The 51,920-nt window shown below is 75.0% G+C and carries 45 protein-coding genes; 25 read left to right on the top strand and 20 right to left on the bottom strand.

The features are described 5' to 3' along the window. On the top strand, nt 1–1,984 hold a 1,984-nt coding region (locus ABT093_RS33425; RefSeq protein ID WP_350570765.1), incomplete at its 5' end, for a M28 family peptidase. Between the two features lie 81 nt (nt 1,985–2,065). Here the strand turns inward: ABT093_RS33425 and ABT093_RS33420 are convergent. From ABT093_RS33420 to ABT093_RS33405, 4 genes are all read right to left on the bottom strand, one after another. Beyond that, a complete protein-coding gene (locus ABT093_RS33420; protein WP_350570763.1) occupies nt 2,066–3,400 on the bottom strand; it encodes an MFS transporter in 1,335 nt (444 codons plus the stop codon). After that, a complete protein-coding gene (locus ABT093_RS33415; protein ID WP_350570761.1) occupies nt 3,397–3,912 on the bottom strand; it encodes a glycine-rich domain-containing protein in 516 nt (171 codons plus the stop codon). Before ABT093_RS33415 ends, ABT093_RS33420 begins: the two co-directional genes overlap by 4 nt. Continuing rightward, nucleotides 3,909–5,234: a phenylacetate--CoA ligase family protein gene (locus ABT093_RS33410; protein ID WP_350570760.1), complete on the bottom strand. Its 1,326-nt coding sequence runs from the start codon at nt 5,232–5,234 to the stop codon at nt 3,909–3,911. Before ABT093_RS33410 ends, ABT093_RS33415 begins: the two co-directional genes overlap by 4 nt. An 82-nt stretch (nt 5,235–5,316) precedes the next feature. After that, nucleotides 5,317–5,463: a hypothetical protein gene (locus ABT093_RS33405; protein ID WP_350570759.1), complete on the bottom strand. Its 147-nt coding sequence runs from the start codon at nt 5,461–5,463 to the stop codon at nt 5,317–5,319. Nucleotides 5,464–5,800: 337 nt separating this feature from the next. Here ABT093_RS33405 and ABT093_RS33400 point away from each other — a divergent pair, with 337 nt between their 5' ends. From ABT093_RS33400 to ABT093_RS33385, 4 genes are all read left to right on the top strand, one after another. Further along, complete coding sequence (locus ABT093_RS33400) at nt 5,801–6,391, top strand: RNA polymerase sigma factor (RefSeq protein ID WP_350570757.1); 591 nt, start codon at nt 5,801–5,803, stop codon at nt 6,389–6,391. Nucleotide 6,392: 1 nt separating this feature from the next. After that, nucleotides 6,393–6,815: a hypothetical protein gene (locus ABT093_RS33395; RefSeq protein ID WP_350570756.1), complete on the top strand. Its 423-nt coding sequence runs from the start codon at nt 6,393–6,395 to the stop codon at nt 6,813–6,815. A gap of 103 nt (nt 6,816–6,918) precedes the next feature. Then, entirely contained in the window at nt 6,919–7,326 is a 408-nt protein-coding gene (locus tag ABT093_RS33390) for a hypothetical protein (RefSeq protein ID WP_350570754.1), read from the top strand. Nucleotides 7,327–7,431: 105 nt separating this feature from the next. Beyond that, a complete protein-coding gene (locus ABT093_RS33385) occupies nt 7,432–8,745 on the top strand; it encodes a cytochrome P450 (RefSeq protein WP_350570753.1) in 1,314 nt (437 codons plus the stop codon). Between the two features lie 27 nt (nt 8,746–8,772). Here ABT093_RS33385 and ABT093_RS33380 read toward each other — a convergent pair whose 3' ends face one another. Beyond that, a complete protein-coding gene (locus ABT093_RS33380; protein ID WP_350570752.1) occupies nt 8,773–12,297 on the bottom strand; it encodes a tetratricopeptide repeat protein in 3,525 nt (1,174 codons plus the stop codon). After that, a complete protein-coding gene (locus tag ABT093_RS33375) occupies nt 12,294–12,734 on the bottom strand; it encodes a hypothetical protein (protein WP_350570750.1) in 441 nt (146 codons plus the stop codon). Before ABT093_RS33375 ends, ABT093_RS33380 begins: the two co-directional genes overlap by 4 nt. A 250-nt stretch (nt 12,735–12,984) precedes the next feature. On the opposite strand from ABT093_RS33375, the gene ABT093_RS33370 reads away from it, so the two are divergent. Next, nucleotides 12,985–13,605: a LysE family transporter gene (locus ABT093_RS33370; RefSeq protein WP_350570748.1), complete on the top strand. Its 621-nt coding sequence runs from the start codon at nt 12,985–12,987 to the stop codon at nt 13,603–13,605. A 148-nt stretch (nt 13,606–13,753) separates the two neighbouring features. Here ABT093_RS33370 and ABT093_RS33365 read toward each other — a convergent pair whose 3' ends face one another. Further along, on the bottom strand, nt 13,754–14,644 hold the full coding sequence (locus tag ABT093_RS33365) for a helix-turn-helix transcriptional regulator (RefSeq protein ID WP_350570746.1): 891 nt from the start codon (nt 14,642–14,644) through the stop codon (nt 13,754–13,756). Between the two features lie 49 nt (nt 14,645–14,693). Here ABT093_RS33365 and ABT093_RS33360 point away from each other — a divergent pair, with 49 nt between their 5' ends. The 3 genes from ABT093_RS33360 to ABT093_RS33350 all read left to right on the top strand — a co-directional run bounded on the left by ABT093_RS33360 (nt 14,694) and on the right by ABT093_RS33350 (nt 16,990). After that, nucleotides 14,694–15,431 carry an SDR family NAD(P)-dependent oxidoreductase gene (locus tag ABT093_RS33360; protein ID WP_350570745.1) on the top strand — a complete coding sequence of 246 codons (738 nt, stop codon included), beginning with the start codon at nt 14,694–14,696 and terminating at the stop codon, nt 15,429–15,431. A 47-nt stretch (nt 15,432–15,478) separates the two neighbouring features. After that, on the top strand, nt 15,479–16,099 hold the full coding sequence (locus ABT093_RS33355) for a DJ-1/PfpI family protein (RefSeq protein WP_350570744.1): 621 nt from the start codon (nt 15,479–15,481) through the stop codon (nt 16,097–16,099). A 447-nt stretch (nt 16,100–16,546) separates the two neighbouring features. Then, entirely contained in the window at nt 16,547–16,990 is a 444-nt protein-coding gene (locus ABT093_RS33350; RefSeq protein WP_350570742.1) for a hypothetical protein, read from the top strand. Between the two features lie 110 nt (nt 16,991–17,100). Here ABT093_RS33350 and ABT093_RS33345 read toward each other — a convergent pair whose 3' ends face one another. Further along, complete coding sequence (locus ABT093_RS33345) at nt 17,101–19,332, bottom strand: transglycosylase domain-containing protein (protein WP_350570740.1); 2,232 nt, start codon at nt 19,330–19,332, stop codon at nt 17,101–17,103. A gap of 258 nt (nt 19,333–19,590) precedes the next feature. Between ABT093_RS33345 and ABT093_RS33340 the strand changes: the two genes are divergently transcribed. Continuing rightward, a complete protein-coding gene (locus tag ABT093_RS33340) occupies nt 19,591–20,550 on the top strand; it encodes an ROK family protein (RefSeq protein WP_350570739.1) in 960 nt (319 codons plus the stop codon). A 176-nt stretch (nt 20,551–20,726) separates the two neighbouring features. Here ABT093_RS33340 and ABT093_RS33335 read toward each other — a convergent pair whose 3' ends face one another. The 3 genes from ABT093_RS33335 to ABT093_RS33325 all read right to left on the bottom strand — a co-directional run bounded on the left by ABT093_RS33335 (nt 20,727) and on the right by ABT093_RS33325 (nt 22,900). After that, nucleotides 20,727–21,326, bottom strand: a complete 600-nt coding sequence (locus ABT093_RS33335) for an acyl-CoA thioesterase (protein ID WP_350570738.1) — start codon at nt 21,324–21,326, stop codon at nt 20,727–20,729. Next, on the bottom strand, nt 21,323–21,628 hold the full coding sequence (locus ABT093_RS33330) for a hypothetical protein (RefSeq protein ID WP_350570737.1): 306 nt from the start codon (nt 21,626–21,628) through the stop codon (nt 21,323–21,325). Before ABT093_RS33330 ends, ABT093_RS33335 begins: the two co-directional genes overlap by 4 nt. Nucleotides 21,629–21,907: 279 nt before the next feature. Beyond that, entirely contained in the window at nt 21,908–22,900 is a 993-nt protein-coding gene (locus ABT093_RS33325) for a DUF6528 family protein (RefSeq protein WP_350570736.1), read from the bottom strand. 156 nt (nt 22,901–23,056) lie between these two features. Here ABT093_RS33325 and ABT093_RS33320 point away from each other — a divergent pair, with 156 nt between their 5' ends. After that, nucleotides 23,057–25,447 carry an ATP-binding cassette domain-containing protein gene (locus ABT093_RS33320; protein WP_350570734.1) on the top strand — a complete coding sequence of 797 codons (2,391 nt, stop codon included), beginning with the start codon at nt 23,057–23,059 and terminating at the stop codon, nt 25,445–25,447. Between the two features lie 47 nt (nt 25,448–25,494). Here ABT093_RS33320 and ABT093_RS33315 read toward each other — a convergent pair whose 3' ends face one another. The 3 genes from ABT093_RS33315 to ABT093_RS33305 all read right to left on the bottom strand — a co-directional run bounded on the left by ABT093_RS33315 (nt 25,495) and on the right by ABT093_RS33305 (nt 28,178). Further along, nucleotides 25,495–26,856: an NAD(P)/FAD-dependent oxidoreductase gene (locus tag ABT093_RS33315; protein ID WP_350570733.1), complete on the bottom strand. Its 1,362-nt coding sequence runs from the start codon at nt 26,854–26,856 to the stop codon at nt 25,495–25,497. A gap of 143 nt (nt 26,857–26,999) precedes the next feature. Continuing rightward, nucleotides 27,000–27,593: a hypothetical protein gene (locus ABT093_RS33310; protein ID WP_350570732.1), complete on the bottom strand. Its 594-nt coding sequence runs from the start codon at nt 27,591–27,593 to the stop codon at nt 27,000–27,002. A gap of 102 nt (nt 27,594–27,695) precedes the next feature. Beyond that, nucleotides 27,696–28,178 (bottom strand): cysteine/serine endopeptidase inhibitor, encoded by a 483-nt coding sequence (locus ABT093_RS33305; protein WP_350570730.1) that lies wholly within the window; start codon nt 28,176–28,178, stop codon nt 27,696–27,698. A gap of 193 nt (nt 28,179–28,371) precedes the next feature. Here ABT093_RS33305 and ABT093_RS33300 point away from each other — a divergent pair, with 193 nt between their 5' ends. The 10 genes from ABT093_RS33300 to ABT093_RS33255 all read left to right on the top strand — a co-directional run bounded on the left by ABT093_RS33300 (nt 28,372) and on the right by ABT093_RS33255 (nt 39,876). Then, nucleotides 28,372–28,575: a hypothetical protein gene (locus ABT093_RS33300; RefSeq protein ID WP_350570728.1), complete on the top strand. Its 204-nt coding sequence runs from the start codon at nt 28,372–28,374 to the stop codon at nt 28,573–28,575. A 497-nt stretch (nt 28,576–29,072) separates the two neighbouring features. Continuing rightward, nucleotides 29,073–30,044, top strand: coding sequence for a TauD/TfdA dioxygenase family protein (locus ABT093_RS33295; protein WP_350570727.1), 972 nt, complete (start codon nt 29,073–29,075; stop codon nt 30,042–30,044). A 38-nt stretch (nt 30,045–30,082) separates the two neighbouring features. Beyond that, the gene (locus ABT093_RS33290; RefSeq protein WP_350570726.1) at nt 30,083–31,309 is read left to right on the top strand and encodes an ROK family transcriptional regulator; all 1,227 of its coding nucleotides are present in this window, start codon (nt 30,083–30,085) and stop codon (nt 31,307–31,309) included. A gap of 41 nt (nt 31,310–31,350) precedes the next feature. Beyond that, a complete protein-coding gene (locus tag ABT093_RS33285) occupies nt 31,351–32,934 on the top strand; it encodes an ABC transporter substrate-binding protein (RefSeq protein ID WP_350570724.1) in 1,584 nt (527 codons plus the stop codon). 16 nt (nt 32,935–32,950) lie between these two features. Next, nucleotides 32,951–33,895, top strand: coding sequence for an ABC transporter permease (locus ABT093_RS33280; RefSeq protein ID WP_350570722.1), 945 nt, complete (start codon nt 32,951–32,953; stop codon nt 33,893–33,895). 3 nt (nt 33,896–33,898) lie between these two features. Beyond that, the gene (locus ABT093_RS33275) at nt 33,899–34,759 is read left to right on the top strand and encodes an ABC transporter permease (RefSeq protein ID WP_350570720.1); all 861 of its coding nucleotides are present in this window, start codon (nt 33,899–33,901) and stop codon (nt 34,757–34,759) included. After that, complete coding sequence (locus ABT093_RS33270; RefSeq protein ID WP_350570719.1) at nt 34,756–36,408, top strand: ABC transporter ATP-binding protein; 1,653 nt, start codon at nt 34,756–34,758, stop codon at nt 36,406–36,408. The genes ABT093_RS33275 and ABT093_RS33270 overlap by 4 nt, the downstream gene beginning before the upstream one ends. After that, nucleotides 36,405–38,741 (top strand): arylsulfatase, encoded by a 2,337-nt coding sequence (locus ABT093_RS33265; protein WP_350570717.1) that lies wholly within the window; start codon nt 36,405–36,407, stop codon nt 38,739–38,741. Before ABT093_RS33270 ends, ABT093_RS33265 begins: the two co-directional genes overlap by 4 nt. A 55-nt stretch (nt 38,742–38,796) precedes the next feature. Beyond that, nucleotides 38,797–39,432 (top strand): 4'-phosphopantetheinyl transferase family protein, encoded by a 636-nt coding sequence (locus ABT093_RS33260; protein WP_350570715.1) that lies wholly within the window; start codon nt 38,797–38,799, stop codon nt 39,430–39,432. 75 nt (nt 39,433–39,507) lie between these two features. Then, complete coding sequence (locus tag ABT093_RS33255) at nt 39,508–39,876, top strand: hypothetical protein (RefSeq protein ID WP_350570714.1); 369 nt, start codon at nt 39,508–39,510, stop codon at nt 39,874–39,876. A gap of 289 nt (nt 39,877–40,165) precedes the next feature. Here the strand turns inward: ABT093_RS33255 and ABT093_RS33250 are convergent, their stop codons facing one another. After that, nucleotides 40,166–40,639, bottom strand: a complete 474-nt coding sequence (locus tag ABT093_RS33250) for a hypothetical protein (protein WP_350570712.1) — start codon at nt 40,637–40,639, stop codon at nt 40,166–40,168. 536 nt (nt 40,640–41,175) lie between these two features. After that, nucleotides 41,176–41,742 (bottom strand): response regulator, encoded by a 567-nt coding sequence (locus ABT093_RS33245; protein ID WP_350570711.1) that lies wholly within the window; start codon nt 41,740–41,742, stop codon nt 41,176–41,178. A 254-nt stretch (nt 41,743–41,996) separates the two neighbouring features. Here ABT093_RS33245 and ABT093_RS33240 point away from each other — a divergent pair, with 254 nt between their 5' ends. Together ABT093_RS33240 and ABT093_RS33235 are read left to right on the top strand one after the other, a co-directional pair. Beyond that, complete coding sequence (locus ABT093_RS33240) at nt 41,997–42,584, top strand: hypothetical protein (protein ID WP_350570709.1); 588 nt, start codon at nt 41,997–41,999, stop codon at nt 42,582–42,584. 20 nt (nt 42,585–42,604) lie between these two features. Then, nucleotides 42,605–43,831: a sensor histidine kinase gene (locus tag ABT093_RS33235; protein WP_350570708.1), complete on the top strand. Its 1,227-nt coding sequence runs from the start codon at nt 42,605–42,607 to the stop codon at nt 43,829–43,831. Nucleotides 43,832–43,886: 55 nt separating this feature from the next. Here ABT093_RS33235 and ABT093_RS33230 read toward each other — a convergent pair whose 3' ends face one another. Beyond that, nucleotides 43,887–44,885, bottom strand: a complete 999-nt coding sequence (locus tag ABT093_RS33230) for a polysaccharide deacetylase family protein (protein WP_350570706.1) — start codon at nt 44,883–44,885, stop codon at nt 43,887–43,889. A gap of 185 nt (nt 44,886–45,070) precedes the next feature. On the opposite strand from ABT093_RS33230, the gene ABT093_RS33225 reads away from it, so the two are divergent. After that, nucleotides 45,071–46,654, top strand: coding sequence for a CehA/McbA family metallohydrolase (locus ABT093_RS33225; RefSeq protein ID WP_350570705.1), 1,584 nt, complete (start codon nt 45,071–45,073; stop codon nt 46,652–46,654). A 262-nt stretch (nt 46,655–46,916) separates the two neighbouring features. Beyond that, nucleotides 46,917–47,345 carry a hypothetical protein gene (locus tag ABT093_RS33220; RefSeq protein WP_350570703.1) on the top strand — a complete coding sequence of 143 codons (429 nt, stop codon included), beginning with the start codon at nt 46,917–46,919 and terminating at the stop codon, nt 47,343–47,345. Between the two features lie 331 nt (nt 47,346–47,676). Here the strand turns inward: ABT093_RS33220 and ABT093_RS33215 are convergent, their stop codons facing one another. The 3 genes from ABT093_RS33215 to ABT093_RS33205 all read right to left on the bottom strand — a co-directional run. Next, a complete protein-coding gene (locus ABT093_RS33215; RefSeq protein WP_350570702.1) occupies nt 47,677–48,273 on the bottom strand; it encodes a sigma-70 family RNA polymerase sigma factor in 597 nt (198 codons plus the stop codon). 260 nt (nt 48,274–48,533) lie between these two features. Beyond that, nucleotides 48,534–50,231, bottom strand: a complete 1,698-nt coding sequence (locus ABT093_RS33210; protein WP_350570700.1) for a S8 family serine peptidase — start codon at nt 50,229–50,231, stop codon at nt 48,534–48,536. After that, nucleotides 50,228–51,920, bottom strand: a 1,693-nt coding sequence (locus ABT093_RS33205; protein WP_350570698.1) for an AAA family ATPase, incomplete at its 5' end; no start/stop codon positions are given. The genes ABT093_RS33205 and ABT093_RS33210, both read right to left, overlap by 4 nt.

Here is a 51,920-nt window from a genome sequence, read left to right as displayed (position 1 = left end):
CCCCAACTGCTACTCCGCCTCCATCCCCAGCACCGAGGTCCACGCGGCCGCCGGCCCGCTCAACCACTGGTTCTACCTGCTCTCCGAGGGCTCCAACCCCGGCGGCGGCAAGCCCACCAGCCCCACCTGCAACAACTCCACCGTCACCGGCGTCGGCATCAAGGACGCCGGCCGGATCTTCTACGGCGGCATGCTGCTCAAGACCAGCGGCATGACCCACAAGAAGTACCGCACCACCACCCTGACCGCCGCCAAGAACCTCGACCCCACCTGCAACCTCTTCAACCGCACCAAGGCCGCCTGGGACGCCGTCAGCGTCCCCGCCCAGACGGGCGACCCGACCTGCAACGGCGGCCAGACCAACGAGTTCTCGCTCTCGCTGAACCCGTCCGCCGGCCAGGTCCAGCCCGGCTCCTCGGCCACCTCGACGGTCGGCACCCAGGTGACCCAGGGCAGCGCCCAGTCGGTCAACCTGAGCGCCACCGGCGCCCCGAGCGGCGCGAGCGTCAGCTTCAGCCCGTCCTCGGTGCAGACCGGCGCGTCCTCCACGATGACCGTCTCCACCAGCGCGAACACCGCGCCCGGCAGCTACGTGATCACGGTCACCGCGGCCGGCCAGGCCACCCACACCGCGCAGTACACGCTGACGGTCGGCAGCGGCAACCCGGGCGGCAGCGCCCCTGACATCAGCGTCGCCAACGTGCAGGCGCACCTGAGCCAGTTCAACACCATCGCCTCGCAGAACGGCGGCAACCGGCGCACCGGCACCTCCGGGTACAGTCAGTCGCTCGCCTACGTGAAGGCCAAGCTGCAGGCGGCCGGCTACCAGGTCACCGAGCAGACCTGCTCCACCTGCACCTACACCGCCAACAACCTGATCGCCGACTGGCCGGGCGGCCCGTCCGACCAGGTCACCATGTTCGGCGCGCACCTGGACGGCGTCAGCGCCGGCCCGGGCATCAACGACAACGGCTCCGGCTCGGCCGTCCTGCTGGAGAACGCGCTCGTCCTCGCGCAGCAGAACCCGACCCTGACCCGTCACGTCCGCTTCGCCTGGTGGACCGGCGAGGAGCAGGGCCTGCAGGGCTCCAAGCACTACGTGAGCCAGCTGAGCTCCGCCCAGCGCAGCGCCATCAAGGGCTACTACAACTTCGACATGGTCGGCTCGACCAACGCCGGCTACTTCATCAACAACGTCAACTCGACCACCTCGGCGCCGATGAAGGCCTACTGGGACTCGCTGAACCTCCAGCCGGAGGAGAACGTCGAGGGCCAGGGCCGCTCGGACGACGCCTCGTTCCAGTCGGCCGGCATCCCGACCTCGGGCTACGCGGCGGGCGCCAGCGCCACCAAGACCTCGGCGCAGGCCTCGAAGTGGGGCGGCACGGCGGGCCGCGCGTACGACTCCTGCTACCACTCGTCGTGCGACACCACCAGCAACATCAACGCCACCGTGCTGGACCGCAGCGCCGACGGCGTCGCCTACACCCTGTGGAAGACCTCGGTGGGCAGCGGCCCGATCCCGACCAACGACTTCTCGGTCGCGGTCAACCCGGCCACCGGCAACGTCAAGCCGGGCGAGTCCACCACCGCCACGGTGAGCACCCAGACCACCTCCGGCTCCGCCCAGACGGTGAACCTCGCCGTCTCCGGCGCGCCGGCCGGGGTGACCGCCTCGGTCAGCCCCTCCTCGGTGCAGTCCGGCGGCTCCGCGACGCTCTCCGTCGCGGTCGGCTCCTCGGTGCCGAACGGCACGTACAACCTGACCGTCACCGGCACCGGCTCCGTCAGCCACACCAGCAGCTACTCGCTGGTGGTCAGCTCCGACCCGGGCCCCGGTGGCGGCACCTGGACCCCGGGCACCACGTACCAGCAGGGTGACGTCGTCACCTGGAACGGGGTCAGCTACCGGTGCCTCCAGGGCCACACGGCCCAGGTGGGCTGGGAGCCCAACATCGTCCCGGCCCTCTGGCAGGCCATCTGAGCGGACCGGATCGTCTCCGGGTCGGGATAAGGGCGGTGCCGCGGTTCGTCGAGGGGGACGGATCGCGGCACCGCCGCCTGTTCAGCGCCGTTTCCCGGCGGGCGCGGGCGCGGGCTCGGCCGCGGACCCTGCGCCCGCCGCGCGCGCGGAGCGGGCGGCCCGCACCGCCGGCAGCGCGACGAGCAGCGCCACCAGGGCGCAGCCGGCGGCCAGCGTGCCATAGCCGCCGGCCGCCACCACCGGGCCGGAGAGCAGGCCGCCGGTGCAGCCCGCGACCGCCAGCCCCACGTCGGCCAGGCCCTGGGTGGCGGCACCGCGCGCGGGCGGCGCGGCGGCGGTGACCAGGGCCGTTCCGCCGACCAGGCCGAGATTCCAGCCCACGCCGGCCACCAGCAGGGCCACCGCGAGGACCGGCACCGAGTCCGCCGGTGCGAGGCCGGCCAGCAGAGCGGCCGCGCCGAGCGTGACGCCGGAGGCGGCGGCCACCGGGAGCGCTCCCCAGCGGTCCACCAGCAGGCCGCTGAGCGGGGACGGCAGGAACATCGCACCGATGTGCAGCGAGACGACCAGGCCGATCACGCCGGTGCCGTGGCCGTGGGCGGCCAGGTGGACCGGGGTCATGGTCATCAGGGCGACCTTCGGCAGCTGGGCGAGCAGCATGATCCACAGGCCGGTCCCCAGGCCCGGGGCCCGCGAGCGCTCCACCTGGTCCGCCGGTTCGGCCGGTTCGGCGGACTCGGCCGGCTCCGCCGGGGCGGGCGGGGACGTCGCGGCCCGGGCCGACCGGAGCGGATCGGGCCGCAGCAGGGCGCCCAGCACCACGGCCGCCACCGCGTACCCGACGGCGGCGAGCACGAACGGCGCCGCCGTCCGGGGGATGCCCCAGTCCTCGGCCGGCCCGCCGACGAGCGCCACCAGGTTGGGCCCGGCCACCGCGCCGAACGTCGAGGCGAGCAGGACCCGGCTGACGGCCCGGCCGCGCCGCTCCGGTGCGGCCAGGTCGGCGCCCGCGTACCGGGCGAGCAGATTGGTGGCGGTGCCGGCGCCGTAGACCAGCAGCGCGGGCAGCAGCAGGGCCACCTGGTCGGCGGCCACCGCGACCACCACACCGACGCTGCCCAGGGCACCGACCGCGTACCCGAGGCCGAGCCCCGGCCGGCGCCCCCAGGCCTGGCAGAGCCGCCCGATGCCCAGCGCTCCGAGCATCGACCCGCCGGTGAACAGGGCGGTGGGCAGACCGGCCAGCCCGGTCGAGCCGAGCATCTCCTCGGCGATCAGCGAGCCCACCACGACGCCCGCGGTGAGCCCGACGCCGCTCACCAGCTGGGAGACGACCAGCACGGCCAGCACCCGCCGCTGCGCCGGGTGTTCGGGCGGCCGGCCCGGCCCGGCCGCGACCTGCGGGGAGAGCGTCATGCCGCCGCCGTCGGGCGCAGCGCCGAGATCTCCTCCAGCGACATGTCCAGCTCCTCGTGGAGGTAGCGGACGATGGTCCAGTGGGCCGGCGCTCCGTCGTCGAAGGGGCCGAACTCCTGGCAGTAGAACGGGATCCAGCGCAGCGCCTGCTCGGCGGCCAGCTCCCGGCCGGGCTCCTCCTGGTAGGCCTCGTAGGGGATGCCGCGGTGGTGGACGAAGAACCGGCCGGGCAGGCGCTCCTCGCACAGCGCGCGGTACTCGCGGGTCTGCAGGATGAGGTAGTGCCAGATCTCGTCGATGTCCTGCTCGACCGGCAGGAAGAGGCCGGAGAGCTCCTCGCGGTGGCGGGAGACCAGGTAGAGGTAGCGCAGGCACTCGGTGACCTGGCGCTCGGCGTCGGCGGGTGCGGCGCCGGTGCGCGCGATCGTGTACGCCACCACCTCGGCGTGCAGGTCCTCGCCGAGCAGGGCCCTGAGGTCCTCGGCGGTGACGCGGGGCCGGTCGGCGGTCATCGGGTACCTCCGCGGGGGTCCCCGGCGGCCGGGGACGAGGTCGGGGACGAGGACGTGGTCGTGGACGGGGTCGTGGACGGGGTCGGGGCCGTGGCGAGCCAGGCGTACTTGCCCGAGGCGCCGACCGGCAGGTGCGCGTGGTGCTCGGCCCGGCACGGCCGTCCGACCAGCCGTCCGGTCCCGCGGGCCAGGGCGTCCGCCTCGGCCACCGTCAGCGGGGCGCCGTCGAAGGTGGTGCAGCGCAGCACGGCCTCCTCCCCGGGGCCCGTCACGTCCAGCCGGTGGAGGAAGACCCGGGGCGCGACCGCGCCGACCACCTCGTCGAGGTCTCCCTGGGCGACCGGGCCGCCGGGGGTGTCGAGCAGTTCCTTCTCCCGGCCGCAGAACCGGGCGATGCGGCCGGGGTCCGCGCTGCCGTCCAGCGTGCGGACGCAGTCCCCCGAACGGTAGCGGACCAGCGGCATCCAGGGGTTCCGCACGCTGGTGACGATCAGGCTGTGGATCCCGCTGCCCGGGGCGACGGGGAGGAGTTCGACGCTCATCCCGTCGAGGTACGGCCGGTACCGGCCGCTGCGGTCGCTGTAGTAGAGGTAGCCGAGTTCGGTGCTGCCGAACAGGTCGACGATCGGGCAGTCGAAGTGCTCGCGCAGGTACCGGGCGACGTTCGCGGGGGTGTACTCGTAGGCGTGGACGATGCTGGCCGGCGGCGGGAAGTCCGCCCACAGGCCCCAGGCGCGGGCCTTGCGCACCAGGTGCGCGAGGTGGGAGGAGGAGCAGTCGAGGAGGTACCGGCCGCGCGGGTGCGCCCGGGCGGCCTCCCGGATCTCCGCGAGCATGCGCTCGACGTCGGCCCGCTGCCAGTGGTCGGGGTCGAGGCGGAGGTTGAGGTAGCAGGTGCGCTCGTCCAGCCACCGGTCGCGCGGGGCCGGTTCGGCGGCCGGCTCACCGCCCCGCTTGCGGGCGTTGACCCGTGCCACGTGCTCGGTGGCCAGGACGGTGGTGAGGGAGACCCGCTTGCAGCCCTCCGCCCAGGTGTCGGAGATGTCGGGGTGCTCGCTCCACAGCCGGTAGTAGGAGTTCAGCAGGAAGTACGGCGGTCGGATGATCTGCATGCGGGCGTGGTTGGTGCCGGTGGAGAGCACCATCTCCGCGTCGCCCGCGGCGAGCGCCGCGGCGAGGCCGGGCGTCATCCAGTTGTCCGGGAACCCGCGGGCGATCTCGGGCTTCTCCAGAACGGGGAAGTACCCCCGCTCGATCGAGGCGCGGTAGAGGGGGATGTCCTTGATCCGGTCGACCACGTCGGCGGTCGGCTGGCCGTTCACTGTCACCTCCGGTCGGTGGGGCCCGGGCCGGCCGCTCGGCCGGCCCGGGCCCGTCTCGGCGCTGCCGGTGCGTCGCGCTGGGTCAGGAGATACAGCCGGACTTCGCCACGCTGATGCACCCGGACTTCGCGACGCTGATGCAGCCGTCCTTGGCGCCGCCGGCCGAGTTGACGGCGACCCAGCGCCGCCACTTGTCGTCCTGGGTCATCTTCTTGACGAGCTGTTCCATACGGACCTCCGATGGGTGCCGGTCATTCGGCGGCGCGGATCGACGCCGCCACGGCGACAGTAAAGTGATGGTCAAGGAAGTGTCAATGACGGGTCATCAGACTCGGCCACAGCGCGCCCGATCGGCCATCGGAGGCGATTTCCGGCCGACCCGGGATCCCGGGCGATCCGGCAAAGGTCTAGACCGGATAAATGATCACGGCTCGCGAACTGCGGCTTTCCCTCCAGTAAACGGGGGCCATTCCAGCCACCTAGATTCCCTTGCGTCAGGGCACCGTTGCACTTGAACGGGGGAAGACCGCCGCGCGTGCGCGTCGGCGTGGAAGGAGGCGGACCGAGTGGCACACCAGCCACCCTCAGAACGGTACGGGGAAGCCCTCGACCGGGACATCGCGGCGGAGATTCCCGAGGAGGTCCACCAGTGGCTGCAGCACGACTTCCTCCCCTTGTGCACCACCGACGCGTTCCGAATAGAGGGCGACCCGCGGGTGGACCCGTACGAGGCCGCCACCGAGGGCGTCATCCGCGCCCTCTGCGACTGGGAGAACACCCGCCGCGACCCATCGACCATCATCTACGACACCGTCATGTCCTGGGCCGCCCAGCGCCGCCGCGCCGCGGCCGACGAGCACGCGCCGCTCGCGCTCCAGCGCCTCGCCCCGCTGCTCCGCCACCACCTCGACGACGAGGAGGCCGGCCGCCTCGCCGTCGTCGACGGACTCCAGCCCCGCCGACGGGCCGTCTACCACTGCCAGATCGTCTTCCGGATGAGCCGGGCGGAGGCCGCCGAGGCCACCGGCATGCTCAAGGCCACCGTCGGCACCACCCTGCACTACGCCCGGAAGGCGCTCAGGAGGCAGGAGCCCGATCTCGACCAACTCGAGGACATCATCCAGGAAATCATGCAGGTCAACAGGAAGGACGACTGACATGCCCACGCTCCAGAGCACGAAGGAGACGCACGACAGCGAACCGCCCCCTGCCACCAGGCCGAAGACCGCCCCGCCGCGGGCCTGCACAGCGGTGTCGGACGAGGACTACCAGCGGCTGCGCGACGAGGTCGACCGCCGCCGCAGGCTGCGCCGCAACGGAGAGGAGAACGTCGTGCTGCTCAACCCCGGGTCAACCGGCAGGCCGAGCACGCCCCGGGCCCGCCGGGGGGCCATGGTCATCAAGATCACCTTCGAGAGCACCCGGGCCGACCTGGCCTGGCTCGTCATGGTCGTGCTGGCCGGCGTCCTGGCGATGGTGATCGAGCCGACCAAGTGGACCGCCGGTCTCACCGCCGTCGCGGGCGGCGCCCAGCTCCACCGGATCACCCATCTCAGCACCGGGTGGCGGCGGGGACCGTGACCTGAGCACTTTTCAGGAGCACCACAGGAAAGCTGCCCGCCGACGCGGATTCCGGCCCTGGCCGGCGGACAGCCCCGACAAGCACTCATCAGGAGCACTCGACATGTTCAACAATGGCACACCACACATTCGAGCGGGCGAACACCAGGAGAAGAGCGGCCCCGCACGGGGAGCCGCACCGCGCCGGTGGCGGATCGGCGCTATCCTGCGCGCCCTCGGCGGCCGGCGGCGGCCCGCGTGCCCCGGCCCCGACCGCCCGCACGGCGCGCCGCCCGGGCCCCGGGACCACCACGGCCCGCACCCGGCCGCGCACGATCACCCCGGCCGCACGCGCCACCGGGTCATCACCGCCGTCCAGGCCGCCGCGTTCGCCGTCGGCTGCGCCCTCGGCCTGATCGGGAGCCTCGTCGCCCTGCGGCACGGCAACGGCCTCCAGCTCTTCGCGGCCAGCGCCTTCCTGTTCGGCGCCGCCACCGTCCTGCAGTTCTTCCGGCCGCGCCCCGCCGACTGACGAACCGTCATGAACGCCCCCCGGGCCGCCCCTACCGCCCACCGGCGGGGCGTCCGCTGACGTAGAGTCGGCGCGGGCCGTCCGTCACCGACCGAGGAGGCACCCGTGACCACCACCGCGAACCCCGGTTCCGCACCCCTCCCCGTCCCCGAACTGCCGCCCGAGGCGGTCGAGGAGTGGCGCACCGAGGAGGCGGAGCTGGTCGAACTGCTGGCCCGCACCCGGCAGCGGCTCGGCGGCGTCGCGGCGTTCCGGATCGGCCCGCGGCCCACCGTCCTGGTCACCGACCCCGAGGCCGTCCAGCACGTCCTCGGCCGGCATCCCGAGCGCTACGTCAAGCGCTCGCACCGCGCCCGGATGCTCGCCGGGGACGGCGTGCTCTCCGCCACCGGCGACGCCTGGAAGAACCAACGGCGCATGCTCCAGGCCCAGTTCACCGGACCGGGGATGCGCCGCTACGAGCAGCGGATCGCCGCCGCGGCCCGCCGCACCGCCGAGCGCTGGGCCGGCCACGCGCGCACCGGGGAACCCGTCGACATCGGCGAGGAGATGCGCCACTTCGCCCTCGACACCATCTGGCGCGCGCTCACCGGCCACCCGCTGGACACCGCCACCGAACGCGAACTCGACCGCATCCCCGCCGTCGTCGCCGCCCTGCCCCAACTGCCCGACGGCGACCAGGCCCGCGACGCCGTCACCGACGACCTGGCCCGGATCGACGCCGTCGCGCACGCCGCCATCGACGCCGCCCGCCGCCACGAGGACGGCCCCGACGGCCCCGGGGTGCTGCGCGTCCTGCTGGACGCCGCCGCCCGGCACCCCGAGTACACCGACCGGCTGATCCGCGACGAGCTGGTCACCCTGCTCGTCGCCGGCCACGAGACCACCGCCACCACCCTCACCTGGCTCCACCTGCTGCTCGACGCCAACCCCGGCGCCCGCGCCCGGGCCCTCGCGGCCGGTCCCGCGGGCTCGCCCGAACGGCGCGAGGCGGTGCAGGCGCTGGTCCACGAGACGCTGCGGCTCTACCCGTCCGCGTGGATCCTCCCCCGGCACGCGCTCGCCGACGACACCCTCGCCGGCCACCGCGTCGAGGCCGGCACCGACCTGCTGGTCTGCCCCTACCTCACCCACCGCGACCCGGCCCTGTGGCCCGACCCGGAACGCTTCGACCCCACCCGCTTCGCCCCGGACGGCGCCCGCCCCGCCCACCTCGGCGCCTACTTCCCCTTCGGCCTGGGCGCCCGCGCCTGCCTGGGCACCCAGTTCGCCCTCCGCGAGTCCACCGCCCTGCTCGAACTCCTGCTTCCCGCCCACGAGGTGGAGTTCCTGAGCACCCCGACCGGCTCCCTCTACAGCATCACCGTCCGCCCCGACGGCCCCACCCCGGCGGTCCTGAGGGCGGCCTCCACCGGCTGAGCCCGGGGGCACAGAAGCGGGCCGTGCTCAGCCCTGCGCGTTCCGGACGTAGGTCAGCAGGGACCGGGCGGCACGCAGGTGGCCGCCGTACTGTTCGGGGGCGCTCCGGGCCAGCCCCTGGAAGATCCGCACGCCCTCCAGCGCCGCGTCCAGCGCCTCCGGCGTGCCCTCCCGGTCGGCGGCGATCAGGGCGTTCACCAGGATCCCCAGCGCCAGGGCCAGTTCCTCCTGGCCGGCGGACGAGTCGGCCGCGCCCGACGACCGCTGGACGCCGACGCCTTCGCGGGCCGGACGGAGCGCCTCCCGCGGCCGACCCGCCTCGGTCAGGTAGCAGGCGAGGGCGGTGAGGGCCCGCGCGTACCCGGCGCGGTGGGCCGCGGGCTCGGCCGGGGCCAGGTCCCCGCGCACGGCGACGCTGCGCCAGGCCGGGGCCACGGCCTCCCCGGACCGTCCCATCTGCATCAGCATGGAGGCGAGGTGGGTGAGCGACACCGCGTATCCGGGTCCGTGCGCGACCGCGTTCTCCTTCACCAGCCGGCTCCGGAGGTCGACGGACTCCCGGGCCAGGTCGAGCGCCCTCTCCCACCGTCCCACCTCCACCAGCCGCGCCGACAGGTTGTTCAGCGCCATCGCGAGCTCCGGCGTGTGGACGGCGGGGTCCTCCCGCGCCAGCTCCCGCAGGAGGTCCGCGGACTCCTGCGCCGGGTCCACGGCCTCCCGGGGCAGGTCCGCCCTCGCCAGGGAGATTCCGAGACTGTTGAGGGCGTTGGCGAGGTTGTGCCGGTGCACGGCGGAGTTGCGGTCGGCGAGCCGTCGGAAGACCTCCACCGTTTCCCGGGTTCGCGCCACGGCGTCCTGCGGCTCGCCGACCCACCACAGCAGCTCCCCGAGGTTGCCGAGCGCGACGCCCAGTTCGGCGGCGTGGGCGTCGGGGTCCAGCGCCACGAGCCCGCGGCCGAGCGCCACGGCCTCCTCCAGCGGGGCGACGGCCTCGTGGCGCCGGCCGGTCCTGGAGAGCTGGGAGCCGAGCCGGCCCAGATCCACGGCGAGGCCGGCGGTGTGGGCGACGGGATCGGCCTCGGCGAGCCGTCGGGAGATCTCGACGGCCTCCCGGGCCCGGGTCAGGGCCTCCTCCCGCTCCCCCGCGCGCCACAGGGTCTCGCTGAGGTCGATCAGCGCGTCGTTGAGGTCCGGCTCGAAGGCGGCCGGATTCGTCTCGGCCAGGGGCCGGTAGGTGTCCACTCCCTCCCGGGCCGGAGCCACGGCCTCCTCGCGCCGGCCCGCCCTGGTCAGGAGGACACCGAGCCGGGTGACGATCCTGGCGTGGTCGGGCGCGTACCGGGTCGGTTCGGCCTCGGCGAGCCGCCGCTGGATCGCCTCGGCCTCCCGAGCCGCTTCCAGCGCCTCCCGGTTCCGCCCGGCCCTGGGGAGGATGTCGGCCAGGCTGCCCAGTGCGAAGGCCAGGCCGCCGGCCCGGGCGTGCGGGTCGGCTTCGGCGAGCGGCCGGTGCAGCGCCACCGCTTCCCGGGCCGTGGCCAGGGCCTCCGCGACCAGGCCCCTCCCGGAGAGGCGGTCGCCGAGGACGCACAGGGCCGCGGACAGCGCGGCCCCGACGTCGGCGTCGGCGGGGTCGGCGGCCGCCGAGTCGCGGAACAGGGTGACGGCCTCCCGGGCCGCCGCCAGGGCCTCGTCGGCCCGTCCCGCCTTGGGCAGCAGGCCCGCCAGGCAGACCAGGGCACCGGCGAGGCCCACCCCGAAGGTGTCCGGGTCGGCCTCCACCAGGCAGCGCCAGGCGGGCAGGGCGTCCTCGACGGCGGTGAGCGCCTGGGCGTCCAGCCCCGCGTTGACCAGCCGTTGGACCAGCCCCTGCCGGACCACCGCGTGCGCGAGGGGGTCCTGGGTGTGGGCGAGGCGGTGGTGGGCCAGCCGGTAGGCGACCACCGCGGCGCCGGAGTCGAGGTCGGTGTGCCGGCCGGCGGGCAGCTGGGCCTCGATCGCCTCCAGCACCTCGCGGGGCAGCTCGGGCAGGTCCGCCAGCGCGGCGAGCGCGGTCCCGCCCGCGTGCAGCGCCAGGGCCGGCCGGGCGCTCAGCAGCGGGGCGAGCTGGCCGGCCATCAGATGCGGCCAGCGGGCCGCGGCCGCCGACAGCATCGTCAGGGCGGTCCGGGTCCAGGCCCGCTCCTGCTCCGACTCGCCGCCGCCGAGCAGCCGGGCGGGCACCCCGGTCAACGTGTCGTCGGGGGCGAAGACGTCCTTGAGCGGGTGATCCGGGACCGACAGGGCGAGGAAGTCCTCGGCCAGGCGGTCCGGGTACAGCGGTTCGAGGAAGGTGGTCGCGGCGGCCCGGCCGTCGGTGCCCGGCCGGGTCTCCGCCGCCTCCGGGTACGCGACGGCGTGATCGCGGAGCAACCGGTCCGGCGGATACGGTGCGCCGCCGGCGCGCGCCGCCCGGGTGACCGCGTCCAGGGCGTGATCACGGGTCTGACGCCCGATCAGCGTCGCGACGTAGACGCCCCGGCCCATCTCGTGCTCGTCGGCACGGGTCCGGCCGTGATCGTGGAGGTTCCGCCAGTAGGCGCGCTCACGGGTCAGCAGGTGGGCGGAGACCTCCTCGGGGCTGCCCAGCTCGGGCGGCGCGAACCCGTCCTGCCGGCTCCGGTACACCGCGTCGACCGAGGCCAGGGCCGCCATGTGCACGGCCAGTGCCTCGCGGAAGCCCTGGTGCTCCCCCAGGGACCGGGGCGGCGCCGGCTCGTCGGCGCCGGTGATCCGCAGGGCTTCGGCGAAGCGGCGGCACGCGGCCGTGAACAGCGCCCGGGGGCTGTGGGACGCCCCGCCGGCCCCACCGCCCCCGTCCGCCCCGTCCGCCCCGTTGGCCAGTGGGCCGAGCTCCAGGCGGTCGGTGTCGACGTTCATCCGCTCCAGGTCGTTGCCGGACAGCATCTGCCACCACACCCCGGCCGCCCGGGCGACCAGCAGCACCCTGGTGCGGTGCGGCTGCCGGGTCGCGTCCGCGCACAGCTCCAGCAGGTCGGCCGCCGGCCAGCGGTCGGCGTAGTCGACGACCAGCAGCGTTCCGGCGTGGTCCGGGACCGGCTCGGTGCCGGGGCCGCCGGAACCACGGAGCGGCCCCGGCGCCGGGTCGCTCGCGTGCCGGGCCTGGAGCACCCGCCAGCCGAGCTTCCGGGTCCGCCGGGCGAACTCGGTCGCCAGGCGCGTCTTTCCCTGGCCACCGACCCCGTGCAGCAGGAGGGCCGACACCGGCTCCTCGTTGTCGCGCCAGGCCGCCAGCCGGGCCAGCTCGGAATGCCGCCCGGTGAAGTCCACCACCTCGAAGCGGGAGTGGAGCAGTCGGGACGGCCGCTCGCGGGCCTTCCTGACCGTCAGCACCTCGCGGTCGAGCGGGAACGCGTCCAGCTTGTAGAGCGGGCGTTCGTTGCGGACGGTGACGTTGACGTTCCCGGTGACGTTGTTGATGTTGACCACCGAGCCGTGGACGACGGAGTTCGCCACCCACTGGGCGCCCCGCCGCAACCGCTTCGGGTCGCTCACGCCTCGATCTCCACGTCACCGGCCGCGCCGTCGACGTCCACGACCGAACCGTTGACCATGGAACGCCGGACGAACTGCCCTCCGGTGGCCGGTGGGGCCTCCGGCGCCGCACCCGGCGCCGCACCCGGCTGCGGCAGCGGCGAGGCGGCCGGTCCGCTGCCGATCGTCACCTTGACGTTGCCCCCCGCGCCGGTCACCCGGGTGACCCCGCCACCGACGCTGCTGTCCACGACGGACTGCCGGGACCCGCCGCGTCGGTCCTCACCGTCGACGAAGGACTTGCCCCAGAGCGCCGCCAGCGCGGCCACCGCGGCTCCCGCCCCCACCCCCAGGGTCACCCTCGCCCCGACGTCGCGCACGCCCCAGAACGGCCCGACGACCGCCGCGAAGAACCACGTCGTGGCGGCGAAGGCCAGGACCGCGACCAGCCCCGCCACCCACCATCTCCACCCCTGTCCCATCCGGCCCTCCCCTGTTCCGTGAGACCACATGGTGTTTCACGCCAACGCACCCCGGCGGGTTCCCACTTATCCCGTACTCGCCCGATCAGCGTCAACCTGATCCCGACCAGGGTTCGGGGCCGTCCGGAGCGGGAAAAGCGGTGGCCGGGTTCTCGGCGTGGGGGCTACGCTCCCGGCCACCACCCGGCGTGCGCGCCGCAGCCCCATCAGAACCGGACCGCCCGCCATGACCGATGCCCTGCTCTCCGGACTCCTCGCCGGCTACGGCGTCGCCGTGCCGGTCGGCGCGATCTCCGTACTGGTCGTCACCCTCGCCTCGCGCGTCTCGCTCGGGCGGGGCCTGGCCGCCGCGCTGGGGGTCGCCACGGCCGACGGGCTGTACGCACTCGCGGCGGTGCTGGGCGGCGCGGCGCTCGCGCCGGTGATCGCGCCGGCCGCGGGTGCGCTGGAGGCCGTGGCCGCCGGGGTGCTCGTCCTGCTCGCCGTCCGCGGCCTGTGGGCGACGTGCCGCGACCACCGGACGGAGAACGGCGTGACGCCGCCGGCCCCGGCCTCGCCCCGGCGCACGTACGCGGCGCTGCTCGGCCTGACCCTGCTCAACCCGCTCACCGTGGTGTACTTCACCGCCCTGGTGGTCGGCGGCCGTGCCGGCCCGGGACCGCTCGGCCCGGGGCTGGCGTTCGCCCTCGCCGCGTTCGCCGCCTCGGCGAGCTGGCAGGCGCTGCTCGCCACCGGCGGCGCCCTGCTCCGCCGTGCGCTCACCGGTCCTCGCGCCCGCCTGCTCACCGGCCTCACCGGTCACACCGTGGTCCTCGCCCTGGCCCTGCGCCTCGCCCTGACGGGCTGAGGCGGACCCCGGGCGGCGCCCGGTCGGCGGGCGTCGGTTCCACGGCTCCCGGCCGTGGATCCGCTTGCCCCCGTCTCCGGAGCCCCACGGGCCGGACGCGGCAGCGCCATCCCGCCGAGGCCACGGACGGCGGGCTCCGGGCACCCGGTCAGTGGTGCGCCGTGCGGCGGAACTCCGAGGGCGGGCAGCCGTAGTGGGCGTGGAAGCGGCGGGTCAGGTGGGCGTGGTCGGTGAAGCCGGCGGTGGCGGCGATGTCGGCGAGGGGCAGGGCCGTGCGGGCGGTCAGCTGGCCGGCCACCTCCAGGCGGACGGCGAGCAGTTCCGCCTGGAAGGAGGTGCCCGCGGTGGCGAGGGCGCGTTGGAGGGTGCGCGGTGCCAGGCCGAGCAGCGCGGCCGTCGCGGACAGGCGCCAGGGCCGGGCCGGCTCCCGGGCGAAGTACGTGCGGACGGCGTCCAACGGGCGCGGGCCGGCGGCGGGACGGTCGGACCAGCGCAGCCGCCACCCGGCGACCCGGGTCGCGCGCAGGACCTCCCCGGGGCGGCCCGTCGCGCCGTCGGCGAACACCTCGACGCGAGGCGTGCGGCCGGTCACGGCCGCCGTTCCGGCCGTGTACAGGGCACAGACGAGCAGGGATTCGGAGGGGAGGGGAACCCTTCCCAGGGAGGGAACATGACGGATCGTCAGGGATCCGTCGTCGGCCGGTGACCGGCGGGTCCGGTGACCGGCGTGGAACCAGGGTTCCACCAGCCCGGCACGGCCGAGGAGTTCCGGCAGGCCGCCGCACCGGGACAGCTCGGCGAGCAACGGGTCCTCGGCCAGCAGCCGTTCGGCGGCGGTGCGCAGCGCGGGCCAGCCGCGTGCCGCGAGGGCGGCCACCAGCCGCGCGTGCAGCGGCTCCGGTACCGGCAGGCCGTCGCCGAGCAGCCGGGCGCCCTGCCGGCCCGGCTCGCCGGCGTACCGCGGGCCGAGCGTGCGCAGCACCGCCCGGGCCATCGCCGGGCGGACCGTGCGGGCCATGTCGACGCCGGTGCGGGGCATGGCGCGATCGTACAAGCGGACCGGATGCCGCCGCTCCACGATGGCCGGCGTGAACCTCGGCTCGAAGCGCGTCCTCGTCACCGGCGGCACCGGCGGAATCGGCCTCGCCCTCGCCGACGCCCTCACCGCCCTCGGCGCCACCGTCGTCACCTGCGGCCGCTCCGCCGCCGGGCCGCTCGCCGTCCGCGCCGACCTGGCGGTGCCCGGGGAGGCGGCGCGGGTCGTCGCCGAGGCCGTCGAGCGGCTCGGCGGCCTGGACGTCGTGGTCGCCAACGCCGGTGTGCAGTACCCGACCCCGCTCACCCTGGGACCCGATCCGGAGGTCCTCGGCCGGGCCCGGCAGGAGATCGGGGTCAACCTCGCCTCGGTGGTCGAACTCGCGGCCGCCGCGTGGCCGCACCTCGCCGCCGCGGCGCCCGGCGGCCCGCCGCGCGCCGCGTTCGTCGCCGTCACCTCCGCTCTCGCGTACGCGCCCAAGCAGAGCGCTCCGGTCTACTGCGCGACCAAGGCGGCCGTCCACATCCTGCTGGAGTCGCTGCGCCACCAGGCGCGGTCGACCAGCCCCGGGGTGCGGGTGCAGGAGGTCGTGCTGCCGCTCGTCGACACGGCGATGACCGCCGGGCGCGAGGGCCCGACCAGGAAGATCGGCCCGGCCGAGGCCGCCGGCGCGATCGTGCGGGGCCTCGTGCGCGGACGCCCCGTCGTCGCCGTCGGCGCCACCCGCGCCCTGCTGGCGCTGCTGCGGCTGGCCCCGCCCGTCGGCCGCCGCGTCCTGCGCGACGGCTGACGGCCGGCGGCGTGGGCGGGCGGGTACCGGTGGCTATGCTGCGGCGCATGGACATCGTGATTCCGCTCTTCGAAGGGTTCGAACCACTCGACGCGATCGGGCCCTACGAGATCCTCGCGCTCGTGCCCGGTGCCACCGTCCGCTTCGTCACCGGCGAACCCGGCCTGGTGCGGGACGCGTTCGGGGCGATGCCGGTGCACGTCGCGACCGCGTACCCGGAGGTGGAGCGCTGCGACGTCCTGCTGATCCCGGGCGGGGGCGGCATCCGGCCCATGCTCGCGGATCCCGCCTTCCTCGACTGGGTGCGCCGGATCCACGCCGGCACCCGGTTCACCACCTCGGTCTGCACGGGCGCCGTGGTGCTCGGCGCGGCCGGCCTGCTGAAGGGCCTGACGGCCACCACCCACTGGGCGGCGACCGCCGAACTGGAGTCCCACGGTGCCGTCTACACCGCCGACCGGGTGGTCCGGCACGACCGGCTGATCACCGCGGCCGGGGTCTCCTCGGGCATCGACATGGCCCTCCAGCTGTCCGCCCTGCTGACCGACGAGGTCACCGCCCAGGCGATCCAGCTCTGCACCGAGTACGACCCGCAACCCCCGTTCGACACCGGCGCCGTGGCCAAGGCCCCGGCCGAGGTCGTGACCCGGGCCCACGCCCTCGGCTAGGCGCGGCGCGGGTGTCGTCGGTGGCCTTGACCGACGTCGCCCCCCTGGCCGTCCCCCTGGCTGACCGCCGTCCGCGCGTCGTACGACACGGTCGCCGACGAAACCGGTGGACCGGCCCGGTGCCGCGCCCTGACGGGACGCTGGACTACCGGTGACCCGGGGCGTCGAATAACTCCGGTGCCTCTTCGATGAGTTCGCGCATCACGGCGCGCAGGGCGAGGACCTCCGGCGAGGAGCACACCCTCGGCCGGCTGCCGCACTCCCCCGGCGCGCGGCCACAGCGCGCGCCGGGAGCGCACGCCGACACACCGGCTGCCGGGGAGGCATGACGCGGAAGACGGGTAGGACAGCCGCGGGACCGGGAGCGGCGCCGCAACCACCGGCGCCGCTCCTCCGGCCGCCTCCCCGTCCCACCCCGTTCGCACAAGTTCGCACAAGGACGTGCCCATGAGCGACGACCCCGCCCAGCTCGCCGTCACCGACCAGATCAGGGCCGCCGGCGAGCACGCCGAACGCCTGCTCATCGCCTCGGGCCGCCCGGCCCCGGTCCGGACCACCCCGGAGCAGGCCCCGCCGTGGTTCCGGGAGACCCGGGCGGTGATGCTCCGCGCCGAGGAGGACGGCAGCCTGCGCCACTGCGACCACCTGGCCGCCCCGCAGCCGACCGCCATCCTCGCCGAGGCAGCGGACCGGCTGGTCTGCTGGGACTGCTACACCAGGGCGCAGGCCCGGCGCAGCTGCCACCTCTGCGGCGGGCCGGCGGGAACGCAGTCCCTGCACGGCGGCGTCGAGGCGGTGATCCGCGGCCCGGCCGCCGTCTACTCCCGCGTCCTCTGCCGCTCCTGCGCCGAACCCGCCGGCCCCCGCGGCACCTTCGGCAACGGCCGCTGACCCACGGCCTCGGCACCCGGGCGCTGCGGAGCCCCCCCCAGCCAGGACGACGGCCCTGCGCCGGTGCCCCCCCCCGCCGCCAACCACCGGGCGGGGGGCACCGGCAGGCGTCAGCGCCGCTTGCCGGGCGGGGTGGTGGAGGAGGCCGGGGGCGAACCCGCGGCCGGGGTGCCGGAGGCCGAACCCGTGGGCCCGGTACTGGCGTTCGGGTCGGTCCTGGGCGCCGGGTCGGGGATGTCCGTCATCGGCAGGGACTGCTTGGGCGCGCCCCGCAGCGCCTGGTTCATGGCGTCCCGCCAGATCGGCCCGGGCCCGGTGGCGCCGAACACCTCGTCGTGGCGCTTGCCGTTGATGGTGATGTCGCGCATCTCCACCCCGCCGTTGGGGCCGCCGAGCCAGACGGCGGTGGCGAGTTGCGGGGTGTAGCCGCTGAACCAGGCCGCCTTCTTCTTGTCCGAGGTGCCGGTCTTGCCGGCGATCTGCCGGTCGCCCTCCAACTGGAGCGCCGAACCGGTGCCGCCGCCCTCCGTCACACCGTTCAGGATCGTGTTCAGCACCCGGGAGGTGCTCTCGGAGAAGGCCCTCTCGCAGCGGGCGGGCGGGACGGCGACGTCCTTGCCCTCGACCGTGGTGATCCTGCTGATCGCGACCGGGGCGCAGTACGTGCCGCCGGCGGCGAAGGCCGCGTAGACGCCGGCCATGGTCAGCGGGCTCACCTCCTCGACGCCCAGGGCCATCGCGGGGACCTCGTTCAGCGGCTCGCCGCTGGCCCGGGCCGTGATGCCGAGCTTGTTGGCCATCTGCTTGACCGCGCAGAGGCCGATCTCCTGCTCCATCTGCACGAAGTAGGTGTTGACCGAGAGCGCCATCGCCTCCTTCAGCTGGTACGGCCCCTTCTCGCTCGCGGACTCGTTGGGCACCGTCGTCTTCGGTTTGCCGGTGTTCTTCCAGGTCCCCTCGCAGGTCTTCATCGTCGGGTACTCCATCCTGTTCGGGGAGTCGTACTCCTGGGTCGGCGGCAGCCCCGCCTCCATCGCCGCGACCGCGACGACCGGCTTGAACGTGGAGCCGGGCTGGAAGCCGTTGCCGCCGCCCATCACCGCGTCGACGTTGAGGTTGACCACGGTCTGGTTCTTGCCCTTGTCCAGGCCGTACGGGCGGGTCTGGGCCATCGCCAGGATCCTGCCGGTCCCCGGCTCGACCATGCTGGCGGCGGCCGAGACGCTGTCGGTCACCCGCACGTTGGAGCTCACCGCGTTCTGGGCGGCTGCCTGCTTCTCCGGGTCGAGGGTGGTGTGGACGATCAGGCCGCCCTGGTCCCAGAGCTTCTTGCGCTCGGCGGCGTTGGCGCCGAACGCCGGATCCTGCTTGATCACGTGCTTGACGTAGTCGCAGAAGAAGCCCATGCCCGCCTTGGCGGTGATGCAGCCGTTCTGCGGCCCCCGGTAGTTCAGGCCCAGCGGGGCGGCCTTGGCCTCCTTGGCCTGCTCCTCCGTGATGTGCCGGTTCTCCAGCATCTTGTCGAGCACGGTGTTGCGGCGGTTCAGCGCCGCCTGCGGGTGCGCCTTCGGGTCGTACTTCGAGGGGTTCTGCACCAGGCCGGCCAGGGTCGCGGCCTCGGCGAGGGTGAGGTCCTTGTTGGACTTGCCGAAGTACCGCTGGGAGGCGGCCTCCACGCCGTAGGCGCCGTTCCCGAAGAAGGTGATGTTGAGGTAGTTGGTGAGGATCTGGTCCTTGCTCAGCTCCTCCTCCAGCTTGATCGCCACCTTCAGCTCCTGGATCTTGCGGCCCAGGGTCTTGCGCATGGCCTCCTTGACGGCCTCCTGGTCGTCACCGGCCTTCTCGACGTTGACGTTCTTCACGTACTGCTGGGTCAGCGTGGACGCGCCCTCGGAGGTGGTGCCGCTCTCGGCGTTCTTGCTGATCGCCCGCAGCACGCCCTTGAGGTCGACGGCGCCGTGCTCGTAGAAGCGGGCGTCCTCGATGTCGACCTGGGCCTGCCGCATGTACGGCGACATCTGCTCGGCGGCGAGGACGGTGCGGTCGCGCTCGTAGACCGTGGCGATCAGGCCGCCCTTGGCGTCGAAGATCTGGCTGGTCTGGGTGAGCGGCGGCGCCTTGAAATCGTCCGGGACGTCCTCGAACTCCTCCGCCGTGTTCTTCGCGGTCAGCCCGAGCGCGCCGGCCGCGGGCAGCACGAGGCCGGCGAGCAGCACGCCGGAGACCACGCTCACTCCCACGAAGGTCGCGCTGTAGCGGGCCAGCCGCAGCGGCGACCTCCGGGAGGGCCCGGGCGCGGCGTCGTCGGCCGGGTCCCCGGTCGGAAGAAGATTCGAATCCATACCTGTTGGATGCCGCGGAGGCCGCGGAGCGTTGCACGTTCCGGGCAGTTTCCGTGCGGTTCGGGCCGGAACGGCCCGAAAGGGCAACGCCGGACCGCCGCGCGCGGCCGGTTCCCTCCGCCGGCACCGGCTCGGGCCGGTGACCCCCGCGGAGCGCGCCGTCGGCCCGATCCTGTTTGCTGTCCCTGTCTTTGTCCCTGTCCCCGTCCGGTCCGCCGGGCCCACCACCGTCCGCACCCTCATCCGGAGCCACCCGCCATGACCGCGCCCTCGCCGTCCACCGCCGCCCCGCTGTCCGCCGGCCCGCTGTTCGCCGCCGTCGACATCGGCGGGACCAAGATCGCCGGGGCGCTGGTCGACTCCACCGGGGCACTCGCCCACCGCGTCCAGCTGCCGACGCCGGCCCAGCGGCCGGGTGCCGAGGTGCTGGCGGTGGTGCACCGGGTGCTGGACCGGCTGGCCGCCGCGCCCGCCTGGGGCGCCGTCACGGCGGTCGGCATCGGCAGCGCGGGCCCGGTGGACCTCGCCCGGGGCACGGTCAGCCCGGTCAACATCCCCGGCTGGCGGGGGTTCCCGCTGACCGCCGGGGTCGCCGCCCACCCCGCCATGGGCGCCCGCCCGGTGGCGCTCGCCGGGGACGGCGTGGCGATGGCCGCGGCCGAGCACTGGCTCGGCGCGGCCCGCGGCACCGACAACGCGCTCTGCCTGGTGGTCTCCACCGGGGTCGGCGCCGGCCTGGTGCTGGACGGCGCCGTGCGCCCCGGTCCCAGCGGCAACGCCGGGCACCTCGGCCACATCACCGTCGACCTGGACGGCGAACCGTGCCCGTGCGGCTCGCGCGGCTGTCTGGAGGGCATCGCCAGCGGCACCGCGATCGCCCGGCGGGCCCTCGCCGGGGGCTGGCGGCCCGCCGGCGACGACCGCTCGGCGCGCGCGGTGGCCGAGGACGCGCTGGCCGGGCACCCGGTGGCGCTCGCCGCCTTCGACCGGGCGGCCCAGGCGCTGGCCGCCGGGATCGCCGCCACCGCCGCGCTGGTCGACCTGCGGCGGGTGGTGATCGGCGGCGGGGTGGCGACGGCCGGACCGGTCCTGTTCGAGCCGCTCGCCCGTCATCTGGACCGCTACGCGGCGCTGCCCTACGTCCGCGGTCCGGAGGTGCGCCGCGCCGAACTCGGCACCGACGCCGGGCTGATCGGCGCCGCCGCGCTCTGCCGCTGACCGGCGCGCCCGCGTGGAGCGCGGTGTCAAGAGGGTGGCCACCAGCCGGAACCGCTCCGCGCGCCGGGCGGGTTCGCGGTGCTCCGCGGCCGGCCCGGCCACCGGACCCGCCCCGCAAACCAAGCAGGATCCTGCCCCAGCAGGATCCTACTCATCGATCGGGGTCGCGGCGGAGGTCAGCGGGCGCGACGCCCGTCCGGGATCACCGGAACGCCCCTGGTGAGGGCGGAGGGGTTCGGCAGACGCCGGCGGGCCGGGTGGTGCCCGGAGGACGCCATGGTGAGCGACCCGCGCGGCGAGCCGAACGCCACCCGGGGCGGCACCGCGTGGGCCGCGTCGTCGGAGAGGAAACCGGAGAGGAACCGCCGCTCCGACGGGCTGAGCGTGCGGGAGCGGCCGGAGACCGCGTCCCTGGCGACCACGACCGTCCGTGCCCGCATGAACGTGTGCGCGTCACGGCACACCTTGACCACGACGTGCGCGGAACTGCGCCCCAGTCGTTCGACCGTCAGCCGCACCAGCAACGGTTCCGGCCGGTGGTACAGCTGCTCCAGATAATCGATCTCGTGCCGGGCGATCAGGAATCCCGACGGGAATAGCGATTCCTGGACGGCGACCGCGTGGTGGCAGAACAGGTCGTAAATTCCCTCCTGCACGTAGGAGACCAACCGGGCGTTGTTGATGTGCCCGTTCTCGTCGACGTCGCTCCACCGGGTGGGACAGACCACCACGTGGGCGTTGACGTCCACCAGCTGGGTCGCGGGTGCCGCGCTCACCGCTGCTCGGCCGTGGAACCGGTGAGCAGCAGCGCCCGGCGCAACCGCGCGTAGTAGACGGCGTGTTCGGACGCCATCCGGGCCGCGGTCCAGCCTTCCTCGGCGGCCTCGGCGGCGGCCTCGACGACCAGGCTGTCGAGCACTCCGTCGACCGCCCGGCACAGCTCGGCGACGGCCGCCAGGCGGTCGGCGACCTCCGACCCGCCGGCGGCGCCGCGGGCCGGGAAGGCCGCGAGCGATTCCACCGCGAGCCGCAGCTCGTCGACGGTCTCGGACCTTGATTCCGAAACGAAATTGCGCACAGTTCTCTCCCTGAATGGGTACATTTCTGGATGAGTGAACCCGCTGAGCGGGCTCGTGTTCCCCCGGCGCCATGGACGCTATCCCAGCCCGGGGCGCTACCGGAAGGTATACGGAACCGGAGCGGAAACTGACCACTATTGGAGTAGTTTGGCGTTGCATAAAATCAGCCGCATCCTCCGAATGGCAGTCCGGCCCCGCCCCATTCCGCTCTATTTCGCCACCCCGTCCGCCACCCCTCCCGCCACCCCTTCCCCCGGTCGCGCCCCCTGCCGCGGCGGTCATCCCCCGCTCCCCCAACTGGTCCACCAGCGCGCCTTGTAGAGGTGCGTGCCGGGCAGGCCGCGGCTGCCGTCGGGGCGGTGCAGGGTGAGCACCGAGGTGCACCAGGCGCACGGGCCCGCGTGGTCCGGGGCGGTGGTGAGCAGCCGCCCGGTGCCGGGCTCGTCGCCCACGCTCTTGATGTCCCGCTCGGCCCGCTCGCTGCCCAGCCGGATCCGGGTGAAGCGGTCCGCCGCCGGGTCGAAGCGCCACAGGTGCGCCGCCGTGCTCACCCAGAACCGCCCGGGCGCGGCGAGCACCGGCGCCAGGTCGTGGCCGCCCGGCTCGGGCAGCGGCACCGTCCGCTCGGCGGTGAGCGTCGGCGCGGCCGCGCTGCCGCCCACCCGCAGCGCGGTCAGCCGGTCGTCGCCGAGCGCCCAGAGCAGCCGGGAGCGGCCGTCCCAGTGCACACCGTGCGCGCCCGGCAGCCGGTACTCGGCGTGCGCGGTGCTGCGCGGGCCGAGGGAGGCGGCGTACAGCCGTATCCAGCCGCCGGTGGAGGCGGCGACGGCGACGTTGCCGTCGGGCAGGAGTTCGGCGCTGTGCGGGTTGGCGAGCGGGCCGGTGTCGACGGCCCACCGCGCGGCGCCGGTCGCGGTGTCGACGACGGCCGCCAGGCCCCCGGAGGCGGTGGCCAGCAGGTACCGGCGGCCGTGCCGCACCCGGCTCTTGACCTCGTCCGGCAGCTCCCAGCTGCGGCGCGGGTCGAGGTCGTCGAGGTCGCCGGCGGTGTCCGCGGACCACGACCAGACCACCGGCCGGCGGTCCGGCCCCCGGTAGCCGACCAGTTCCTCCGCGCTCCGCACCACCAGCACCCGCCGCGACGCCTGGTCCACCACGGCCACCGCCCACCCCGGCCCCACCCCGGCGGCGGTCGCGGGGACCGCGCCGGCGCCCACCACGAGGGCCGCCAGGCCCGCCGTCGCCCGCCACAGCCGTGCCCGCTTCGACACCGCCGGCACCTCCCGTCGTCCGTCCCCCGCCACCACCGTGCGGTGCGCCCCGGCCGGCCGCCAGCGCACGGCCCCGACCGGCCTAAGACCACCACCTGTCGTACCCGGCTGGTTAGATCGGAACCGGAGGGCACCGTGAGAGGAACCGGAGAAACGATGAGCACGGCCAGCAGGACCGACGCACAGGCACCCGAGCCGCACGCCGCCGACACCCACGACCTGATCCGCGTGCACGGGGCGCGCGAGAACAACCTCAGGGACGTCAGTATCGAGATCCCCAAGCGCCGGCTGACGGTGTTCACGGGGGTCTCCGGTTCGGGCAAGAGCTCCCTGGTCTTCGACACCGTCGCGGCGGAGTCGCAGCGGCTGATCAACGAGACGTACAGCGCGTTCGTGCAGGGCTTCATGCCGTCGGTGGCCCGGCCCGACGTGGACGTGCTGGACGGCCTGACCACCGCGATCATCGTCGACCAGCAGCGGATGGGCGCGGACCCGCGCTCCACCGTCGGAACGGCGACCGACACCAACGCGATGCTGCGGATCCTGTTCAGCCGGCTCGGGCAGCCGCACATCGGCTCGGCCAAGGCGTTCTCCTTCAACGTCGCCTCGATCAGCGGGGCGGGCGCGGTCACCGTGGAGCGCGCCGGCAAGACGGTCAAGGAGCGGCGCAGCTTCAGCGTCACCGGCGGCATGTGCCCGCGCTGCGAGGGCCGCGGCGCGGTCTCGGACATCGACCTCACCCAGCTCTACGACGACACCAAGTCGCTCGCCGAGGGCGCGATCACGGTGCCCGGCTACACCGGGGACGGCTGGATGACGCGGATCTTCAGCGGCTCCGGCTTCCTGGACGCGGACAAGCCGATCCGCGACTACACCGAGCGGGAGTTGCAGGACTTCCTCTACCGCGAGCCGACCAAGGTGAAGGTCAACGGCATCAACCTCACCTACGAGGGGCTGGTCCCGAAGGTCCAGAAGTCCATCCTGGCCAAGGACCGGGAGGCGATGCAGCCGCACATCCGGGCGTTCGTGGACCGCGCGGTCGCCTTCGCCTCCTGTCCCGACTGCGACGGCACCCGGCTGACCGAGGCCGCCCGCTCCTCCAAGGTCCGCGGGATCAGCATCGCCGACGCGTGCCGGATGCAGATCAGCGACCTCGCCGCCTGGGTGCGCGAGCTCGACGAGCCCTCGGTGGCACCGCTGCTCGCCGCGCTCCGCCAGACCCTGGACTCCTTCGTGGAGATCGGCCTCGGCTACCTCTCGCTGGAGCGGCCGGCCGGCACGCTCTCCGGCGGCGAGGCGCAGCGGGTGAAGATGATCCGCCACCTCGGCTCCTCGCTCACCGACGTCACCTACGTCTTCGACGAACCCAGCACCGGTCTGCACCCGCACGACATCCGGCGGATGAACGGTCTGCTGCGGCAGCTGCGGGACAAGGGCAACACGGTGCTGGTGGTGGAGCACAAGCCCGAGGTGATCGCGATCGCCGACCACGTGGTGGACCTCGGTCCGGGCGCGGGCTCGGCTGGCGGCACCGTCTGCTTCGAGGGCTCGGTGCAGGGCCTGCGGGCGGCGGGCACGGTCACCGGCCGGCACCTCGACGACCGGGCGTCGGTGAAGGAGACGGTGCGCACACCCACCGGCAAGCTGGCGATCCGCGGCGCGAACGCGCACAACCTGCGGGACGTCGACGTGGACATCCCGCTCGGCGTGCTGGTCGTGGTGACCGGGGTGGCCGGCTCGGGCAAGAGCTCGCTGGTGCACGGCTCGATACCGGCCGGGGAGGGGGTGGTGTCGGTCGACCAGAGCCCGATCCGCGGCTCGCGGCGCAGCAACCCGGCCACCTACACCGGTCTGCTGGAGCCGATCCGCAAGGCGTTCGCCAAGGCCAACGGGGTCAAGCCGGCGCTGTTCAGCGCCAATTCCGAGGGCGCCTGCCCGACCTGCAACGGCGCGGGCGTCGTCTACACGGACCTGGCGATGATGGCCGGGGTGGCCACCACCTGCGAGGACTGCGAGGGCCGGCGGTTCGACGCCTCGGTGCTGGAGTACCACCTCGGCGGCAAGGACATCAGCGAGGTGCTGGCGATGCCGGTGACGGAGGCGGAGGCCTTCTTCGCCGCCGGCGAGGCCCGCACACCGGCCGCCCACCGGATCCTCAGCCGCCTGGTGGACGTCGGCCTCGGCTACGTCAGCCTCGGCCAGCCGCTGACCACCCTCTCCGGCGGCGAGCGGCAGCGGCTGAAGCTGGCCACCCACATGGGCGACAAGGGCGGCGTCTACGTCCTGGACGAGCCGACCACCGGCCTCCACCTGGCCGACGTCGAGCAGTTGCTCGGGCTGCTGGACCGGCTCGTCGACTCCGGCAAGTCCGTCGTCGTCGTGGAGCACCACCAGGCCGTGATGGCCCACGCCGACTGGATCGTCGACCTCGGGCCGGGGGCCGGCCACGACGGCGGGCGCGTCGTCTTCGAGGGCACCCCCGCCGAGCTGGTGGCCGCCCGGTCCACCCTCACCGGCCGGCACCTGGCGGAGTACGTGGGCGCCTGAGCGCCCTCGCCCCGGGGCCGGCCGGTGGACCGGCCGGCCCCGGGGACCTACCGCCCGGCGACGGTGTCGGCGAGGCGGGCGAGCGGGGAGGTGCGGGGGCGGCGGCCGGCCGCCTCCCGCCGGTCGGCGGTGTGGTAGGCGGCGTAGAGGGCGTGCACGCCCAGCCAGCGGAGGGGTTCGGGCTCCCAGCGACGGACGGTGTGGCCGACCCAGGGCAGCCGGGTGAGTGCGGTGTCGTGGCCGAGGACGAGGTCGCGCAGGGTGCGGCCGGCCAGGTTGGTGGTGGTCACCCCGCTGCCGACGTAGCCGCCCGCCCACCCGAGGCCGCTGCGGCGGTCCAGGTCGACGGTGGCGCACCAGTCGCGGGGCACGCCGAGCACCCCGGCCCAGGCGTGCTCGATCCGGGCGCCGCGCGCGGCGGGGAAGAACGCGCCCAGGATCTCCCGGAGCTGACGGACGGTCGCGGGCTGGGTGGCGCCGTCGGTGTCCGTCCGGGAGCCGAAGCGGTAGGGGACGCCGCGCCCGCCGAGGGCGATCCGGTCGTCGGCGGTGCGCTGGGCGTACATGTAGGCGTGGGCGAAGTCGCCGAGCACCTCGCGGCCCTCCCAGCCGGTCTGCGCCCAGAAGGACGGCGGCAGCGGCTCGGTGGCGATCATCGCCGAGTTCATCGGCAGCCAGGTGCGCCGCTCGCCCGCGAGGCCGGAGGTGAAGCCCTCGGTGGCGCGCAGCACGTAGCGGGCGGTGACGGTGCCGTGCGGGGTGACCGCCCGGGGCCGGCGGCCGCCGCGGATCTCCGTCACCCGGGTGCCCTCGTAGAGGTCGACGCCCAGCCGCTCGACGGTGTCCGCGAGGCCGGCGGCGAGCTTGGCGGGCTGGACGCGGGCGCCGTGCGGGCTCCAGACGCCGCCGAGGGCGCCGGCGACGCGCAGCCGCCCGGCGGTCTCGGCGGCGCCGAGTTCGTGGACGCGGTCGGGACCGTAGCCGCGCTCGGTCTCGGCGAACTCGCGCAGCCGGGCCAGTTGGGCGGGGGTGCGGGCGACCTCCAGCACGCCGCCGCGCACCACGTCGGCGTCGATGCCCTCGGCGTCCAGGGTGTCCGCCACCTCGCCGACCGCCGCGTCCATCATCCGCTGCATCGCGGCGGCGGGCCGCTGCCCGTAGCGGCGGGCGAAGGCGCCGCGCCCGGCGAAGCCGTTGTAGAGCCAGCCGCCGTTGCGTCCGGAGGCGCCGTAGCCGCAGAACCGCTGTTCGAGGACGGCGATCCGCAGCCCCGGTTCGGCCTTCTTGAGGTAGTACGCCGTCCACAGGCCGGTGTAGCCGCCGCCGACCACGCAGACGTCGACCTCCCGGTCGCCGGGCAGGGCCGGGCGCGGCTCGGGCAGCCCGAGCCCGCCCCACCAGAAGGACACCCCGCCGTTCACACCCGTGCCACCGGATCCCACGGACCCCGACCTCCACCTCGCGCCGACCGTTTCCCGGGACGGTACGCCCGCGAGCCCTCCGCGAACCACCGGCAGCCTGCAAGGATCAGGTGCCCGGCCCGGGCACTCTGTCAGGCCAGCAGGCGTGCGAGGACGGCACCGGCCGGCTCGTCCCCGTCCGCCCCGGAGGCGGCGCAGCGGGCGTCGAAGGCCGCGTCGCGGGCGCGGGCGAGGACGGCGGCGTCCCGGTCGGGGTCGAGGAGGACGGAGCGTCCCGGGGCCAGGTGCAGCAGCACGCTCTCCGCGCTCCAGTCGGCGGTGAGTTCGACGAGGCCGGTGTCCGCGCCGGCCATGGCGTCGGCGAGGCCGCGCAGGGCGGTGAACGCCCAGATCATGCCGGGGAGTTCGAAGTCGACGCGGGTGTCGAAGTCGACGATGAGCGCGCCGGTGGCGTTGTCGTGGCGCAGGACGAGGCCGCCGTCCTCGTCGAGGCCGTGGAGGAGGGCGGCGTGGTCGCCGTCGATCCAGCGGTCGCACTCCGCGAGGGCGGCGGGCAGTTCGGCGCGGTAGCGGCGGCGGACGGCCTCCTCGCGCCAGGGGGTGCAGAGGCCCGCCCAGTCGGACGCGGGCCGGGTGGAGGGCGGGGCGACCGGCGAGCGGAGGAACTCCCGCAGCCGTGCCCGGTCCGTGGTGACCGCCGCCGTCACCGTGAGGTACCTCGCCATCTCCGCCCCTCCCTGGGTGGCCTGCCGCGCCGGGTGCGCGCGGCGCCGATTCTGCCCGCCCCCACCGACAGCGGCGGCGGGCGGAGCGGCGTGGAGCAGACCTCAGCCGAGGGTGGAGCCGGTGACGGGCTCACCGATCGGGATGCTCCGGCCGGCGAAGCCGGTCTTGACGAACTGCCAGGTCAGACCGTTGATCACGCCCTGGCCGAGGGGCGCGAACTTCGCGAAGGCGGGCTGGCTGAGGTCGATGTGGGTGGCGTCGCAGGACGGACACTGGTCCTTGACGGGCACGGTGAGGGCCTTGCCCTGGTAGGTCACCTTGACCGAGATGCCCTTGCAGAGCGGGTCGTTGTTGGGGTTGGCGGTGGTCCACCAGGTGTGCGAGACGGCGACGAGCAGCTGGGTGGCGGCGTTGATCTGGGTGCCGCAGGCGCCGTAGCCGGCGTCGTTGTAGTAGGTGGCCTTGCCGCTCATCGGCTGGTTGACCGGTATCGCGGCGCTCGCGGTGCCGGCGCTCAGGGCGAGCAGCGCGGCGGCGGCCACCGGGACGCCCGCCAGGATCCGGAGGTTCGGGACAACGCGCATGTGGGTCCTCCCAGTTGGGTCGTGTGAACAGGACCCTAGGCAGGCACCTCCGGAGCGGTACAGACATCTGACGTGTTGTCATGAACACAATCCGGGATGCTTTACCGGACCGGCCGAAGGAGGGACGATACGTGACCGCACGACTCCCCCGCGCGTTCGGCAGGGTGCCCGTTCCCACGCCCCCGGAGGCCCCGTGCGCACCATCGCCAAGCTCGCCGCCCTCACCGCCGTCCTCGCCCCGGCCCTGACCGGCGCCCTCTCCGGACCACCCGCCGCCGCACAGCCCCGGGAGGTGAACCAGGGCTACAGCATCCCGGTCGGCGCCGTCACCGACCTCGGCGCGCTCCCCGTCCTCGGCGGCCTCGGCCTGGACTTCGCCCGGCTACTGGGGGCGTGAGCGCCCGTCAGATGTGACGAGAGGCCCGCCCGGACGCGCTCCGGGGCGGGCCCTTCGTGCCCGGCGGGGTTTCTTCCGCTGCGAAAGTTAGTAATCCCGACACGCCCCCGACAGGCCGGAACACGCCGCCGCAGTCTTCCCGTCACCACCCGGCCATCCTCCGCAACATGCCGCCACACGGCCGCAACACCCCGTCCCACCAGGCAGAACGGGTGATTGACAGGGAGGCACGGGCTTCAGCACGATGAGCGCCGAGCCCACTCGCAGCGCCCCGGACCAGGAAGGAGGGCCGATGAGCACCCTTCACCGCACCGCCCCGGCCCGCCTGCGCTGTCGCTGTTGTCGCGGGGCCTTCGCCCGCTGATCCCGGCCCTCCGGCCGTCAGTCCTCCCCGGCACCCGTGTGCCGCCCTGCGCCGCGCCGCCCTGCCCGCCTCCGCCGCCGCCGGGGCGTCCTCGCGCATCCCCTTTCCCCTCCACCAGAGTCGAGGAATCGCCATGTCCACCTCCACCTCCCCCGCCACCGCCCTGCGCCTCACCCCGGCCGCCGGCCGGATCGGCGCGATCGTGCACGACGTCCGCCTCGGCGGCGACCTGCCCGCCGAGACCGTCGCCGCCCTCGAAGCCGCGCTGTACGAGCACAAGGTGCTGTTCTTCCGCGGCCAGCGGCACCTCGACGACGCCGGGCACGAGGCCTTCGCCCGCCTGCTGGGCCACCCGGTCGGCCACCCCACCGTCCCCAGCGCCGACGGCCGGTACGTCTTCGAACTGGACGCCACCAAGGGCGTGCGCGCCAACAACTGGCACACCGACGTCACCTTCGTGCCGTCCTACCCCAAGGCCTCGATCCTGCGAGCCCTGGAGCTGCCGCCGGCCGGCGGCTCCACCGTGTGGGCCAACACCGCGGCCGCCTACCAGGACCTGCCGCAGCCGCTGAAGACGCTGGCCGAGTCGCTGCGCGCCGTGCACACCAACGACTACGACTACGCGGCGAGCCTCGCGCTGCGCCCGGAACTGGCCGAGAACGCCGAGGTCGCCGACCTCTTCCGCAAGGTGTTCGTCTCGACGGCCTTCAGGACCGAGCACCCGGTGGTCCGCGTCCACCCGGTGACCGGCGAGAAGAGCCTCCTGCTCGGCGCCTTCGCCCAGCGGATCCAGGGCGTCTCGGGCGCCGACAGCAAGGCGCTGATCGCGCTGTTCCAGCGCTACGTGGAGCGCCTGGAGAACACCGTGCGCTGGGACTGGCAGGTCGGCGACGTCGCGATCTGGGACAACCGCGCCACCCAGCACTACGCGGTCAACGACTACGGCGACGAGCCGCGCCTGGTGCGCCGGATCACCCTGGACGGCGACCTGCCGGCGGGCGTGGACGGCACGGCGAGCCGGCTGCTGGAGCCCGTCGAGCCGCCGCGGGTCGCCGGGCTGGTGCCCGCCGAGCAGCTGGAGGCCGAGGCCGCCGAGAACTCCTGAGCCGGCCCGAACTCCCCGAACTCCCCGGAAGGCGAAGCATGTTCACCCAGGATCAGACCGCGGCCGGCACCCGCCCGCGCACCGGGGACGCGCGGCGGGACGTCAACGCCGCCGCCGTCCTGCGGGCGGTGCTGGACCACGGGCCGGTGGCCCGCAGCCGGGTCGCCGCGCTCACCGGTCTGAGCCCGGCCGCGGTCTCCCGCCAGGTGGTCGACCTCGTCCGGCTCGGACTGCTCCACGAGCGGCCCGAACTGGCCGGCCCCGGCGCCGGCGCGGTCGGCCGCCCGCAGCTCCCGGTGGACGTCGACACCGGCCGGATCGCGGTGGCCGGCCTGCACATCGGCCTGCCGTACACCACCTTCGCCTTCCTTGACCCACGCGGAAACGTGCTGCACCGCCGGGAGTTGAGCAACCGGGGCCGCACCGGCGCGGCGGTGCTGCGGCCGCTGCTGGAGCGGCTGCCCGGGCTGCTCGCCGACGCCCCGGACGGCCGCACCGTGGTCGGCCTCGGCGCCGTCGCCGGCGGCGCGGTCGACCGCGAGCGCGGGGTGGTCACCCGTCACGACCCGCTCGACTGGCGGGACCTTCCGCTCGGCGCGCTGCTGGCCGAGACCACCGGGCTGCCCGTCCAGGTGGACAACCACGCCCGGGCGCTGGCCCAGGCCGAGATCCTGTTCGGCCACCCGGCGGCCCGGCGCTCGCTGGTGCACCTGTTCGTCGGCCACGTGGTGGACGCGGCGCTCGCCGTGGCCGGCACCGTGCACGTCGGGCCGGCCTCGCCGACCGGGGACGTCGCCCACCTGCCGGTGCCGGACAGCGACGCGCCGTGCCACTGCGGCCGCACCGGCTGTCTGGCGGTCGCCGCCTCGGACACCACGCTGTTCGAGGCGGCGGCCGCCGAAGGAATCACCGAACGGCCCGACCGCGCCGCGCTGGTGGCCGCCGTCCGGGCCGGCGACCCGCGGGCCGACCGGCTGGTGCGCCGGCGCGCGGAGACCGTCGGCCGGGCACTCGCCCTGCTGGCCGACGTGGTCAACCCCGACCTGCTGGTGCTGACCGAGACCTTCGCCCTGCTCGACCCCGCCTACCTGGACGTGGTGCGCGACGAGTTCACCCGCCGCTCGCACCTGCGGCGCGACGCCGACCTGGTGATCGCCCAGCAGCGCGGCGCCGATGTGCTCGCCGTGGCCGCCGGAGCGGCCGCGCTCGGCACCCTGTACGCCCGCCCGGTGCACGCCCTGACCACCGCCCCGCGCTCGCCCTGACCGCCCCCGCACCGCCCCATCCCCGCAGAGGATCCCCACTCGTGACCAGCTTCCCCACCGCCTCCCCGCTCTCCCGCCGCGCGCTGCTGCGCGGCAGCCTGGCCGGTGCCGGCCTGCTGACCCTGGCCGCCTGCCGCTCGGCCGCCGACACCGCCGCCGGCCGCGGCGCCGGCGACGCGGCGGGCCCGCGCCGCGGCGGCGTCCTCACGGTCGGCGCCGGCGTCGACTTCACCCCGGCCCTGCTGTTCGCCCAGAGCGCCAACACCCTCGTCCAGCGGCTGGTCTTCAACACCCTGACCCGCTACGACGACCAGCTGAAGCCGCAGCCCGAACTCGCCACCTCCTGGCAGCTCGCCCCGGACGGCACCGAGGTCACGCTCCGCCTGCGCGAGGACGTCACCTTCCACAGCGGCCGCCGGTTCACCGCCGACGACGTGGTGTTCGCCGTCAAGAACCTGCAGAACCCGGCGCGTTCGGCCCAGCTGCGCTCGACCGCCGCCGCCGTCAAGGACTTCCGCAAGAACGGCGACTTCGAGCTGACCCTCGTCCTCGCCCACCCCGTGAGCAACATCTTCGACCTCTTCGAGTTCATGATCGTGCCGGACTCGGAGAGCGTCGAGGAGGCCTTCGCCGGGACGAAGCTGGTCGGCACCGGCCCCTACACCCTCACCGAGCGCAAGCCCGGCAGCTCGATCACCTTCGCCCGCAACGAGAAGTACTGGAACCCCGGCCGCCCCTACCTCGACGGCGTCGAGATCCGGGTGATCCCCCAGAGCGAATCGCTGCTCTCCTCCCTGAAGACCGGCCAGACCCACCTCTCCTACCACGTCCGCGGCAAGGACCTCGCCGCCCTGCGCAGCGACCGGCAGTTCCGCATCACCTCCTACGACACCGGCGGCGGCGCGTACTACATCGGCGTCAACCTCACCGCCGAGCACGTCGGCGACAAGCGCGTCCGGCAGGCCATCGCCTGGGCCGTCGACCGCGAACGGCTGGTCCAGCAGGCGCTCGGCGGCCACGGCACCGTCTCCGCCACGCCCTGGCCCAAGTCCTCCCCCGCGTACAGCGCGGAGGCCGCCGCCCACTACCGCCACGACCCGGAGCGGGCACGGCAGTTGCTCAAGGACGCCGGGCTCACCGGCATCACCCTGCCGTTCGCGCACAGCAACGACCCGGGCAACACCGCCGTGGCGCAGGTCCTCCAGTACGACCTCCAGCAGGTCGGCATCGAGACCGTGCTGCAGCCCACCGACTCGCCCACCATGCAGAAGCAGCTCATCGCCCAGTCCATGCCCGCGCTGTGGACGCTGAGCCACGGCTTCGCCCAACTCCACCCCGCCACCCTGGCGGTGAGCGCCTACCCGTTCAACGAGGCCAGGAACAGCTCCCACTTCAGCTCGCCCGCCTACACCGACATCGTGCAGCGCGCCTGGAAGCGGCCGGACAGCGACAGCGACGAGGCCAAGGCGCTCTACCGGCGGATCACCGACACCCTGCTGGACGAACAGTTCGTGATCGACCTCGCGATCGCCGGACTCACCGAGGTCGCCGGCGGCAAGGTCAGCGGCGCCACCCTCAACAAGTTCGGCTACCTCAACCTCGACGACGCCTACTTCACGGCCTGAGCGGACGGCCCGAACCATGCGAAGCTTCCTCCTCAAGCGGCTGCCCTCCGGGCTGCTCGTCCTCCTCCTCGCCTCCTTCGTGGTCTTCCTCATCCTGCGCCTCATCCCCGGCGACCCCGCCACCACCCTGGCCGGCCCCGACGCCGGACCGCAGGCCGTCGCCGCGATCCGCGCGCAACTCGGCCTGGACGAACCCCTGCTGACCCAGTACCTGCACTGGCTCGGCGCGCTGCTCACCGGCGACCTCGGGCGCAGCTACGCGATCGGCGGCCAGGTGGCCGAGCTGATCGGCGACGGGATCGGCGCGACCGTCCAACTCACCGCCGCCGCCCTGCTGCTGGTCGTGCTGCTGGCCCTGCCGCTGGGCGTGCTCGGCGCCACCGCCGAGCGCCGGCCGGTCGCCGCCGCCGTCCGCGCCTTCACCACCGCCGTGCTGGCCGTACCGCCGTTCGTCACCGGCGTGCTGCTGGTGCTGCTCTTCGCGGTCACCCTCGGACTGCTGCCCGCCGGCGGCCACGAGTCCCTGCTCGACGCCCCCGACCTCGCACTGCAGTACCTGCTGCTGCCCGCCGTCTGCCTCGCCCTGCCCAGTGCCGCGGTGCTCGCCCGCTACCTCAAGGACGGCATCGAACGGGCGCTCGCCGAGGACTACGTGCGCACCGCCACCGCCGCCGGCGTCTCCCGGCGCCGGATCGTCTGGCGGCACGCCCTGCCCAACGCGCTGCCGTCCGCCGTCACCGTGCTCGGCCTGCAGATCGGCCACCTGGTCGCCGGAGCGGTGCTGGTGGAGCGGATCTTCGCCTGGCCCGGCCTCGGCCAGCTCGTCGAACAGGGCGTGCTGCGCCGCGACTACCCCGTGGTGCAGGCCCTGCTGCTGCTGACCGTCGCCGGCTACGTCGCCGTCCAGCTGCTCACCGACCTCGTGTACGCCTGGCTCGACCCCCGGATCCGGTGGGAGTAACCGATGACCGCCCTGACCGCCCCCGCCCCGGCGCGCCCCGCGCGCGCCGCCGTCCGCAACCGGTACCTCGCCGGGCTGCTCACCGCCCGCGGGCTGACCGGGCTCGCCCTGGTCGGCACCGTCGCGCTGGCCGGCCTGCTCGCCCCGCTGCTCACCGGCCACGACCCGAACGCCCAGGGACCGCTCGCGCTCGCCGGTCCGAGCGCCGCGCACCCGCTGGGCACCGACGACCTCGGGCGCGACCTGCTCAGCCGGGTCCTGCACGGCATCACCACCGACCTCGCGCTGACCTTCGGCGCCGTCCCGGCGGGCGCGCTGCTCGGCTGCTCGCTCGCCCTGCTGGCGGCCACCCACCGCTGGGCCGACACCGCCGTCCAGCGGCTGTTCGACCTGGTGCTCGCCTTCCCCGGGCTGATCCTGGCGCTGGCCGTCACCGCCGTGCTCGGCCCGGGCCGCTGGCCGGTGTTCATCGTCATCGCGCTCGCCGAGATCCCGCTGTTCGGGCGCCAGTTGCGCTCGGGCATCCTGGTCCAGCGGGAGCGCGAGTACGCGCTGGCCGCCCGGGTCGGCGGCGCCTCCCGGGCCCGGGTGCTGCTGCGGCACGTGCTGCCGAACGCCGTCGACCCGCTGATCGTGCAGAGCGCGGTGGCGCTGTCGGTCGGCGTGTTCATCGAGGGCGCGATGAGCTTCCTCGGGCTCGGCGTACGCCCGCCGGAGCCGACCCTCGGCTCGATCCTCAGCCAGTCCGTCGGCTACCTCGCCACCCACCCGACCTTCGCGGCCGCCCCGCTGGCCGCGACCACCGCGCTGGTGCTCGGCTTCACGCTGATCGCCGAGGCCCTGAACCGGGGGATCCGCCGATGACCGCCACCGCACCGTCCGAAGGCACCGCCGCCCGCACCGACCGCGCCGTGCTGCGGGTCACCGACCTCACCGTGGCGTTCGACGGCACCACCGCCGTGGACGGCGTCGGCTTCGCGCTGGCCGCCGGGGAGACCCTCGGCCTGGTCGGCGAGTCCGGCTCCGGCAAGTCCACCACCGCGCTCGCCCTGCTGCGCATGCTCCCGGCCGGCGGCCGGATCACCCGCGGCTCGGTGGAGCTGGCCGGCCAGGACCTCGCCGCCCTGCCCGAACCGGCGCTGCGCGCCGTCCGCGGGCGGCGGATCGCGATGGTCTTCCAGGACCCGATGTCCTCGCTCAACCCGGTGCTCACCGTCGGCAAGCAGCTCGACGAGGCGCTGCGCGCCCACGGCAACCACCCCGACAAGCGCGAACGCGCTTCCCGCTCCCTGGAGTTGCTCGACCTCGTCGGCATCCCCGACGCCGCCGCGCGGCTGCGCGACCACCCGCACCAGTTCTCCGGCGGCCAGCGCCAGCGCATCATGATCGCCCTCGCCCTCGCCAACGACGCCCAGGTGCTGGTCGCCGACGAACCGACCACCGCCCTCGACCCGACCGTCCAGCAGCAGATCCTCCGCCTGCTCACCCGGATCAACCGGGAGACCGGCACCGCGCTCGTGGTGATCAGCCACGACCTCGGGGTGATCGCCCGGACCTGCCGCCGGCTGCTGGTCATGCGCGACGGCCGGGTGGTCGAGTCCGGGACCACCGACGAGGTCCTCACCGCACCGCAACACCCCTACACCAAGCAGCTGTTGGCCGCCGTCCCACGCCTGGAGACGCCCTCGCCGGCCGCCGCCAACAGCACGCCGGGGGCCGAGCCGCTGCTCACCGTCGGCGGCCTGCGCAAGACCTACGGCGCACGGCGGCGCGCGGTCACCGCACTGGACGGCGTCGACCTGGTGCTGCACCCCGGCGAGACGCTCGGCCTGGTCGGCGAGTCCGGCTCCGGCAAGTCCACCCTGGCCCGCGCCCTGGTCCAGGTGCACGCCCCGAGCGGCGGCGAAATCCTCTTCCGGGGGCAGGCGTTCGGACGCGGCGGCGAACGGGCCGCGCGGCGCGAGGTCCAACTGGTCTTCCAGGACCCGTACTCCTCGCTGAACCCCCGGATGACCGCCGGGCAGATCGTCGCCGAACCGCTGATCGCGCACGGCTTGGGCGACCGGGCCGCCCGCGCCCGGCGGGTGGCCGAGCTGCTGGAGCAGGTCGGCCTCGACCCCGAGAGCGCCGGCCGGCACCCGCGCGCCTTCTCCGGAGGCCAGCGCCAACGCATCGGCATCGCCCGGGCGCTGGCACCCGAGCCGAGCGTGCTGATCTGCGACGAGCCGGTCTCCGCCCTCGACGTCTCGGTGCAGGCCCAGGTGCTCGACCTGCTCGCCCGCCTCCAGCGCGAGCTCGGCCTCGCCCTGCTGTTCATCGCCCACGACCTCGCGGTCGTCCGCCAGGTGAGCCACCGGATCGCGGTCATGCACCGCGGCCGGATCGTCGAGACCGGACCGGCCGACCGGGTCGTCACCGCGCCCGAGCACCCGTACACCGCCGAACTCCTCGCCGCCGTCCCCCGCCTGGACACCCGGCCCGCCGCCCTCACCACCACCCGGAGCACCGCATGACCGCCGCACCGCGCCACGACGCGTACCGCGACCCGTACGCCGGCTTCCCCGGCACCGTCGGCCGCACCTTCCGCGACTCCGCCCCCGCCTGGCCCCGGCGGGTCCGCCCGCGCGAGGGCGCGCCCAACATCGTCGTCGTCCTGGTCGACGACCTCGGCTACAGCGACATCGGCCCGTTCGGCGCCGAGATCCCCACCCCGGCCCTGGACGGCCTCGCCGAGCGCGGCGTCAAGCTCGCCAACTACCACACCATGCCGCTCTGCTCCCCCGCCCGCGCGGCCCTGCTCACCGGCCTCAACCCGCACCGGGTCGGCTACTCCTTCGTCGCCAACGCCGACCCCGGCTTCCCCGGCTACGGCATGGAGATCGCCGGCGACATCCCCACCCTCGCCGAACTGCTGCACGACGCCGGCTACGCCACCTACGCCGTCGGCAAGTGGCACCTCACCCGCGACTCCGCCTCCAACGCGGCCGACAACCGCGCCAACTGGCCGCTGCAGAAGGGCTTCGACCAGTACTACGGCGTCCTGGAGGGCCTCACCAGCCTCTTCCACCCGCACCAACTCGTCCGCGACAACAGCCCGCTGGACATCGACGACCTCCCCGACGGCTACTACTACACCGACGACATCACCGACCGCGCCATCGACATGGTCACCTCGCTGCGCGCCCACGACGCCGACAAGCCGTTCTTCCTCTACCTCGCCCACAACGCCGTGCACGGCCCGCTGCAGGCCAAGCCCGAGGACCTCGCCCGCCACCGGGGCCGCTACGACGACGGCTGGGACGCGCTGCGCGCCGACCGGTTCGCCCGCCAGCTCGCCGCCGGCCACTTCCCGCCCGGCACCGAACTGCCCGACCGCAACACCGAGTCCGGCCACGAGGTCGGCCCGTGGAGCGAGCTCACCCCCGCCCAGCGGCAGCTCTACGCCCGCTACATGGAGGTCTACGCCGCCATGGTCGACAACGTCGACCAGAACCTCGGCCGGCTGCTGGACACCCTCACCGCGCTCGGTGAACTCGACAACACCATCGTGGTGTTCACCTCCGACAACGGCGGCACCGGCGAGGGCGGCGCCGAAGGCACCCGCAGCTACTTCAGCCGCTTCGTCCACCACCCCCGCCTGCCCGCGGACTGGAACCCCGACGTCGAACGGGAGACCGAGCTGATCGGCGGTCCGCGCTCGCTCGTCCACTACCCGCGCGGCTGGGGCATGGCCTCCAACACCCCGTTCCGCCTCTACAAGGGCCAGACCCACGCGGGCGGCGTCCGGGTGCCCTTCGTGCTCTCCTGGCCCGCCGGCCTCCCGCGCACCGAGGGCGACCCCGGCGTGCGCACCCAGTACCAGTACGTCACCGACCTGCTGCCCACGCTGCTCGACCTCGCCGGCCTCGACCGGCCCGCGCGGCGCGGTGGAACCGAGGTCCAGTCGCTGGACGGCACCACCTTCGCCCCCGTGCTGCGCGACCCGGCCGCCCCCTCCACCCACCCCGAGCAGTACTGCGAGATGACCGGCAACCGCAGCTACTACCGGGACGGCTGGAAGCTCGTCACCCTGCACCGCCCCGGCGCCCCGTACGACGACGGCGAGTGGGCGCTGTACGACCTGCGCACCGACCCCACCGAGATCCACGACCTCGCCGCCGAACACCCCGGCCTGGTCAAGGAGCTGTCCGAGGCCTGGGAGGCCGCCGCCTGGCGCAACGGCGTCTTCCCGCTCGCCGACGCCAGCGGCGCCCTCGCCCTGCGCCACCCCGACGACGCCCGGCTGCGCCGCCCGCTGCGCCTGCTCGCCGGCACGCCCGAACTGGAGCGGTACCGCTCGTCCCGGCTGATCTCCTTCCGCTCCTTCGCCATCGAGGTCGAACTCGCCCGGCACGGCGCCGGGGACGCGGGCGTCCTGGTCTCGCACGGCGACCAGGGCGGCGGCTACAGCCTCTACGTCGAGGACGGCCGGCTGAACCTCGCCTACAACCAGTACGGCGAACTCCTCGACACCGACGCCGGCCCGCTCGCCCCCGGCGCCCACCTGATCACCGTCGAGGCGACGGCCGTGGCCGGGCTGCGCTGGGACTTCCGGCTCCTGGTGGACGGCGCCGAGACCGGTCGGCTCGGTCCCGTCCACCAGCTCATCGGCATGGCCCCGTTCCAGGGCATCAGCGTCGGCGTCGACCGCCGGTCCCCCGTCTCCTGGCCGGTGTACGAGCGCCACCGCTCCTTCCGCTACAGCGGCGGGCTGCGCGCCGTCACCTACCTTCCCGGCGCCCCGGCCCCCGACGACCCCGAAACCGTCGCCCGCGCCCTGCGGGAGGCCGCCGCCGCGTTCGAATGACGGATCATCACGCTATCCTCCGGAAGGCCATGTCGTCCGTCTGTCCGGGGGAACAGTGATCAACGAAATCCTGCCCGCGCCCGTCGTCGTCGAGACCGCCTACTCCGACCCGCCCGAGGCCCGCCTCGATGCGGAGGAGGAGGCGGTCATCGCCCGCGCCGTCGAATCCCGCCGCCGCGAGTTCACCACCGTCCGCCACTGCGCCCGCCTCGCCCTCACCCGCCTCGGGGTGCCCTACCGCCCGCTGCTGCCCGGCCTGCGCGGTGCCCCCGGCTGGCCGGAGGGCGTCATCGGCTCGCTCACCCACTGCGCCGGCTTCCGCGCCGCCGCCGTGGCCCGGGCCGAGGAGGTCCTCTCCCTGGGCATCGACGCCGAGCCCGCCCTCCCGCTGCCCGAGGGCGTGCTCGACGCGATCGCCCTCCCCGCGGAGCAGGAGCGCAACACCGCCCTGGCCGCCGCCGACCCCGGCACCCCCTGGGACCGCATCCTGTTCAGCGCCAAGGAATCCGTCTACAAGACCTGGTTCCCGCTCACCCACACCTTCCTCGACTTCTCCGAGGCCGACCTCGTCCTGCGCACCGACGGCACCTTCACCGCCACCCTCCTCGTCCCCTCCCCCCTGCCCACCCTCGCGGGCCGCTGGCGCGTCCACGACGGGCACCTCGCCACCGCCATCACCGTCCTGCGGTAGGCGCCGATGACTCTAGGCTCTTCCTCCGGGCCGCCGTACGGCAGTCGGGGTTCGTTCGGCCCGAGGGAGACGGGGATGAGCACGGAGATCGTTCAGCTGGCGCAGCAGGCCGGGCCGTACCTGACGGCGGCGGCGAGCGCGTACGGCGGCGCGGTCCCGGTCCGGGCCGAGGAGACCGCCGCCGACGCCACGGTCGACCTGGGCCGGCGGATCCTCCAGGCGGTGTTCCGGCGGGGCGGCGCGGCCGAGCAGGCCGCCCTGGAGAAGGCGGTCCAGGAGGTCGCGGACACCCCCGAGGACGCCGAGCTGCGTGCCGAACTCGCCGCCCTGCTGCCCGCGCCCGCCGCCGGCGCCGTGACGATCACCGCCTCCGGTGAGCGGTCGATCGCCGCGCACACCATCACCACCGCCATCACGGGCGACGGCCACCGCGCCGACGCGTGACCGGCGGCAGCTTCGAGGCGGCGGGCGCGGGCTCGATCTCCGCGCACGGCATCGGCACCGCCCACACCGGCGACGTGATCGGCCTGCCCGCCGAGATCCTCCACGCGGCCCGCGACGTCCAGGCCCCGGGCGGCCTGACCAGCCTCGCGCCCGTCCCCCTGTGCATCGGACGCGAGGACGCCCTCGCGTGGCTGCGCACCACGCTCACCGAGGCCGGCGGGACCGCGATCACCCAGGCCTCGACGGTGCACGGCCTCGGCGGGGTCGGCAAGAGCACGCTCGCGCTGGCCTACGCCCACCGGTACCGCGCCTCGTCACGCTCATCTGGTGGGTCACCGCCGACACCCCGGCCCGCATCGAGGAGTCCCTCGCGGACCTGGCCCGCCGGCTGCTGCCGGCCTGGCCCGGCACGGCCTCCCAGCAGCAGCGGGCCGAGTGGGCGCAGGCCTGGCTGCAGTGGCACCCCGGTTGGCTGCTGGTGTTCGACAACGTCGAGAACCCCGCCGACGTCCACCGCTACCTCGGCGCGCTCGGCGGTGGCCACCACCTCGTCAGCAGCCGCCGCGCCACCGGCTGGCCCGGCACCGTCCGCACCTGTCCCCTCGGCACCCTGGACCCCGACGAGGCCGCCGAACTGATCTGCCGGTACGCCTTCCCGGACGGCGCCCCGACGGCGCGCGAACGCCGGCAGGCGCGCGAACTCACCGCCGAGACGGGCCATCTGCCGCTCGCGCTGGAGCAGGCCGGCGCCTACCTCCGGCAACGACGACTTCCACGAAGCCCTGGGCCTCCTGAACGCCTACAGCATGGCCACCGTCACCCGGCACACCATCAGCGTCCACCGCCTCGTCCAGACCGTCCTGCGCACCACCGCACCGCCCGAACCGGACGGCTCCCCCGCCGGACGCCATGCGGCGGAACTCGCCCTGCTGCGGACTCTCAACCCCGAGGAGGAGCCGGAACCGGTCGCCACGGCGGAGTGGGACGCCCTCATGCCGCACCTGGTCGCGCTCGCCGCCACCCGAACCGGCGATCCCCGGAACGACCATGCGACCGCCCTCTACCGGACCGCGGCCGAACGCCTGCACGGGCAAGGACATTCGGCACGCGCCATCCCCTTCCTCCAAGCCCTTCTCCGCCTACGTGAGCAGGTCCGCGGTGACACCCACCCCCGGACCCAGGCCAGCCGCCGCTACCTCGCCGCCGCGATCCGCCGCCGCGACGAGCGCGCGGGCGCGCGGCGCGGAGCTGAGCGGATCCGCCAGGAAGTCGCACCGCCGCCGGTGGGCGGTCGGGCTCTCAGATCCACCCGTGCCGATGGGCCTGCCGGAGGGCGGCGCCGGGGTGGGTGGTGCCGAGCTTGACGGCGGCGCAGGTGAGGTGGTGACGGACGGTCGCCGGCGGGAGGGGGACGGGGGTGCCCGTGGCGGTGAGGTCGAGGACGTCGAGTTCGTCGGCGGTCAGGACGGTGGTGTCCGGGGCGAGGGTGTCCGGGTGAACGTAGCGGCCGCCCCGATGGACGGTGCGGACGACGCGGGCGAGGTCGGCGGCGGAGACGCTGCGCGGCAGGAAGGCCCGGGCCCCCGCGCGCAGGGCGCGGCGCAGGTCGCCCGGGCGGTCGTGGGTCGTGATGATCACGGTCGGGCAGGGCGGCAGCGGCGAGCCGCCGAGGCCCGGAGACCGCAGCGCGAGGACGGCGACGTCGGGCCGCCGGCGGACGGCCAGGGCTGTCGCGGCCGGGGCGGAGTCGGCCTGGGCGACGACGGTGAGGCCCTCCTCCAGGGCCAGCAGGGCGGCCAGGGCGGCCCTGCGGCCGGGCTCGTCGTCGGCCAGCAGGAGGCGGAGGGCGGGGAGGCGCTCGGTCATGTGGTTCAGCCTCCCAGTGGCCCCGGGGCGGCAGAAGTGCGTGCACTCACCGAGGGTGATGAAACTCCTCAGCGGCGTCCCATGACAAATGTCATGACGGTCCATTGCCCGGATCGACGGAGGCGGGGGAAATCCACAGGTCGGGGCAGAGGTGGGGCCGGGGGCTCATGCATCTGGGACAGGAGTGGGGCGAGGGTGGTATCAGTTCACCCGCACAGAACCGAGCGGGTCGCCGATGATTACGGAGAGTCACAATGAATAGTGAATCCGCTACCGAGATACCCGCCCTGCTCGTCACGGTGAACCTGTGGGAGCGGTCCGGGCCCGCCGACAAGCCGCTCGCGTACGGCTTCCTGACCAGCACGGCGACCGTGCTCGTCCCGGAACCGCCCGAGGAGTTGTCGAGCCCCTGGCGGCGGTACCTCGTCCGCATTTCCCGGTCGCCCGGACCCGACGGCCGGACCGAGTCGATCCTGGCCGGCGGCATCAGTCTGGCGGCGGTCGACGGGGAGGGGATCACCACCGCGGCGGCGGTCCTCACGCTGGTCCGCCCGACGGCGTTCACGGTCCCCGTCGTGCACTCCACCCCGGAGCGGGTCGCCGAACTCCTGATCCGCCACCACGGCGACCAGTGGGCGGCCCACGCCGAACTCGGCTTCCGGGTGGTGCGCCCGGAGAAGGACTCCGCTCCGCCGGACCGCTGGTGGCTCGGACCCGCCTTCGCCGGCGACGTCGTCTCCAGCGTGAAGGCCTTCGGCTGGGGCACCTGCTGCACCAGCCCCCTCTGCGGACACCACGCCGTGGATCCGAACGACGATCCGTGGCGCGCCGCGACCGGCTGACCGGATCAGGAGCGACTGTCATGACCGCAGTGACGCCGGAGGGCCGGCTCTGGACCGGGCACAACGGGCCGGGCGGGTGGGTCCTTTGCTGGCAGGACATCGCGCTGGCCCTCGCGGCGATCGTCCCGGAACTGCTCTACTTCGGCAGCTTGACCGGCTCCTGGGTGAGCTCGGAGCAGCGTCTGGGGATGGTCCTGCTCGCCCTGGCGGAGGCCTCCGCGCTGGTCCTGCGGCGTCGCTGGCCGGTGGCGGTGTTCGCCGCCGTCTGGGTGATCTCGTCCCTCGCCAGCGTGCTCACGCTGGGCGGCGTCCTGGACTACGTGCCGTGCTTCGGCCTCATGATCGCCCTCTACACCGTCGCCGCGCAGTGCCGCCGACCCGTCGCGCTGACGGCCCTGGCGCTCAGCACCGTTCCGCTGGGGCTGGCGATCAGTTACAGCGTCAGCGATCGCCCGAGCCAGGACTTCGGCCCCGTGCTCGTCGCGAACCTCGCGTTCTACCTCCCGGTGACGCTGGTGGTCTGGGGCTTCGCCCGGTGGAGCCGGGCCGCCGAGAAGGCGGCCGAGCGCCACCGGGAGGAGGTCGCCGAGGCACGGATGCGGGTCACCCAGGAGCGGGTGCGGATCGCGCGGGAGCTGCACGACATCGTCGCCAACGCGGTGGCCGTCATGGTGATGCGGGCCGAGACGGCGAAGGTCACCGCCTTCGAGGACCCGGCGCGCGCCGAGGCGTTCGGGCACATCGAGACGCTCGGGCGGTCGACGATGGCCGAGCTGCGGCACATGCTGCGGCTGCTGCGCAGCTCGGAGGCGGCGGTCGAGGAGGGGTACACCCACGGGCTGGGCGATCTGGACCATCTGCTCGACGACGTCCGCGAGGCCGGCGTGCAGATCTCCCTCGAAGTGCGGGGCACACCGCAGCGGATCGACGACAGCGTGGGCCAGACCGCCTACCGCCTCATCCAGGAGGCCGCCACCAACATCACCAAGCACGCCGGCCCCGGCACCCGCGCGGTGGTGCGGGTCACCTGGGACCGGGCGCTGCTCATCGAGGTGGTGGACGACGGTGCCGGGCGCCCGCCGGAGGCACGTCACGAGCTGTCCACCGGGAACGGGCTGCTGGGGCTGCGCGAGCGGGTGGCGCTGTACGGCGGGCTGTTGAGCGCGGCCCCGTACGGTCCCGGGTTCCGGGTCGCGGCGGCGCTGCCGGTGTCCACGACGGTCGGTGCGACCGCGGCGCCGCGGTGAGGAGGGGGAAGAGCACGAGGAGGCCGCCGGTGGGCGGCCTCCGAGGCGCGGCGGCCTAACGGAACGCGTCGGAGAGGCGGGTGAAGGTGCGGCCGGCGGCCAGCAGGGCGGGGAGGGCGGCGGCGACGCCGCGGGCGGTGCCGGAGGCGGGGCGGTTCATGTGGGCGATGACGATGTCGCCCGGTGCGGCGCCGGCCAGCTCCCGCTGGACCTGGGCGGCGGGGAGGGTGGCGCCGCCGTCGGCGTTGGTGCTGAAGCCCGCGACCTGCTGGCCGAGGTCGGCGGCGATGCGGGTGGCGACGTCGTCGTAGTGCGCGGTGCCCGAGCGGAAGAAGCGGGGCGGGCGGCCGAGGAGGGCGGTGAGCTTCGCCAGGTTGCCCGCGATCTCGTCGTAGGCCTCGCCCGGGTCACGGGTGCCCGCGATGCCGTAGGCGGAGCGGCCGGTGACGGAGAGCGGGCGGTGCGCGGTGCCGTGGTTGGCGATCTCGAAGAGCGGGTCGGCGGCGAGGGACTCGAAGACGGCGGGGTTGGCGTCGATCCAGCGGGCGTTGAGGAAGAGGGTGGCGGGGACGCCGTGGGCGCGCAGGGTGTCGACGAGGGCGGCGTCGTAACCGGAGCCGCCGGAACCGCCGCAGGCGTCGAAGGTGAGGGCGATGGCGGGGGCGGCGGCCTCGGGGAGGGTGGTGAGCACGCCGGGGACGTCGAGGCCCCAGGCCGCGGGGGCGTTACCGGCGTAGCGGGCGGTGACGGTGGCACGGAGGGGGACGGGGGCGGGAGCGGCGGTGAGGGCGGAGGCGGGGGTGGGGGCGACGGTGGGAGTGGGAGTGGGGGTGGTGACGGACGCCGTGGGGGTCTCCGTGGGCGTCGGGATCGGCGGAGCCGGAGGGGTCGTGGGAGCCACCGAAGGCGGCGGGGTGCCGGTCGTCGGGGTACCGGTCGGCGGGGCGGAGGTCGGCGGGGCGGAGGTCGGCGGGGGCGGCGGCGCCGGACGCGCGCAGGCGGCCAGGGCGGTGCCGGCCGTGGCCGCCAGGAGGGTCCGCCGGCTGAGTGACATGAGGACTCCGGAACTGTCTGACTGTCAGATGATCTACGTCTATAAGAGGCCCCCAGCACCGGGCCGCGCAACCCGGGTGGCCTTCACGGGCCCGCCGCTCGGCGGTGGGGTCCGGCTCACCGGGGGTTCATCGGAGCGGGTAGGAGGCGGGCCGCAGGCAGACCAGGAGAGAGCGGAGGCTTCCGATGGCGGAGGACGTGCGGGACGACGGGGCGCGGCTGGGCCGGCGCGGATTACTGGCGGCGGGGGCGGCACTCGGGGCGGCAGCGGCGACCACGGCGGCGACGGGCGTCGCACGGGCTGCGGACGGGGCCGGCGGGGCCGGCGGCCCGGACACGGCCGATCGGACGATCACCCTGTCCGGCAAGCTGCCGACCGGTGCGCCCGACTTCGTCCACCTCCCCTTCGACGTCCCCGCCGGGGTCCGGGAGATCGCCGTCGCCTACCGCTACGACAAACCGCCGGTGCCGGCCGGCACCCCGGGCAACTCCTGCGACATCGGGCTCTTCGACGAACGCGGCACCGACCTCGGCGGACGCGGCTTCCGCGGCTGGTCGGGCGGCTTCCGGAGCGAGTTCGCGGTGAGCCGGGAACAGGCCACCCCGGGTTACCTGCCGGGCGCGATCCGCCCGGGCCGGTGGCACGTGGTACTGGGTCCGTACCAGGTGGCGCCGCAGGGGCTGGAGTACCGGGTCGACGTGACGCTGCGGTTCGGCGCGCCGGGCGGCGAGTTCACCCCCGCCTACCCGCCGGAGCGCGCCCGGGGGCGCGGGCGGGCCTGGTACCGGGGCGACTGCCACCTGCACACGGTGCACTCCGACGGGCGCCGCCAGCCGGCCGAGGTGGCCGCCGGCGCGCGCGAGGCGAAGCTGGACTTCATCGTGTCGACCGACCACAACACCACCTCCTCGCACGGGGTCTGGGGCCCGCTGGCCGGCCCGGACCTGTTGATCGTGCTCGGCGAGGAGGTGACCACCCGCAACGGCCACTGGCTGGCGCTGGGCCTGGAGCCGGGCCGGTTCGTCGACTGGCGCTACCGCTCGCGCGACGAGGTCTTCCCCCGGCTCGCCCGCCAGGTGCGGCGGCAGGGCGGGCTGGTGGTGCCGGCGCACCCGTACTGCCCGTACGTCGCCTGCCAGTGGAAGTTCGGGTACGAGCACGCGGACGCCGTCGAGGTGTGGAACGGCCCGTGGACGTACGACGACGAGTCGGCGGTGGACACCTGGGACGCCGGACTGGCGGTGGCACTGCGCGACGGGCGGTCCTGGCTGCCCGCGATCGGCAACAGCGACGCGCACAGCGTCCCGCAGGTGATCGGCTCGCCGCACACCGTGGTGTTCGCCGAGGACCTCGACCGCGACGCCGTCCTGGCGGGCCTGCGCGCGGGCCGCAGCTGGCTGGCCGAATCGGCGTCCGTCCAGCTGGAGTTCACCGCCACCGGCGACGGCCGGCAGGCCGGGATCGGCGAGGAGCTGGCCGTCCCCGCGGACGCGCCGGTGGACGTCCGGCTCGCCGTCTCCGGGGTGCCGAACGGCACGGTGCGGTTCCTGACCGACGAGGGCCAGCTGCACCAGGAGTCGCTGCCGGCCGACGGCGCGGGCACCGTGGTGTGGCGGACCACCGCCTCGCTCGCCGCGTACGTCCGGGCCGAGGTGCGGCACCCGAAGGCGGACGGGAGCCCGGGCCGGGGCAACTCGATGGGCCCGGACCTGCCGTGGGGGCCGATGGCGGCGCTGACCAATCCGATCGTGCTGAGGGTGCGGAGGTAGCGGGGAGGCGACGGGACGGCGGAGGTCCGGGGAGGGGAGGACTCCGGGGTGTGCGGTGGACTAGGTTGATCTCCGACAGCAGTCACTCGTATGACGAGAGGGTCGGCTGTCCGTATGGCCGGGTTCGATGGCCGGGTTCGCCCGCGCGCTCCGGCCGTCCCGCCCCGGCCCCGTCCGTCCCCGGCCCGCGAAGGGATCAGCAGCTGTGAACCGTACGACCGTAGGTGGGCCGGAGCTCGGAGGCGGACGGGGAGCGGGCAGCGTGGTCGTCCTCTCCGACCCGGCCGCCGGCGCCGGGAGCGGCGCGGTCGCCCCGCTGGTCGCGGAGGCGCTCTTCCCGAGCGTCCACCTGCGCGCGGAGGACTTCCGGCGGGCGGTGCGGCAGGGGTACGTCGAGGCGGACCGGCCGGAGGCGCGGCGGCAGAACGTGACCGCGCTGGCGGCCACCGCGCAGGCGGCCTTCGCGTTCGCCTCGGGCGGGTACCAGGTGGTGGTGGAGGGATCGGTCGCGCCGACGGCGCTGGACGCCTTCCGCCGGGAGAGCCGGGCGACGGGGGCGGCGCTGCACTACGTGGTGCTGCACGGGGGCGCGGTGGCGGAGGCGGACGGCTCGGCCACCGAGGACGCCGGGGTCACGGCCGACACGGTGCTGGCCGGGCTGCGGCGGGGGGCGTACCTGCTGGGGTGGTGACCGCCGGGGCGGTGACCGCGGCCCGCGGAAAGGGGGCGGCCCCCGGTCCGGGGGAGACCGGGGGCCGCTTGTGCGGCCGGCCGCCCCGGTGTCCGCGCTCCCACAAGGGCGGAGACCGGGGCGGCCGTTGGCCCGGCGCCCGCACGGGGGACGGGCGCCGGTGGCGGTGCCGCCACCCTGGTCTACGGGTGCCGGCCGGGGAACGGTTCACGGCGTTCCGCTTCCGGGCGGACGGTTCCCCAAAGGGCACACAAGGGCACGGAAGGGGCATCGGCACCGGACGTCACGGCCGCCGGACCGCACCGCCGACGCCGCTCAGCCGCTCAGCCGCTCAGCCGGCCCAGGCCATGCCGTGCGCCTCCAGGATCGGCCGCAGGGCGCGGACGGCGTAGAAGTTGCGGGACTTGACCGTGCCGACCGGCACCCCCAGCACCCGCGCCACCTCCGCCATCGACCGCCCCTTCATGTGCAACTCGACCAGCACGTCCCGGTGGTGGGGCTGCAGCTCGGCCATCGCCGCCGCCATGTCCTGGGCCACCAGCACCTCGTCGTACGGGTCGTGGCTGCCGGCGTGGTCCTCGGGGGCCTCGTCGGCGACCTCCTGGGCACGGGCCATCTGCATCCGGTAGTGGTCGATGGCGATCCGGCGCGCCACCGTGAACAGCCACGGGCGGCTGTGCTCGGGGCCGCGGTGCATGGCCGCCGGGTTCTGCCAGGCCCGCAGCAGGGTCTCCTGGACGATGTCCTCCGCCTTGCCCCGGTCGCCGCTGGTCACCCGGAGCATCGCGCGCAGCAGGTAGCCGCCGTGCAGCCGGTACAGCTCGGCGAGGATGTCCTGGTCCAGGGTGGGCCGGGCGCCCGCCGGGGCGACGGGCCCCCGGGGCTGCTCGGTGGTCGTCCCGGCGTGGGCGGTAGCGTCGATGGCCACGGCTGTTGAGCCCCTTACGACATTCGTCATTCGTCGGCACCCCGGTCGATGGCCGGTGGTCGGTGCCTGGGTCGATCGCTGTCTCGGCGCGCGGGGGCGGGCCACGGCGGGCGTGCCGCTCTCCCGGGCGCTGCCACGCTTGCAGCCGTCGCCAACGGGGGGCCAACGGCGGACCAACGCGGGCGCGCCGGGCCGCGTTGGCGCGACGTTGGGGCGGCGTTCGCGGCCCCCGCCGATCGCCCGGCGGCCGGCCCGGGCCGTCACTCCGGGCGGCGGCCGCCCCGGTTCCGCCCGGCGCGCACCGCGGCCGCCGCCAGGCCGACCAGCGCCGCGCCGCCCAGCCCGGCCCCGGCGACCGCCGCCGCCAGCCGCTCGGCCGAGCGGTCGGCCGGCGGCGGGACGACGACCGGTTCGGCGGACGGCACCGCGCCGCCGCCCCCGGCCTGGGGCCTGGCGGCGCTCCCGGCGGCCACGGCCGTCATCGGGTCCACCGTGCCCCAGCCGACCGCCTGATCGGGCAGCGCCGTCCCGGGCCGGTAGGCCGTCGCCCGCAGCCGCTCGGCGAGCTGCTCGGCGGTCAGCGAGGGCGAGCGGCCCAGCACCAGGGCCGCCGCCCCGGCCACCAGCGCGGCGGCGTAGCTCGGGCCGGAGGCGGTGAAGGTGCCGCCGCCCGGTCCGGGGGCGAGCAGTGCCATGCCGGGCGCGACCAGGTCCACCCGCGAGGCCCGCCCGGCGGGGGCGCCGGAGGACGCCGACGGAGCCTCGGTCGCCGCACCGCCCGCCGGGGCGCCGTCGGCGCCGAGCGCGGCCACCGCGAGCACGCCCGGGTACCCGGCCGGATAGACCGGGGCGGCCACCGCCTGGCTGTCCGGGCCCACCGGGGCGACCAGCAGCATGCCCTTGACGGCGGCGTAGCCGACCGCGTCGGCCAGGGCCTGGGCCGGCTCGGCGATGGGCGCCGCGACCAGGGCGATCCGGGCGCCGCCGTCCGCCGCCGCGCGGATGCCCCGGGCGAGCAGGTCGGCGTTGGTGCTTCCGGCGTCGTCGGTGGCGGCGACGGCCAGCACCTTCGCCCCGGGCGCGATGCCGGACGGGCCGCCGTCGCCCGTCCGGCGGCCGGCGATCAGGCCCGCCAGGACGGTGCCGTGGCCGACGCAGTCCCGGCCCGCGTCGCCCTCGCCGTGCAGCCGGGGCCCGAGGGTGAGCCGCCCGGCCAGCGCGCCGGAACCCGCTCCCGTGGAGGCGTCCACCCCGGAGCCGATCACGGCCACGGTCACGCCGTCGCCCCGGCTCAGCGGCCAGACGGCCTCCGGCCGCAGGTACGTCTGCGCCCAGCTCGCCCGGTCCGCCACCCGCCCGGACGGCTTGCGGCACCCGTTCTGCCGCACGTCGGGCAGCGTCTGCCCGGCCGCCGGAAGCTCCGCCGCCCCCGCCGGGGCACCCCCGCCGTCCGCCCCCGGCACGGCCGCCACCGCCGTGGGCCCCGCCGCGGCGGCCACCCGGACCGCGCCGGCCGGCGCCTCCCACGCCGCCACAGCCGAGACGGCGGCCACGGCCGACGGCTCCCGGCCGAACCGGAGAGCCGCCGGGGAGGCCGGCCCGGCCGCGGCCGGGGATGCGGACACGGCGGACCCGTCCAGGGCGGGCCCGGCGGCCCCGGCCGGAGCAGCGGCCGGCGCCGGCACCAGCGGGGACGGCCCCACCACCGCCGGACGCACCGGCACCGGCCCCGACCGGCCCGCCGGGCCCGTCACGGCCGACGCCTCCCGGGCCGACACGGCCGCAGCCGCCGCGAACGCCGCGGGCCCCGGGCCGGGGAGGCCGACCGGACTCGCCACGACCCGCCCCGCCGGGGCCGGCCCGGCCGCGACCGGGGAGGGGGCGGCCGTCGCCGCCGACGGGGTGAGGACCGCGAGGCCGCAGACGGCCGCCAGGGCGGCGGTGGTCGCGGCGGTCACCCGGGGCTGCCCGCGCGGTCGACCGCGATGTCCTCGGGCAGGAGCAGGCTCAGCTCCGACAGGTCCGCGACGTCCAGGCGGCTGAGGCGGCCGGCCTGGCGGGTGATCATGCCCTCCAGGGTCTGCCGGGCGAAGCGGCCGTTGCCGAAGGTGCGGTCGCGCGGAACGGTGCCGAACAGCTGCTGGAGGGCGACCAGCGTCTCCGGCGCGCACTCGTACCCGGCCGAGACCGCGTGGTTGCGCACGATGGTGACCAGCTCGTCGTCCGCGTAGTGGCCGAAGTCGATCTGCCGGGAGAAACGCGAGGCCAGACCGGGGTTGGAGGAGAGGAAGTGCCGCATCTCGTCCTCGTAGCCGGCCACGATCACCACCACCTCGTCGCGGTGGTCCTCCATCAGCTTCATCAGGGTGTCCACGGCCTCCTGGCCGAAGTCCCCGCCGCCGCCGTGCCGGGGCGTCAGGGTGTACGCCTCGTCGATGAAGAGCACGCCGCCACGCGCCTTGTCGAACGCCTCCTTGGTGAGCTGCGCGGTGTGGCCGACGTAGCGGCCGACCAGGTCGGCGCGGGCCGTCTCGATCAGCTGGCCGCCGGGCAGCACGCCCAGCTCGGCCAGCAGCCGGCCGTAGAGCCGCGCCACCGTGGTCTTACCGGTACCGGGCGGGCCCGCGAAGACCAGGTGGTGGCTGATGGTCGCGGTCGGCAGGCCGGCCTCCTCGCGGCGGCGCACCTGGCGGATCAGGTTGACCAGGTCCTCGACCTGCTCCTTCGCGGCGGGCAGGCCGACCAGGGCCTGGAGCTCGGCCAGCGGCTCGGTGCCGTCGGCCTCCTTCGCGGGCGGCTCCAGCTCCACGCCGACGTCCGCCGGGACGAGCAGCGCGAGGTCCTCGTCGCTGATCTCGGGCTGTTCGGCGAGCCGGGTGGCCTGCCGGTCGACCATCTCCTCGAAGACCTTGCGGGCCGACCGGCCGTTGCCGAAGTCCTCGCCGCGCGGCATCCGCTCGAACAGCACGGTCAGCGCCGCCCCGGTGCCCTCGGCCAGCTGGTAGCCGTGGCCGGAGGCGGCGCGCTCGACGATGGTGACCAGCTCGTCGACCTCGTAGTTGGCGAACTCGACGGTCCGGCTGAACCGGGAGGCCAGGCCGGGGTTGCTGGCCAGGAAGTCGACGATCTCGGCGGAGTAGCCGGCCACGATCACCACCACGTCGTCGCGGTGGTCCTCCATCAGCTTGACCAGGGTGTCGATCGCCTCGCGCCCGAAGTCCGGGCCGGAGCCCGAACCGGACCCGGCCGAGAGGGTGTACGCCTCGTCGATGAACAGCACGCCGCCGAGCGCCTGCTGGAACACCTCGGTGGTCTTGATCGCGGTGCCGCCGATGATCGAGGCGACCAGGTCGGCCCGGGCCACCTCGGTGAGGTGGCCGCTGCGCAGCACGCCCAGCTCGGCGAGGATCGCGCCGTAGAGGCGGGCGACCGTGGTCTTGCCGGTGCCGGGCGGGCCGGCGAAGACCAGGTGGCGGCTCATCGGGAGGGCCGGCATGCCGGCCAGTTCGCGGCGGCGGGCCAGCTTGTTGAGGTTGACCAGGGTGGCCACCTGCTCCTTGACCCCGGCCAGGCCGACCAGCGACTCCAGCACCTCCAGCGGGCCGGGCGGCGCGGCCGGGGCGGGGGCGCCGCCGGGCGCGCCGCCC

Source organism: Kitasatospora sp. NPDC002551, from assembly GCF_040296005.1.
Lineage (GTDB): Bacteria > Actinomycetota > Actinomycetes > Streptomycetales > Streptomycetaceae > Kitasatospora.
This window is presented reverse-complemented; position numbering and strand designations above follow the sequence as displayed.

Coding starts and splice junctions, on each gene's coding strand:
- ABT093_RS33420 (WP_350570763.1), bottom strand. CDS start 3,400: ATGACGCTCTCCCCGCAGGTCGCGGCCGGGCCGGGCCGGCCGCCCGAA.
- ABT093_RS33415 (WP_350570761.1), bottom strand. CDS start 3,912: ATGACCGCCGACCGGCCCCGCGTCACCGCCGAGGACCTCAGGGCCCTG.
- ABT093_RS33405 (WP_350570759.1), bottom strand. CDS start 5,463: ATGGAACAGCTCGTCAAGAAGATGACCCAGGACGACAAGTGGCGGCGC.
- ABT093_RS33395 (WP_350570756.1), top strand. CDS start 6,393: ATGCCCACGCTCCAGAGCACGAAGGAGACGCACGACAGCGAACCGCCC.
- ABT093_RS33390 (WP_350570754.1), top strand. CDS start 6,919: ATGTTCAACAATGGCACACCACACATTCGAGCGGGCGAACACCAGGAG.
- ABT093_RS33370 (WP_350570748.1), top strand. CDS start 12,985: ATGACCGATGCCCTGCTCTCCGGACTCCTCGCCGGCTACGGCGTCGCC.
- ABT093_RS33365 (WP_350570746.1), bottom strand. CDS start 14,644: ATGCCCCGCACCGGCGTCGACATGGCCCGCACGGTCCGCCCGGCGATG.
- ABT093_RS33355 (WP_350570744.1), top strand. CDS start 15,479: ATGGACATCGTGATTCCGCTCTTCGAAGGGTTCGAACCACTCGACGCG.
- ABT093_RS33350 (WP_350570742.1), top strand. CDS start 16,547: ATGAGCGACGACCCCGCCCAGCTCGCCGTCACCGACCAGATCAGGGCC.
- ABT093_RS33345 (WP_350570740.1), bottom strand. CDS start 19,332: ATGGATTCGAATCTTCTTCCGACCGGGGACCCGGCCGACGACGCCGCG.
- ABT093_RS33340 (WP_350570739.1), top strand. CDS start 19,591: ATGACCGCGCCCTCGCCGTCCACCGCCGCCCCGCTGTCCGCCGGCCCG.
- ABT093_RS33320 (WP_350570734.1), top strand. CDS start 23,057: ATGAGCACGGCCAGCAGGACCGACGCACAGGCACCCGAGCCGCACGCC.
- ABT093_RS33310 (WP_350570732.1), bottom strand. CDS start 27,593: ATGGCGAGGTACCTCACGGTGACGGCGGCGGTCACCACGGACCGGGCA.
- ABT093_RS33305 (WP_350570730.1), bottom strand. CDS start 28,178: ATGCGCGTTGTCCCGAACCTCCGGATCCTGGCGGGCGTCCCGGTGGCC.
- ABT093_RS33295 (WP_350570727.1), top strand. CDS start 29,073: ATGTCCACCTCCACCTCCCCCGCCACCGCCCTGCGCCTCACCCCGGCC.
- ABT093_RS33290 (WP_350570726.1), top strand. CDS start 30,083: ATGTTCACCCAGGATCAGACCGCGGCCGGCACCCGCCCGCGCACCGGG.
- ABT093_RS33280 (WP_350570722.1), top strand. CDS start 32,951: ATGCGAAGCTTCCTCCTCAAGCGGCTGCCCTCCGGGCTGCTCGTCCTC.
- ABT093_RS33275 (WP_350570720.1), top strand. CDS start 33,899: ATGACCGCCCTGACCGCCCCCGCCCCGGCGCGCCCCGCGCGCGCCGCC.
- ABT093_RS33270 (WP_350570719.1), top strand. CDS start 34,756: ATGACCGCCACCGCACCGTCCGAAGGCACCGCCGCCCGCACCGACCGC.
- ABT093_RS33265 (WP_350570717.1), top strand. CDS start 36,405: ATGACCGCCGCACCGCGCCACGACGCGTACCGCGACCCGTACGCCGGC.
- ABT093_RS33255 (WP_350570714.1), top strand. CDS start 39,508: ATGAGCACGGAGATCGTTCAGCTGGCGCAGCAGGCCGGGCCGTACCTG.
- ABT093_RS33245 (WP_350570711.1), bottom strand. CDS start 41,742: ATGACCGAGCGCCTCCCCGCCCTCCGCCTCCTGCTGGCCGACGACGAG.
- ABT093_RS33240 (WP_350570709.1), top strand. CDS start 41,997: ATGAATAGTGAATCCGCTACCGAGATACCCGCCCTGCTCGTCACGGTG.
- ABT093_RS33235 (WP_350570708.1), top strand. CDS start 42,605: ATGACCGCAGTGACGCCGGAGGGCCGGCTCTGGACCGGGCACAACGGG.
- ABT093_RS33230 (WP_350570706.1), bottom strand. CDS start 44,885: ATGTCACTCAGCCGGCGGACCCTCCTGGCGGCCACGGCCGGCACCGCC.
- ABT093_RS33225 (WP_350570705.1), top strand. CDS start 45,071: ATGGCGGAGGACGTGCGGGACGACGGGGCGCGGCTGGGCCGGCGCGGA.